Genomic DNA, 42,967 nt, shown 5'->3' with positions numbered 1-42,967 from the left:
CGGTTTACTTGACGGGATCAAAGTCCCACGGGTGCGGACGTTCTACCCTGGCTACTGTTATAATAAGACCATATAAATAAAGGTCAACCAGAAATATTTTCTTATCTGGTTAACCTTATAATACGAACGGATGCGTTTCTACAAAAAGTGGAAACGCTTTTTCTTATTCCAATGATCGAGTGTTTTCGGAAATAATCAGGTAGAGTAGTATGATAAAAGGAACTTCAATGATTTGAGTAGACCTTTTTTTTTAAATTTTTACCTCGATCCCGTTTTCAAGATAAATTGTTTTTTTACATCCGGTTTGGTATTCCAAATATTCGAATACATTTTTTGCTGTGCTTCTGACCAACACGCTCAGGCCAAGGTTGTCAAACAAGCGTGCATAGCAGCGGAGGATCAACGTATCATTTTCAATGAACAAATGATAATAGACGGTTTCTTTCTGAAGTTTCGAAAAACAGTGGATAAATAGATAGTCATCTGTTGGTACTATTCCTTTTATCAAAAGTTCTTTTTGAATGATTCGTTTTATTTCCGCCAATTGATTCTCTGATAAATTTATTTTCATACCAGTTTCACCATCTTATGTTTGATCTAAATAGTGTTTCCAATTTCATTATACGAAAGTGCAAGTTCGCCTGTCACAATGGACGAATTAGTTAAGAATTTCTATAAAGATTAAACAAAGGATGATTCATTTCCTTTATAATAATAACAAACAAAAAATAGATGATTAAGGATAGCTGATATCTTGAAAACAAAAACAAAATACCAAACCTGGATTCGAATTTACAAACTACTAATTTTTGTGGTTATTTCACTTAGTCTTCTCTTGAGTACATTATTCCCTGTTCCTATATTTCTGCGAGTTTTGTTCGGAATGTTGGCGCTGCCTTTTATTTATATAACATTTATCCTTGCTTATTCTGTTTACCAATTCGCACCAGTCGGGGGGAATTATCAGTCCAAAATTCATGATTTAATAGTTTCCAAGGTGAATGTGGCTAAAAAGGGAAACATTCTAGATATAGGGACAGGAAGTGGTTCCCTGATTATTAAACTGGCAAAGACTTTTCCAAATGCCTATTTAACAGGAATTGATTATTGGGGCGGGAATTGGGAATATTCGAAAGCTCAATGCCAACAGAATGCTGAAATAGAAGGGGTCTTTGATAGAATTGACTTTCTGAAAGCAAGTGCTGCAGCGCTTCCTTTTAATGATGATGAATTTGACGTAATTGTCAGTTGTTTAACATTTCATGAAGTAAAAGATCGAAGTGATAAAACTGAAGTAATGAAAGAGGCATTAAGAGTTTTAAGACCTGGTGGTGAATTTGTTTTCTTAGATTTGTTTATGGATGAAAAAATATTTGGGGATCAAAGTGAGCTATTAAATGTCTTAAAGAAACATGGGGTATCTGAATTGAATAGCTACAAACTTGCGAATGAAATGAAATTGCCCAAGCTCTTATTGAACAAAAAAGTATTAGGTAATGCAATGATTTTAAGTGGAAGAAAATAAGCGGATGATAATCCAATTTGATTCAAATGCATGAACAAGCAATAGAGCTGAAAAAGGATCTTCAGCTCTGATGTATGATGCGATTTCCCTATCTATTCACTGTAAACATCCAACTAACACCATATTTGTCCTTTACAGAACCATGCAGTTTGGCAAAGAATGTTGGTTGAAGATCCATAAAAACAGATCCACCATCTGCAAGGACATTCCATGCCTTTTTCGCTTGCTCTTCAGAGTCAAGCTCAACACTGATGACCACTTTCTCTCCGTTTGGAATGTCCCGTTTTCCATCCGAACCCATAATGATGCCTGAATCGGTTAATTTCAATTGTGCATGAAGGACAAGGTTTTTATCGCTTTCAGAAATTGGAAAATTAGGGTCTGGCGGCATCTCACCGTATTTTTGCATTAAAATCATTTCGCCATCAAAAGCTTTTTGATACCATTCAAAAGCCTCTGCACATTCTCTATTGAACATTAAATAAGGTTTAATCATTGCACAGTCTCCTTTAACATTAACTTAGGCTAACAGCTGGTAGGGTCCTAATAAATATTATATACGAACATTAATCGATTTACAGAAAGAATTATAATTCGGACAAGATTGCCTTTGAAGTTTCGAAAGCTGTCCGAAGACGACCGAAGTTCGGACATGATTGCCTTTAAAATTTACGAGAACTGTCCAAAGACGAGCGAAGTTCGGACAAGATTGCCTTTGAAATTACGAAAGCTGTCCGAAGACGACCAATGTTCGGACATGAGTGCCTTTGAAATAACAAGAGCTGTCCGAAGACGATCGCTGTTCAGACATGATTGCCTTTGAAATTACGAATGCTGTCCGAAGACGACCACGTTCGGACAAGATTACGATTTTATTCATACATTTCTTGTTTGGTTTAAGAAATGGCGAAAGCTAAATTAATTCTCTATCCTCAATTAAAAGTGAAAATGGGTGCTTTGTTAAGGACGATGATCGCTGCAACGGTCATTTTCTTGTCCTATAACGTGGCAGGTTCCTTTAAGAATGATTATAATTGAATAAAGAACTTAACTCAGAGGTGTTGCTGTGTCTTTATTAAGGAGGTATATGATGAAGTTTTTTATAAAGTTAAATATTATTAGTGTGTTATACGCAATAGCGTTGTTTATAGCAATCGAACTCATAATAAATGTATCTCATATTAGTATGTTAACTGGCTGGGAATGGGATAATGTTTACATTTTAATTGCTGTTATTAATGTTATTGGACTTCTACTTTCGACAATCTTATTCATTTACTTAACAAAAAAATGGAATATTAGTAGAAAATACAGCTATTTGTCACTCCTTTTGTGGCTACCATATTTTATTCTTTTTTTCTCCTTTTTCCCTGTTGTTTTTCCTATTAATGTAGGCGTAGAACTATTTCCGAGATTTAGCCTTCTGATTTATGGGTCTGGCATTCTGTATCCAGTTTACATCTTATTTATTAATATATATGCATCACCTCTAAGTACAGATTATGAAATAAGGCATTAATAATGCACGTCACCTAATTTAAGGTATTTCATAGATTATAAATCAACAATAATATTTAACACTTAATCTAACGGGTTCTATAGCTGAAGAAAGCCACTGATTTTTATCAGCGGCTTTTTTGTTTGTTTAATGAAAGACTTCCTGCGATTAACTATTTACTTCAATCACGGCGGAATTCTAATTACATTATTCCATTAATAATTCGTGGACAATGTGTTGTTTAAAATCTTTTGGCTTATCCAATAGTATCCCTCTACTTGACGCAGCTGCAATTATTAGTCCTAATTCATAGTACATATTTTTAGAAACTAATCCTTTTGAAATCATTTTCTTCACTTCATAATAAAATTGAATCAAAAAATCACTTGGTAATTTTTCATACAAAGACATTTTAATAACACCAACTATTCCTACTGCTTTAATAGGAATAATATCAATTAAAACTGAAATTGAAAAGAGTTTTTTTCCAGATTCATAAATTTGTCATTTTTACAGATAAGTTTGACAATACTGTTTTAATCTTGTTGATCTAACTTAGCAGGCTACTTGAAGAACTTAGTTCTCCATCTATTTTTTCAATCAATCTTATTCGAATCACCAAATAAACAAAAAATGCATTATAATAATCTAAAGTTTAAACTAATACAGATAAGAATAGTAACGGATAAAAGTAAATGTTTTTAAAGAATATTATAAGGAGCTTTATATGGAGATAAGATACAAATTAACAGATGAAGATTATTTGAATTGCAAAGATTGAGGAAATAAAGGCTTATCTTAAATTAAAAGTGCAAAAATGATTTACGATGAATATCAGCGCTCCAATTGTATGACTTGGGATATAGGAGCTGAAACGATGGAAGAAGTATCTTTAAGTATGGTATCGGAACTAATGGTCGTTAGAAACAGGAGAAATCCTATGCCTTTGCATGGTAAGGTGAAAATTCATGCATAAAATTGGTGCAATCATACTCGCTGCAGGTATGTCTAAACGAATGGGTGAACCTAAATTATTACTATCCATACATGGCAAACCTCTTTTTCTTTATGTCCTTGGACCAGTCGTTGAAAGCTCTTTGGATCCGATCATCTTGGTTGCCGGTAAATACATAGAAGAAATCCATCAACATACTATGGACTTTCCAGAAATACAGATCATTTTTAACCAGAATTATGCTGCTGGGATGTCCACTTCCCTAAAACTAGGAATCCAATCTATCAAAGAACAGGTGGATGCTGTTATAATTTTCCTAGCGGATCAGCCGCTTGTTTCTAGGACAGTCATCCAATCCTTAATGGAAAATTATGAAGCAAGCAGGAAAGAAGGAATTCGGATTGTCCGCCCAGAATATCAAGGCGAATTAGGCCATCCGGTCTTAATGGATGCAGAATTATTTAACGAATTCCATACAATTGAGGGGGATAGTGGCGGTCATAGCATTATCAAAAAATATAAGCACGTAATGAAGATTGTTTCATTTGACAATCCAATGTGGGGAGCGGATGTTGACACCCCTGATGACTTCATGAAGATGAAACAGTATTTTGATTCAAAACCTAATGAGGAGTGAAGAAATGGCACGTGTATTATTTATTAATGCCGGTTCAGAAGGGCATATCAATCCAACGATTGGAGTTGTAAAAGAACTTGTTTCGCGTGGGGAAGAGGTCGTGTACTTTACAATTGAAGATTTTCGTGAGCGGATTGAGAAGACGGGAGCAACAGTGCGTACGTTGGACGGTCAAAAATTTATACAGGCCTTTATCAAAGGTGGGAGAAGTTATTTACCAGAAAGGATTAACGGTCTTCTACATACGGCAGATATTGTTATACCTAGTGTGCTTGAACAGATTGAAGGTGAGCATTTTGATTACATCATCCATGATTCCATGTTTGGTTGTGGACGTTTACTTGCCCAAATCCTAAATCTTCCTGCCATCAATTCTTGTACATCCTTTGCGGAGACAAAGGAATCATTCGATAAACTGCTGGAACGGCTTTCAAAAAATATTCCTACAGAAGCAGCTAAGGAAATTAATGATGAATATCAACGCCTGACAGCAATGATAAAGGAAAAATATGATGTCGAGATTGCTTCTCCTTACGAAGTTTTTTGTAATCCAGCCCCACTCACAATCGTCTATACAACTAGAGAGTTTCAACCTTCTGGAGAAGCATTCGACCAAACTTTCAAATTTATAGGTGCTTCCATCTCCACACGATTAATGCAGGATGACTTTGACCTTGATACGATCAAAGGAAAAAGTCCTATTTACATTTCTCTTGGGACAGTTTTTAACCGTGCCATTGATTTTTATAAACTTTGTTTTGCTGCATTTGGAAATAGCGATCATACGGTTGTTATGTCCATTGGGAAGCAAACTCCATTAATTGATTTAGGAGAGATCCCTCAAAACTTTATTGTAAAAAATTATGTTCCACAAACGGAAGTGCTAAAACAGAGTAAATTATTTATCACACATGGTGGAATGAATAGTACCAATGAGGGTTTCTACTACGGAGTTCCGCTCATTGTAATCCCTCAAAGCGCGGATCAGCCGATTATTGCCGGGCAGGTGGCCAATCTCGGAGCTGGTACTACATTACCAATGCAAGGCTTGACTGCAAATCAACTTCGTGATGCCGCAGATCATGTGTTAAATGAACCATCTTTCCATGAAGCTGCTTCAACTATAAGGGAATCGATTCAAAAATCAGGTGGATATCACCAAGCGGTTGATGAGATTTTTGCTTTTAAAAGAAAATACGTTATATAAATAAAGTTCACATTATTTTAGCTACATTAAATACTTAATGTAAAATGATAGGAGAGGAGTGATATCAAATGAAAGCACAAGTGATTAAAAAATTTGGTGATCCATCTGTTTTTGAGATGGCTAAGGTTCATAAGCCTGAGGCAATTCCTGGGCATGTTGTTATTCATGTAAAAGCAACAAGTGTAAATCCAATTGATACAAAAGTTCGATCTGGAGTGGTATCTGCAATTGCACCAGAATTTCCAGCGATATTACACGGCGATGTAGCTGGAGTAGTTGTAGAGGTTGGAGACGGAGTATCAGAGTTCAAGATTGGTGATGAAGTCTTTGGTTGCGCAGGTGGTGTGAAAGGAACAGACGGTGCCCTAACTGAGTATATGCTTGCGGATGTGCAGCTTCTAGCTATTAAACCAAGAAATTTAACGATGGCACAAGCAGCGGCGCTTCCTCTCGTAACGATTACAGCATGGGAGTCACTTTATAATCGTGCGAATATTCAAAACGGCCAAACGGTCCTTATTCATGGAGCTACAGGCGGGGTAGGTCATGTCGCCATTCAACTAGCAAAGGTAGCTGGAGCAAAAGTATATACTACAGCTTCATCTGAGGAAAAATTAAACATTGGACAGCGTTTAGGTGCAGATGTGGCCATTAATTATCGAGAACAGTCAGTGGAGGAGTATGTAATAGAACATACAGATGGAAAAGGGTTTGACGTTGTGTTCGATACGGTCGGTGGCGAAAACCTAGATCGATCTTTCCAAGCTGCTGCCACTTACGGAACCGTATTATCCATCGCAGCACGCTCAACGCATGATTTGTCACCTCTGCATGCTAAGGCACTATCATTACATATTACCTTTATGATTTTAAAAATTATGAATAAGGAAAAAAGGCAGGAATATGGGAACATATTACGAAAAGTAACAAATCTTGTAGAGGAAGGGAAACTTCAGCCTTTAGTAGATGAAAGAGTTTTTAATTTTGATCAAGTAAATGAAGCACATACTTTTTTGGAATCTAATAAAGCAATTGGAAAGATTGTATTGATAAATAAATGGTAAAATTGTTTTTTTTCTAGAATAAGATTTGATTCTAATTGAAGAGCATTACTGGATTTTTGTTGATAGCAGACTCAAAAAGTCAATAAAATAGTGTAAATGTCTGTGTTAATAAAGATTATGGGAGAAACTAGTTAAAATAATGAAGGTATATAAGTTAAAGAATAACTTTAAAGGTTTAAAAAAGGGAACACAATTCTATTTGATTGCTGAATCTGAATTTATTGGAGTAAAAGATTTTGTTTTAAGAACGGAAGACTTAGCTGTCAGGATTTCAATAAATGAAAGGGAACTTCATAAAAATTTTATTTTATTGAAGTATGGTTGAAGGGTTTAAACAGTCAATTCTATTTTAAATTTCTACTAGTTTAAATTAGTCTAATGAGGCTCACTTTAAAAGGTCGTTGAAGGAAAAAGGATGCTATAACGGAAAAATCAGAGCTGCCAATTTTGGCAGCTCTTCTAACAACATCCATCATATTAAGAATCAAAAAAAGCTCCATTCAAGGCCATTGTAATATTACTGGTTAACACTCTTTTTGTTATTAGAGAGATGCCAAGTAAAGAAGTGTTTAATCTTCTCCTCTTTTTTCAGAACTTCGCAAAAAACTTCCGACGCATATTGATTAAAGAACGAACAAACCATTCCTTCTTTTTGTCCACAGCAACTATAAAACGAAAATCTTTTAAATTTTAAATTACTAAAATGATGATACATTTCATAGTTAATATATCCGTTTGGATAAAGATCAACAATTAAATGAAAGTAAGGAAAGGCATTCTTCACCTCAGGCTCTAAGTCCATTTTATCCCAATTTAATTTCACATCAATAAGAAGGCGAATACAATTGTCAAGTTCTTGAACTCCCCAGTCTTGATCTAGTATTGCATATTCCAAATTGATTTTTTTCATAATCTAGCCTCCTAAAATAAGTCCTATTTTAGGCAGCCCAGCCATCATAGTTTAAAACCTTAGACCCGTAGCTTTGCGTCCCAATCTTTCGAAAAGTTTGCCGTTATCTATAAACGATATGTAAATTATATTACAATTTTTTCAAAAATTACAAAATAAAGTTCTACAAATACCGACGTTTTATGAAAAAATTAGAAATCAATTCCCATTTCAAATATATTGTGAGTAGGTGGAAGAAGGGATTCTTGCCAGTAAATCGAATATTTAATTGTCGGAATATTAAAAATGAATGGTGGTGGTTGTATGTCTTCTCCTAGATCTAGGTTTGAAATGATTAATGGAATGGAAGTTCATTTTACAGAATGGGGAGATCCACAGAAACCAGCTGTGGTTTGTTGGCACGGTTTAACTCGAAATGGGCGAGACTTTGATACTTTAGCCCGCCATCTATCCCAAAACTACTATATCCTTTGTCCGGATACAATTGGGCGGGGATTGAGCCAATGGAGTTCTTCCCCCGAAAAGGACTATTGTTTTGAAAACTACAGTAACCTGGCGATTCAATTATTGGACCATTTAGGAATCGAACGGGTCCGATGGGTTGGGACCTCAATGGGTGGAGCCATTGGAATGCGTATTGCTGGAACGCTTAATCATCAGAACCGGATTTCACATTTAGTTTTAAATGACATTGGAGCAGGTGCTTCTGAAAATGCTGTTCAGGATATTGAAGGCATTAAACGAATTATTAGCTATGTAGGGAATCCACCGCAATTTAAAACCTTTAGTGAATTAAAGAAGTATTATCAAACCATTTATACCACATTTGGTCTTTCGAATGAAGAGGAGTGGAATGATTTTACCCAATACTCATGTAGAAGAAGCGATGAGGGTGGAATGAGTCCTGATTATGATCCAAACATTGCTTTGCAATTTCAGCACACAGAAGATCTAAACTTATGGAACTACTGGGAAGCAATTCAATCAAAAATATTACTCATTCGAGGAGAAATTTCCGACGTTCTTCCTCTTGATGTTGCGGAAAAAATGAAGCAAAAACCAAACTGTCAAATGGTAACGATTCCAAAACTTGGTCATGCCCCAGCTTTAAATACGGAAGAGCAAATTAGCCTTATTGAGAATTTTCTTCGGTAAATTGAAAGTTAATCTATTGAATTAGGGATGGATACCCAGGATGTGGCTATGCAAGGTTTAGTTTAAGTATTTTCAATCTAAAAAGCCGAGCATTTTATTTTGAATTGGGATGCTCGGCTTTTTTTCTATAGATGGTTTTATATACATTAACATTTAAGGAGAAATGTCCATAGCTCTAGTTCTTATGGACAAAACTCGTTAAGAGATAAAGTGAAATGTCCGCAATACCGGTTCTTACGGACGAAACTCGTCAAGCGAAAGGGAGAAATGTCCGCAATACTGTGAGCCTTAATTAATAGTAGAAACTTCTATTTTATCATTTTTATGAATATCTTCCGTGCCGGCATCCAATGCAGTCTTGTAATATAAGCATTTATGCTCGATTACTTCCATGGTTTTTTTTAGTTCTTCCATTTGTGCTTCTACATTTGCTTTTCGTTCCATAAACATGTCATATCGTTGTTGCAAAGTGGAATCCCCATCAGAACACCAATCAATGAAATTTTTAATCTCTTTAATAGGCATCCCAGTGGATTTTAGACATTCAATTACTTTTAGAGCGCCGATATCAGATTCTTTAAACATTCGTATTCCGCTAGGTGTTCGTTCTACAAAAGGAATAAGACCCTCCTTGTCGTAGTAACGCAAGGTATATACTGTAAGGTTTAATTCTTTTGCAACTTCGCTGATAGAATAAGTCTTCATCATTTATCTCCCATCCTTTTTGATATGGACTTCGAGTTAACTCTAGGATAGGGAGGATTTTATCACGCTAAATGCTTAATGTCAAAGGTACGTATACATAAAAAGGGAAATTAAAAGGCTAAAAATTTATTCGATTATTTTACTTGACCTAGAGTTAACTCTAAGGATTAATATTGTTTTGCAAGGGGAGAGAAGAGGGTAAATATGATAGAGGGGGAATTTGAACATGAATGAGTCCCGTTTAAAGTGAATCCTCTTGAAAAAATATAAATTATTGGAGGTTTTATTAATGGTAACTGCTAAAGCACGAGCTGTTGATGGTCCAGACCAACCGTTTCGAGCGGCTGAAATTAAAAGACGCGATCTTGATTCCCGTGATGTTCTGATTGAAATTAAATATGCAGGGATTTGCCATTCTGACATCCATACGGCTCACGGCGAATGGGGCCCCGTGAATTATCCACTCGTACCGGGACACGAGATTGCGGGAATTGTCACGGAAGTAGGAGCAGAGGTCACAAAGTACAAGATCGGTGATCGGGTAGGGGTTGGATGTATGGTTGACTCCTGTGGGGATTGTGAGAACTGCCGTAAAGGAGAGGAACAATACTGCCTGAAAGGAAATGTCCCTACATACGCTGGTGTCGACAAATACGGCGAGCCTACACAAGGTGGCTATTCTACCCACATCGTCGTAACGGAGAACTTTGTAGTCAGGATTCCTGATATCATTGGGCTTGATGCTGCAGCACCGTTACTTTGCGCAGGTATTACGACATTTTCACCACTAAACCATTGGGAGGCTGGACCAGGAAAGAAAGTAGCGGTTGTTGGTTTGGGCGGTCTGGGTCATATGGCTGTCCAAATTGCACATGCCATGGGTGCTGAGGTTACCGTTCTTTCACAATCATTGAAGAAAAAGGACGATGGCCTGCAATTAGGAGCAGACAACTACTATGCCACAAGTGATCCAGAAACATTCCAGAAACTTGCAGGAACATTCGATCTTATCGTCAATACTGTAAGTGCTAAGATTGATATTAGTGCCTACCTTTCGTTACTAGCACTGGATGGTACAATGGTCAACGTCGGTGCGCCAGGAGAGCCACTTTCATTAAATGTGTTCTCCCTTATCGGTCATCGCCGTTCATTTGCAGGGTCAATGATTGGAGGAATCCGTGAGACTCAGGAAATGTTGGACTTCTGTGCAAAACATAACATTGTTCCTAAGATTGAAGTAATTTCAGCAGACCAAATTGACGAAGCCTATAAACGCGTCTTAGCTTCAGATGTGAAGTATCGATTTGTAATTGACATCAGTACGATGTAACTTGTGTAAATGAAAGGATGTCCAAAAAGTCTAGCTTTTTGGACGTCCTTTTTTATTAAGCTTTAACCGTACAATCTGAATAAATAAACAGTGACATAGATAGTGTCCTTTTTTCATACTATATTTTGGGGGTGGAAAAATGCCACGAGTAAATTATCGAAGTTCTGATGTTGACTTAATGGCAAGGATGATGAGAGCAGAGGCCGAGGGTGAAGGAAAACAAGGAATGTTATATGTTGGTAATGTTATTGTGAACCGCCTTGTAGCCAATTGTTTAGACTTTAAAGGACTAAGGTCAGTTCCGAATGTAATTTATCAAGTACAAGGTGGAAATTATTCCTTTGAGGCAGTTCAAAAAGGGAATGTATTTTATCAACGATCAAGAACTTCTGAAAGAAGATTAGCAAAACAAAATTTGGATTATTGGAGAGACCACCCGGCGAAATATGCACTTTGGTATTTTAATCCACATGCTCCCTGCCCTCCAACATGGTATGGTCAACCTCAATCTGGACAATTTAAAGAACATTGTTTTTATGAACCAAAACCTGGAACATGTGATAGTGTTTATAGAGGCTAAGCTTACTCGACGAGTAAGCTTTTTTGAGTATTTAGAAATTTACCTAAAAATAAAACTTTTAATGATGAGCCTTTTCAAGAAATAGTCTAATCCCAAAGCCTATCAGTATGGTTCCCGTGAGTCCTTCAATAATATTTTGTGTTTTAGGTTTTTTCATAAAAGTACTAATCTGATGAATTAAATGGACATAAAGTACTGACCAAAGGACGGTCAATACAGTATAAGTGGTACCCATGATAACAAACGGTAAAAAAGTATTGCTTCCAGGGTCAACAAATTGAGGGAAAAAGGTTAAAAAAAGAATTGCAATTTTGGGATTTAAGAGATTTGTAAGGAACCCTTGTTTAAAACAAGATTTACTAGCAAACTTGCTTTTTGTATTCATCTCAGCACTTGCTGCTACTTCCTTGTTCTTTAAAGACCATAATGTCTTAACACCTAGATAAATTAAGTAAACAGCCCCCACATATTTAAAGACAGAAAATATTAATGCTGATTTCACAATGATGGCGGAAAGTCCTAATACAGCAGCAGACGTATGGATAAGAAGGGCACAACAAATACCAAAAAGTGTTTTAAGCCCCCCGGATTTCCCAGCGGTGACCGTATTTTTTGTAGTGATTGCAGTATCGGGACCGGGTAAAATGATAAAAAAAATACACATAAGAACAAACATATAAAAGTTTTCCATTGTAGTATCTCCTTCCTGATTTTGATAAGGTTTGAATATGTAATTCATTATATAAAAAGCGAGAGATTAATTGAAGATTAATCTTTTTGTGATTGTTTAGCTCCGCACCTGTTTTGAATGTTTTAAATTTGCTAAAATTTATATAATCATTTTTTAGAAAAAATTTTGAGATAAATCTACATCCCCCAGGTTTATCCTATTTTGAAAGGAGATAGGCATAAAATGAACAGTCCGATCTAAGTTCTCCCGTAAACAATACTAAATTTGAAATATCGGGGGATTTAGAATGAAATTGAATAAAAATTTTACTTTGTTACTGTTGGGTCATTCGCTTGCAAATATGGGCGATGTCCTATATATCGTCAGTGTTATTAGTGTGATATTCAACTTAACAGATTCTGCAACAGTGTCATCATTCGTTCCATTTACGATTACTTCATCTATGTTTGTTTCCAGCATGTTAACTCCTCTTTTAGTGGGAAAAGTGAATTTAAAATGGTTAATGGCTTGGTCACAAATTGGAAAGACGATTCTGCTTGTTATTTTGGGTTTGATGATAGTAGGTGTTACATCATCTAATTATTATCTAATCTTCTTCATAATTGGATTGATTGCGCTTCTTGACGGTTGTGCAAATCCCATAAGACAAACATTAATTCCACACTATGTTAACAATGATGATTTAATAATAGCTAATGGAATTGCTGAAACAGTTACTCAAATCATCCAAGCAGTAATGTGGTTCGTAGGAAGTCTGTTTTTAATAATATTAAGTCCGCAACAACTCATTTGGCTCGTTGGATGTTTGTTCGTAATTTCAAGTGTTTTGCTAAGTTTATTAGAAACTGTTAGTCATACCTCATCGGAGCAAAAAGGGAAATTAGAACAACTCAAAGAGGGCTGGAAAACATTATTAAATACACCTGTATTGAAAAGAATTGCTTTGATAGACACGTTAGAAACCATTGCAGGGACGGTATGGATTGCGGCGATTTTATATGTTTTCGTTAACGATGCTTTACACGTTGATGAAAAGTGGTGGGGGTTTGTCAATGGTGCTTTCTTTCTAGGCTTAATCATAGGAAGCATTTATTGTATTAAATATCCTAGTTTTGTGGAAAAGAACCTGGGTACTTTAATTTTTGTTGGATCATTCACTGGTTTCATAGTCACCATATTTTTTAGCCTAAATAGTAATCCGCTCATGGCCTTATGTCTATCGCTCTTTATGGGGCTATTTGGACAAATCAAATACATTCCTCAACAAACGGTTATACAAACTAGTGTAACCAAAGAGCAGTTGTCTACTGTATATACCTCATTAAGTGCGATTGGAACGGGGATATTTGGGGCTGGCTCTTTGGTAATGGGGATATTAGCAGACTTGTTAGGGGTAAGAACTGTATTCGTATTATCAGGGGCAATACTAGCTTTGGTAAGTATAATTGTTTATAAGAATAAACAACTGTTTATTAGAAAGGTATTTCAAAAATAACATTATGAAGGAAGGATTTTAATTAACAAAATCCTTCCTTCAAAAATGCGAATCAATAGAGAGAAAAAACTAACTGGAGAATTTTCTGGTTAGTTTTTTGTCGTTAAAAAATAAAAGTAAAAAGATACATTGGGAATGAAAACTAAGTGCAGGGGCAAAGTAAAAGAGTTTCATAAAATCAATTTAGGTGATATAAATGCCTTTCAAGTTCTGGAGAACAGGATATTACTATTAGTTACTATAAAAGTATGGTGGATCCAAAGAAAATAAATAACCTTCTCCTTCCCGCAATTCAAGAAAATATGGAGAAGATTAGTGGAATGAATGATATAAAAAAGTTTATTCCATTTGAGGATCGCTTAGTTACAACTAATCCATTAGATGTGGAAGAAAAACTAATTAACCGGTGTAGGCTTGTTGAATTTTCAAAGTAAAATAATAAAGGGAGCAGAACAAGACGCATGGATTTCAGTTTTATTAGTCGGAATCAGTATTCATCTCATTATTTGGTTACTGTATTTCCTATTAAAGAAATCAAATAATGGGGATATTATGTCTTTACATCAACAAATATTTGGGAGATGGCTAGGAAACATATTAAATATTTTCTTTTATGGATATATGCTTTTAATTGTTTCAACTATAATTAGGTCCTATTTATCAGTTCTGGTTACTTGGGTTTTTCCTAATACCCCTATCTGGTTTTTATCACTTACTATGATTTTTGTGATTTCATATTTAGTTGTTGGGGGCTTTAGGGTTATTACCGGTATTTGTTTTTGGGGGATGCTAATCCCTTCGCTCCTTCTGTTAACGGTATATTTTCCACTCCAATATGCTTACTGGACGAATTTATTACCCGTTTTTAATCACAGTTTAAGTGACTATTTGGTATCAGCAAAAGAAAGTATTTTTATGTACTCAGGACCAGAATTTTTACTTATTTATTTTCCTTTTATTAAAAATAATCAAAATTCCCAAAAATGGGCTCACATTTCACAAATGTATACAACTATTTTATATTTAGTGGTTACCATCATCTCCTTTGTTTATTTTAGTCATGGGCAGCTTGAACATGTTACTTGGCCAACCCTCATGATGTCAAAAATTATCCGCTTTCCATTTATCGAAAGATTTGAATATATCTTTATTTTTTTATGGCTATTAGTAATCCTTCCCCCTTGTTGTATGGCATTGTGGGGGGTGATTCGAGTGTTGAAAGAATCGTTTAAATTTAAACCAAGATTTTCATTATGGATATCCATTATTATCGTTCATTTCATGGTGATTAATGTCAAAAGTAAAGTAGATGCTGAGAAAAGTTGGGACTTTTATGAACATAGTCACCTCTAGCTTTCTGTATATTTATTTACCTATATTGTTTGTGTTTTATCTCATCTTACAAACCTTTAAAAAAGCAAAGAGTAAAACCCAACAACAGTGAAAGACCTACCTAAAAGGACAAAGGGTAGGTAACTTTTTTTGTCTATAAACATAGCATTTAGGACTGATTTTCGATAAAATAAACATTGCTGATTTTCACAATAGTTTTGCATAAATCATCAATGTGAAAATGTCCTTGTGTTTGATAATAAGTTATTAATCATGATATAAGTTTATAAGAAATGGACTTTTGGCATTATATTTTTTGACCGAGTGTTTGAAGTTGATCCATAGTGAGAGGAATTGAGTTTTGAAATGATAGATAATTTTTGGCGTGATTTACCACGGCCATTTTTTGTACTTGCCCCAATGGAAGATGTGACAGATCTTGTTTTTCGTCACGTCGTAAGTGAAGCCGGCCGACCGGATGTGTTTTTCACAGAGTTTACTAACTCGGATAGCTATTGTCATCCAGAGGGCATGAAAAGTGTGCGTGGCCGTTTAACTTTTACAGAAGATGAACAGCCAATTGTAGCTCATATTTGGGGGGATAATCCCGAATATTTCCGTCAAATGAGTATTGGTATGGCAGAGCTAGGATTTAAAGGCATCGATATTAATATGGGCTGCCCAGTACCGAATGTGGCATCGAGGGGGAAAGGCAGTGGTCTTATTCTGCGCCCAGACGTTGCGGCAGAACTTATTCAAGCAGCAAAAGCGGGCGGGCTGCCTGTCAGCGTGAAAACTCGACTTGGCGATAAGGATGTCAATGAGTGGGAGGAGTGGTTAACGCATATTTTAAATCAGGATATTGCGAACCTTTCGATTCATTTGCGGACAAGAAAGGAAATGAGCCAAGTAGATGCCCATTGGGAGCTAATTCCGGAAATCAAAAAATTACGTGACCGTGTCGCACCCAATACGCTACTAACAATCAATGGAGACATTCCTGACCGTCAAATTGGCCTGCAGCTTGCTGAACAATATGGTATTGATGGCGTGATGATCGGACGAGGTATTTTTAAAAATCCATTTGCTTTTGAAAAAGAGCCTAGAGAGCATAGCAGTAAAGAATACCTAGATCTATTAAGACTACAGCTTGATCTTCAAGATCAATATGCGGAAGTACTGCCACGTTCCATTACAGGGCTTCATCGTTTTTTCAAAATTTATGTTAAAGGATTCCCTGGAGCTGCTGAATTAAGAAATCAATTGATGAACACGAAATCAACAGATGAAGTGCGTGCATTGCTTGATAACTTTGGAAAAGGGACGGGAATATTCTAACTAATCTGGCTGCGATGTTGCAGCCTTTTTCTTATTTGACTAAAGAGATCTTTAAGAATGGTAAAACTTAAGACTAGATTGACTGAAAAATGAATGTGTGATAAGTTTTACATTATAACTGACGACCGTTCGGAAGGTGGTATTTATGACTTTTAATCAAATTAAGAATGTTGCACTGAATCATTTTACGAATAAGGGATATGAGGGAACATCGATGGCACATATCGCTGATGATGTAGGAATCAAAAAACAATCCATCTACACTCATTTCAAAGGGAAAGATGAACTTTTTTTACAGGTTTACCGTGAAGTTTTTGATGCCGAATTAAAATTCGTTATTAATTATATAGACAGTAACAAAACACAACCGATTGAGGAATTCTTATATAATTTTCTTTTGCTATATAAAGAAAGATATGAGAAGAACAACATAACAAAATTTTGGCTTCGAATCTCTTTCTTTCCACCTGCTCATCTTTATGAACAGGTTATAGATTCTGTTTATGAGTATCTGGATAAGGTAGAAAAACATCTCCTTTTGGTCGTTGAGAAGGCTATGTTGGAGGGTGAAATTAGCTCAACCATTGACTCACAACGAGCTACTTCTGCATTTTTAGGAGTGTTAGATGGAATATTTGTTGAAATGTTATATGGAGGTTCCGAACGATTAATGAAGAGATTGGATGCCTCTTGGTATCTTTATTGGCGTGGACTTTCGAAGGAATAAGGATATTTTTTGGGGGAATAGGTTATGAAACGAAACTGGGTATTTGTTGTATTGGCTGGTCTTATTGAGGTGTTATGGGCATTAGGATTAAAGCATGCGAGTAATTGGCTTTCTTGGGTTGGTATTGCTCTCCTTATATATATTTCATTTGTGTTATTAATAAAGGCAATAAAAAGTCTACCCGTTGCTACTGTTTACGCGGTCTTTACTGGAATTGGGACAGCTGGGACTGTTGTGGCGGAGATGTTGATATTCGGAGAGGCCTTTAGTTGGACGAAAGTATTATTTATTTTCTTACTTCTGTCTGGTGTTGTAGGCTTAAAGCTTGTCACAACTGAATCTAGTAAGAAAGAAGGTGCAGTGTAATATGGCTTGGATGTATCTCATATTGGCAGGAGCTTTTGAGGTGGTTGGGGTTACAGGTATGAATAAAGTTGTTAAAGACAAAAACATACAGTCCTATATGGTTCTGTTCATTGGATTTATTTTTAGTTTTAGTTTTCTAGGTTTAGCTATGAAAACCCTCCCCGCGGGAATTTCTTATGCCGTTTGGACAGGGATCGGAACTGTAGGCGGGACAATTATTGGAATGCTTTTTTATGGAGAAGCAAAGGATTGGAGACGTATTTTATTTATAGCTCTAATATTAGTAGCAGTCATTGGATTGAAAATGACATCGTAGAATTTAGCAGTAGGTACCATTAGTTTATTGAACTCGAAGAATAAGATTAATTATGCAACGGAGCTGTCATTGTAGCAGCTTTTTTTGTTGGCTAATATATTGTAGCTGTGATGATGAAATAAAGTCTTAAATGTATAACCATATAATAAGTATAGAAAGTGAAAAGGCGTTTTCCACGTTGTTTTTATTTAATATCTCCAACTTTCTTCCTTTAAATAATAGGCTGTTTTCGGAATAATTGGTGTTTTTGGAACCGGTTTAATCATAAAAATCTAAAGAAGGAATTATCATTCTGACATGAGTGCCTTTGGAATCACCAGAGCTGTCCGAAGACGACTGATGTTCGGACATGAGTGCCTATGAAAACACCAGAACTGTCCGAAGAAGATTGATGTTCGGACATGAGTGCCTTTGGATTCACCAGAACTGTCCGAATAGGCCACGAATCGAACACAGCAACAAAGTTTACAATAAGAGCCAAATAATAAAAGGGAAAAGACAAGGTGAGTGAATTTATTGAAAAATAGATTTAAAATAATCGATTTTCTTTTTCGTCAAACGAAAAAAACAAGTCTTCACACAAAAATGATTACAGTATCTAGTGGAGAAAGGATAACCAATTTAACCGTTCACGTTGCAGATACTCAAGAAAAAAGAGATAAGGGCTTAATGTTTGTTAGAAAACTACCCGAAAACGAGGGGATGCTATTTGTGTTTTCAGGAAAAACATATGGCGGTTTTTGGATGAAAAACACCTTAATTCCTTTATCTATTGCATTTCTTGATTCAGACGGGAAAATTCTAAAAATTTTAGATATGGTCCCTTGTAAACAGGATAAATGTCCTACTTATGATCCGGAACTTTTTTATCATTATGCAATCGAAGTTAATCTTGGATGGTTTGAAAAGTATCAAATCAAAGTAGGGGATTATGTAAACCTTGATTAAATCACCACACCTCTATGAGTTCTTAGACGTGTGGTGATTTTTATGCCCATTTTGGTTTCCCTTATCTATTCTTCTCCCTCAATAAGGCTGCGTAGCTTGCCGCCTTATCGGGTGGAGCAGTGAGGGATTTCTCATAACCTTTTTGGAAGCTTTTTTCGTACGCCCTTACAAACCTTTGTCCTAGTTTCCGCTGGGCGGCCTGTACCGCATCCATTTCCGGATGAGCATGAAGGTAGTCGTAGAATTTCTCCCCAGACGAAAAAGAGAGGTATACCTGTCGGAGAAGTCCTATTTTTATGAGGGGCCGTGCTATTTCCATCTTGTTGTCAATGCTTAGTTTGGAGCGCGGCATCTGCTGCCAAGCACGGGAGATCCTGAAGTTGTGACGGTCTTCAAGCCCCGAACGGATTCCTTCATAATATCCTTCTTCCATCCCCATCTGGACGGGGTCCGGCGGAGGCATGCCGTCTGTTTGAAAATCTCCGGTGAAAAGAAGGCAGGCAAATAGGAAAAAGGCTATAAGTTTCCGTGTCACAGCTTTTTCCCCCTTTCTGGTTATTCTCTACTTTAGTTTAACCAGGCATTACCATCCTATGTAGAAGGTAAGGAGTGGAATCAGATGAATCTATTCTGGTTTCAGTTTAGTTTTTTTATTTTAGCTGCTGGGTTTTTGGGAATATCTCCTTTTTTAGATTTATATTTCGACAATTTTCTGCATTCAAAGAAGTGTAAAAAAATTCATTAGAGATCAGAATTATAAAAAGTTTGTTGATTTTATTGACTTTGCCAGTCATCACAGTTGCTAGAGATGATATCAATTTTGGTAAAGTTGTAAATTTGTCAAAAATTGTCCTTTTTTTTAGCTTTAATAACTTTCGCATTATTTGTAAAATATAAAAAAGTTAATAAACAATTGCAGGAATAACTAAATTTATTAGTAAAGTGGAATGAGAAGTTAAGATTATTAGTGAAAAAAGGAGAAAGAACAAAATGTACAAGTATACCATCTATGTAACACATCAAGGTAAAATTTATCAAACCAATGTAATAGCTACCAAAAACCAAACAGAAGAAGAAGTTTATCGTATTGCAAAAGAACAAGTTCTTAAACAATGGGAAAATTAAAGGATCCTAAGATTAAAAGGATTCGAATAGAACTACCATTTGAATAATAGATATTGGATAGCTTCCTTTACTTAAATAACGCGCTGCTAATAGTGGCTTTGAAAGATTTTATGAAGAATACTAATTATTATAAGAGGAGTTGGTAGGTTTATGAAGAATACTAATAACCTTACTTTAGAGGAATTGGAAAGACGTATTGCTCATTTTGAGGAACGTCTAATGGATTTTATTATTACCGAGGAACAAAGAGAGTTAATCAAAGAAAGTTTAAAGGAACTAAAGAATGCTAAAGAGCCCAAGGCTTCCTATACTTTTTAAATAACATAATACTTACAATGATCTTCAACAATCTGGCGCTTTTCCGGAAAGCGTCTTTTTTTAATGAGTTTTAGGCTATTGATAAAATCTTATCTTTGATCTTTACTTTGGTTATACTCATTGATAAGCAAAGTAAAGAAAAGGAGCTATTTTATCTATGGAAAGAATAATATTGTGGTCACTGCTCATAATCGGGATCACGCTATTGATTTATAGCTTAAGAAAACCACCTATCATAAAATGGATTGTAATTTTTGCATTGTCTTCATATTTTTCAACGTTTTTTGGTGTTCTTGTTGTAGAAGAGGAAATGCTCGAATATCCAGTGAGATTTTTAAGTAACTATTTTAGTTCCAGTCTTCTTTATGAATATCTTCTATTTCCAGTTGTTTGTATTTACTTTTATCAAACAACTTATTGTTCAAGATATTTTAACATTGTACTACAAGGTATTTTGTACACCACTGTTTTAACGATAATTGAGATTTTGTTTGAAAGATATACCGAGTTAATAAAATACCATACATGGACATGGAAGTACACATTTATCAGCACCTTTCTTCTAATGTTGTTTATCCGTTTCCTTATGCATTTGATAAACAGGAAAGAAAGAAAATTATAGGTGCGGAAGGGAAAGATCAGTGCTGTCAATAATGGCAGCTTGTTTTTAGGTATAACTCAACACAGCTGAATGGATTGTCCTATGGCCAGACAACCCATTTTTTCTATTATTTATTTAATTCAACCGTTTCATTAATATCTGTCGATTTAGAACTTTGTCCTGTCATGCGTTTATAGAAAAAGGCGATTTTCTTCGTAAAATTACCGGTTTCCCAATATTCAGCTGCTTCCGCCTTTACCTTTATCAAAATAACGTTGGGATCATCATAAGAAGTTTGCATGATTTTTTCATTTGCTTTGCTCCACAATTCCTTTTTCTTGCCTAAATCCTCAATGATTTCTGCTCTTCCACGGACGGAAACATAGGATTTACCTGCATAAGTCACATTTACATCTTGATCATGTAAAATTTCTTCATATTTATTAGTCGCTTTCTTAGTGAAAAACCATAAGTCACCATCAAACTCTATTTCTTGTGTTTTCATAGGACGTGAAACAAGCCCTTCTTCAGTTACCGTAGTCAGCATGGCCGTGTCTACGTCTTTGATTAACTCTCTTAATGTTTCCATTTCTTCTTGTTTCAACATGTTAGACATTTTCATCACCTCATTAAAGTTTACAGTGGTATGCTACCCTTTCCACCAACATTTATTCAGGTATGGCAGATACACTGCTAAAAAGTGGCAGTGTGTGTTTGAAGCTTTCGTAAAGAAAGAGTAAATAAAAATAAATGCTGAGAGGATGAAGAAAATTTGGAACCGTTATAACTTAATTGGACAATAGCTGAACGTTCAGTTTTTAATTTTTATAAAAGAACTATAAAAAAAACAATTCAAACTATTACATATTTGGTGTTACACTGTAAAAATGAGGTGGAATGCAAAACAAGCGCGGGGGTTAAAAGGTATGAAAAAATTGGGAACTCTATACTTTTTCTGTGGAAAAATGGGCGCAGGAAAATCAACGAAATCAAACCAATTGGCGATTGATAAACATGCTGTCCTATTGTCTGAGGATGAATGGCTTTCATCTCTTTATCCGAATCAGATTGCAACATTTGAGGACTATATAAAATTCTCAGCGCAGCTCAAGCCGTTGGTGAAAAAGCATGTCCAAAACATATTAAGTGTAGGTACAGATGTAGTGATGGATTTTCCAGCTAATACTCAAAAACTGCGAAAGTGGTTTTTGGATATGGCGTCAGAGGTCAACGCAAGCCATCAACTAATTTTCCTTAATCTAAATAACGAGCAATGCTTACGTCAAATTGCACAAAGACGTATTGAACAACCCGAAAGAGTAGCTTTTGACACGGAAGTGGTATTTAATCATGTTACTAAATTTTTTGAGACACCAGAAGCATCCGAGGGTTTAAATATTTTGGAGTTTAATGGAAACGGAAAGGAATAACATGATGAAGACCCAGATATTTAAGACCCAATTGATAGGTATGGAGGGAAGGAGCAGGGGGGAATAAAACAAACAATTTAGCAGAGCCGTAAAAAAGACTGCCGGAAAATCCCAAGTTTTTCGGGTTTGTCGACAGTCTGACAACTTAATATTTAATAATAGTAGGTTGGTTCGTTCGTTCCTTTTCAATCTCCTTAAATGAACTTAAAACATACCGTTCTCGTTAGGGGACTCCTCAGGTATGGGTTGTCCGATATCCCACAATTCAACGATTTGGTTATCTTTGAATCGAAAGATATGGACCACTGCCCCTCCGAGATCCTCTGGGTGCTGTCTTACATGTGAATGAACGGCTACGGTATCTTTCTCATGAATCACCAGTTTGACCTCAAAGATTTTGTTCGGATTTAAAGCCGCATTTTCTTCCATTGCAAGCATGAGCGAATCCGCATCTCCGCTGAAATAGGGGTTATGGTGACAAAAGTCGGGACCTACGTAACGCTGGAATGCATCGCGAGCCTTCCCGGATGAAGCGAGCTGTAGAAAAGACACGGCCATCTCTTTGAATGAGAGGTTCGTTGTAATTGGTTGTTCCATACTCATTTTATTCCTCCATTTTTCCTCTTATCGATGTTGATCGAGCAGAATTTGATTTCCGTCTGGATCTTCAATGATCATATGTGCGGGTCCAACAGAGCCTTCATCTGCCTCCGACAGCAATTTTATACCTTCAGACTTTAGTTTCTTTTGGATGTCTCGAATGTCTGTAAACTTTTCGAGATTCTCTGCATTTGGATTCCATCCTGGATTAAATGTCAGAATGTTTTTTTCAAACATCCCTTGAAATAGCCCGATGACGCAATTTTCATTCTTCATAATCAGCCAATTTTGAGTAATATCACCGCCAAAAGCTTGGAATCCTAGTTTTTCGTAGAACGACTTGGATAAATGAATGTCTTTCACGTTTAAACTTACAGAAAATGCTCCTAGTTTCATATAATCTCCTTGTTTAAGTAATGTGGGTAAATCAAATTATTTAATTTAACTATAAATGAGAATATTGAAATTCACAACATTTTCCATTAAGTGTAATGGAAAATCCCATAGGAACGATCACTTCTAAAGTATTAAAATAGAATTTTATCTGGCTGCACGTTATTAAAAACATAATTTTACTTATTTTCACTATCGTCTATCCATTTTTCAAATTTAGATTCAAAGTTCTTCCTTTCTTCATTCGACATTATCAAAGGAGATATAACCATATAACCCAAGATTCCTGCTGTTATAGAAAAAAAGAAATTCGCCATTAAGCCCATATCTTTTTGCCAAAGAAATAAAAATCCGAATACAATACCTCCTATTAAAATACTTAAAATTCCTTTTAAAAAAGCTTTATCCAATGCTACACCCCAATATAATAATAAAATTTTTATTTTTCTTCACATCAATTATACTATGGATGTTAAAATCTTCTATTTTTTTATTAAAGTTTTTTCTTCAGCATATAGCTACAATATTTACGAAAAAAGTCCAAATTATTAAAGGGGGAAAATATTTTTAATAGAGGTGTGAGGAAAAAGAATGATAGGAGGAGAATTTTAACTGACAGATTGGTAATACTATCTCCATCATTTGGGGGTGGTTTGATAAAAATGTTAAAAATTCTAACGGTATTGTTAGTCCTAGTTTTTTCTCACTCTGGAATATTACAGGCACGAACTTTTACAAAAGTATCCTACCCGTGTAGCGTGGTACTTCATCCAGTTAAGGATATTCCCAATGCAAAAGGTACTACTTTAATCACCAAGGTTAAAAAACCATATACATCTTCACCAACGAGTCCTGTTAGAGAACGAAAGGGCGTAGGTATCTATGCGGATTGGCTTCCATTACCCTCTTCATTTGGACTGTATGACCAATATGAGGGATTTGCACAAATAAAAGGCGAAATCAGTTGGCGGTTTAAGCTGTATTTAGTTAAAGAGAACGCTCCAAGATGGTTTGGCGGTAATCCATGGGTGGGTAAAATTGATGAGATTTCAGCGGAACTACCAGTTAATACAAGCGTAGAAGTACGTCTTTCAAATTCGAAAACTAACAAATTAGGACCGGTTATTTTACAAAACACCCTTCACGGATGCCATAACTAGAGAATAATATTCCCCCTAATAATTGGTATTTATAGTATAATATTTTTAAATAAATTTAGGGGAAATGCTCAATGAAATTTATTGCTTATCCGATTAGTGCCTTAATTATTGGAATTTCAATAATCATAAGTGCATCAATCTTAAAGGGAACTTTTTTTACAGATCAAAATGATTCTAGTAATAAAAATTCTTCAATGCCGGTTTATTCTATGAATACTCCAAATATCATGACGAAAAAACAACTTTCGGAATATCTCCAAGTTAACGAAGAAACGATTGACGTTATAATGAAAGAAGATTATAAACAAAAACTTTTAATGGGTGGCACTTATGAAACCTACATGTTTCTCCCTTATTTAAAAATTGACAACCAAGAACGATATTTAAAGTCAGAAATCGATAAATGGTTAAAATATCAAAATGATAATCCGCTTAATTAATAGGTAATAAATTTGACTTCCATCTAGGTCTTCGATGTATTGAAATTCACAACATTTTCCATAAGGTGTAATGAACAATAAATGACCCTTAAAATTTTAGAGCATTCCTTTGAAAATAAGGAGTGCTTTTTAACTTTTTATCAGATCGGAAGAATGCTTTAACCAATAAAAACATAATTATAATCATTAATTATTTATTGTAAAACGATAAAACGGATGGTAAAATCATTTCAATAGAAAAAGAAATATCGCTTTTACAAAATTAGAATCAAATTCATAAAAGGGGAGTTACGCATGAATTTAACCATCCAAAGTGATTCTCAGAAAAAACCTTTGAAGATACAAATGATTAGATCACTTAAACAACTCGTTCGTTTTGGCTGGGAGCAAGCCCTATCATGTTTGTTTCCTGTCGTTATTTTTGCATCTTTGGCTATTACACAAATCATCCCACTTCCTTTTCTGCCGCGGTATGACTGGCTGCTCATTATTTGCCTTATGATGCAGTGGGGGATGGTGCGTTCTGGGCTTGAAACACGGGATGAACTTAAGGTGATCACTTTGTTTCACCTTATTGGACTTACTCTTGAACTTTTCAAGGTGCATATGGGCTCTTGGTCATATCCGGGGGAAGGATTTTCTAAAATTTTTGGAGTCCCTTTGTATAGTGGTTTCATGTACGCGAGTGTAGCAAGTTTTCTATGCCAGGCGTGGAGGAGGCTTAAGGTTGAATTGGTGAAGTGGCCGCCGTTTTTGCTGGTAGTCCCTCTTGCCGCTGCGATTTATTTGAATTTTTTCACCCACCATTTTTGGTTGGATGTTCGTTGGTGGTTAACAGGACTTGTCATCATCGTTTTCTGGCAATCGTGGGTCACATACGAGGTTGGTGGAACGCATTATCGCATGCCTCTCGCGCTTTCATTTGTACTCATTGGATTTTTTATATGGGTGGCTGAAAATATCGCAACGTTCTTTGGAGCATGGGAATATCCAAACCAAACCGATGCATGGAGTCTCGTTCATTTAGGAAAGGTGAGTTCCTGGCTCTTATTAGTAATCGTTAGCTTTCTGATCGTAGCGACCTTAAAGCAGGTTAAAGGGGAAAATTCCAACAGGATAGGGAAAAGCAATAGTAACAAAAGAAATAGAATCCACGATGAGATAGAATAACCATTCAGACTGATCTTCTTGATAATAATCCCTTAGGTATTAAAAACTTAAGGGATTTTTTATCATTAGAGCGAATGGTTAATGCAATCTTAACCATGCATATAAGATTCAATCAAACACCCATTGACAAAATGAACTGTAACGATTATATTTACAGTATGATAACTGTAATGGTTTTTGTTACATTTAATATGTTGGGCAGAATATTACTAAGGAGTGTGTATGGCGATGGTAACTTTGTTTACGACACCAAGCTGTGGGTCTTGCCGAAAAGCAAAAGCTTGGCTTGAGGAACATCAAATAGACTATATAGAAAGAAACATCCTATCTCATCCTCTTACAATCGATGAAATTAAATCGATTCTTCGCATGACAGAAGAGGGGACGAGTGAAATTATTTCAACGAATTCAAAGGCGTACCAAGATTTAAAGGTAGATATTGATACACTTCCGCTTAATCAATTGTATAAATTAATCATCGAACATCCCAAAATGGTACGCCGGCCAATTATCATGGACGAAAAAAGATTACAAGTGGGCTATAACGAAGATGAAATTCGGAGTTTCCTGCCGAGGAGAATTCGAAACTATTTGTATAACGAATTGCAGAAAGAAGCAAATTAAGGCAAAAAGCATTGTCTTTACAAGTAAAATTTACAAAAGGAGGAACAACAGATGATTGAAGTATTCGTAAAAGTATTATATAAAGATCGAAATTACCATACCAATGTCATAGTGGAAAAAGAGATGACCTGGGAAAAAATTAAACAGATTGCTGAAGAACAAGTAAAAAAGCAATGGGATGTTTAATGTAATAGACATAGTTAACGACATGCTTGACTAGTTAATCTGTAATGTTTATTATTACAGTAAGTTATGAACTTTTAAAATAGATGAGAAGTTTTTTGTCTTAGGAGGCAAGCTAATGAATAGTGATTTTACTCTTGCCATTCACAGTTTAACATTTCTTGCGTTACAGACGGACCGCATGTCCACTAGTGATGCGATCTCTGAAAGTGCTGGCGTCCATCCGGTTCGCATTCGAAAAGTTCTAAGTTTATTGAAAAAACATGGATTTATTAAATCCAAAGAAGGAACCGGCGGAGGATTTATTTTTGCGCTTGACTTAAGTGAAGTAAATCTTTGGGATATCTATAAGATCACCTCTGAAGGTGCACTGCAGCCCAAATGTCCTGAATCCAATGAAAAATGTATTGTCGGGGCAAATATGCAAAAAGTCTTATGCAGCATTTTCTTTGGTGTAGAAGAACACATGGGAGAATATTTAAGGGACTATACAATCAAAGAAGTCGTCGATCTTGTTAAAAAGCGCTATTAACCGATAATTGGTTGAATACTTCTTTAATGGAAATGTAATAAAAAAGATTACAGATTAATTTACGATGCATATCCTGGTATTAAACGAAAAAAACAAGAAGGTGAAAAACGATGTTCTTATATAATAATACAAATCTAAAAACGGGTGATTGGATTAAGGCAGAATCCCGGAAGGGTGAATTAATTATTGGTTATATTGATTCACTTTCACCGGAAGGTCTAGAAGGTGTTGTGAAAGTAACCGTTGTTACGAGTGACAATAAGCAAGCAATTGGAAAAACCATCCCTATTCTAAGTAAACGGGTGAAAAAACTGCCCGTTTCAAATGTAACCAATAAGGCACAAATTGAATTTCTCCTCGATCTGGCTTTATCAACGGGAGATAAGGAATGGTTTTTGGCGCTTTCTTCAGAGTTAAACGCAATGAAACAGCTTGCCAATGGAGTACATTAAGCCTTACTGAGATTCAGGGCAGGTTTGTAAAATAGGATAATAAATCAGGAAAATCAAATACGGATAAACTATATCCATAACGAAGGTAAGGTGATATAAAAGAACTTAGTGTCCGCATATCTCCTTACCTTTTATTTAATGTTATTTAGTATGGGAGGATATTGAGCGGTCAATGGATGAAGGCGGTTCCTCCATCCAACCATGCTTCATTAAAATCGATCCTCCATCTTTTGCAAAATCAAATTGGATCTCTCAAATTCCATTTTGATTTAAAATATTTGGTAAAACTTGATAAAGAAATATAGGCACTTTATAACTTATTTACGGGAGTTTTTTTTCCTAATAGAAAGGTTTTTTCTAACATTTATAGAACATGTATAGAACATGTAATTATATCTGTTAAGGTGGGTGTTTGGATGCTTCAACACGAATATGGATGGGTTCGACAGACGAGAGGAACACTGTTAGATTTTTGTGGGAAAGTAGATTCTAATCATTTTACACAAACAAATGGTTTTGGTTGGCAAAGTGTAAGAGACACATTGGTTCATATAGCAGATTGCTATGTTGCATGGCTTGGCTCATTTGTTTTGCTGAAGACAAATAAACCACTTACTCCAAGGGAAGAATTACATAATCTCAGTTTAGAGGAAATAATATCACGGTTTAATCAAGTAGATTCAATAGTGAATGAATTAATTGAACAACAAGGACATAAATTAAACGTGCCAATTGAAAGAGAAATCCCTTGGAGAGAAGCATCTGAACTAGTAACTATTACTCCCGGTAAATTGCTAATGCACACTATAACACACGAGTTTCATCATAAGGGACAAATAGTAGCCATGATCCGTCAAATGGGTTATGAGCCCCCAAATACAGATGTTTTAGGAACAGAAGATTAATATTTTCTAGACGTAATTGGGCGATGTATAATGGACATTGCCTTTTTTGTTGAATAAGTTTGTGAAAGTTCCATTTCCTCCAAACAATCCAAATAGTGTGGTTAATCTTTCACAGATATTTTTTCATAGTTCCTTGGAAGACAGTGGTAAGAACAGCTTAACGCCCCGTTTATTAAATGGCAGGATTTTTAAATCTGCTATTAAATGACTGATGTAACCAGCCAAACACGAATAGAAAACACCATCAATCCCGATTGAAGCTTGGAAGTTGGAAGCAATAATCCCAAAGAACACAGTGCCTAAAACCGAATGAGTATAGCTGCGATGAGAAGTAAAGGAGGCAATGACTATATAAATCCCTAGCAGAATTAACCATAGCTCCCCTAAAGAGAATCCGCCCGCCAGGACGGCAATTCCTGTGATGGTTAACATATGTCTTTGCTTAATGAAGGATGCAACCAAGACGATTAAACAGCCGATTCCAATCCCCAGACATCTATCTACCAATGTTTTTTCAAAGAAACTATATAGAATCATAATCATTCCAATGATCATCGCAGAAAGTCGAATCACTTTATGCGACAAAGTAATTTTTTCACGAAGCTTCCCGTCAATATCAAGATCAGGCATTAATCCTGAGACGCTACCTAATCCTACAAACAAAAGTGTCGCAGAAGAAGAAGTATGAAATGTATTCGCAACAATAAATCCAGTTGCTGCCCCAATTACTGCGTGTGATGTACCATTCAATTAAATTCCACCTCTATAAATTATTTATGTAGAAAATCAAATCCGACATAACTATTGTACAACAAAACATTTGTTCTGTTTAGAGGTTTGTAGATTTTAGGTAAACTTTATGGATAATTAACATCAGCAGAAGTAATGGTAGTTAAAATAACAAAAAACACGCTGTGCTAACTCAACGTGTTTTTTGCAACCTTCTTTTTTGATCATTATGAATCGACATTATTAATTGCCAGAAAGATTTAAAAATAGTCCGTCTAGCGGGTGCGGATAACGAAATTGTACTACTTCTCCCTTTGGAATTTCTGGTTTGACAACTACCGTGTGGCACTTTTCTTGATTTTCTTGAAAATTTGCTATTATTTGGTCTAAATTTCTCCCATCAAAATATGGTGGATAGTTTGAATCTAATTGCATACATTTTCTCTCCTCTTAATTGAGGCAGCACAGCCATCATAGTATAGAACCTTAGACCTGTAACTTTGCGTCCCATTCTTTCGAAAGGTTTGCCTTTATCTAGTTTTGGTATTAAAGAACTAGATTAATAGTACTATAAAAAATATAAGAAACGAATATAAATAATTCGAAAAAATTCGACAATAAATGATAAAATCCAGTGATAAGAGGATAAAATACATTTTGCATTCAAATCCCTGCAGGGGTTCGTGATTCATTTCGGGTAGGGTGGGGGAGTTAAGCTTTATTCCTTCTTTCCATTTCCTCCGAAAATAATTTGACCTTCTGCATTATAAACCGTTACCTTTACTGGCAATGTAACTTTATCTTTCTGAAAAACAGCATACCAAACCCATAAGTGATCACGAACCAAAAACCTGTTTGGCTGGATGTTGCCTTCACTATTTATTACAATGGTTTTCGCCTCGTCTTCTGCAAAACCATATATAACCGACAAATCTTTTTGGATATGATTTTTAGCTCGCCAGTCTATTGGTCCTCTCTCGACTTTCTCTTCCTTGAACTCCTGGAAATCCATCATTGGAAAAACGAATTGTTTAAATTTAGTAAACTCTTTATTTGTAAGCACAGGCGAGATTCCAGAACTGTTCTCGGCAAAAACTAAATTAGAATGAGCATCAAACAAAAGAATTTTTTGGCAGTCTCCAAATTGTGCTGTTACTCTTTCACAGATACTTTCTTCCAAGGAGGTAGTAGGAATATTAAGTTTAGCAGGAATTGCAGGTTTTGTTGGCCGTAATGACAAAAAATAAATTACCGCACCTAACCCTATACAGAGTACAGCTATTAAAATTTTTTTATTCATCCCAATCTCCCCTAATTGAAAATAATTTTTAAGTACTAAGTCAATTATATGATAAACTACACGCTGCCTAAGACATAGATTTAATATAAATGGATTTTAATTGGAATTTAATGGTATAATGGGGGTGGCTGTAGGATTTTGGGTAAGGGGGAGTATCAATGTTATCGCGTCTCATTCAGTTTGGAATTGCCATTATGGTTCTCGTTTTTTCTATGTAACCTAGGTGCGTTTCTTCATATGTAGAACGCTTTTTTATTAACGCAGCACGGCTGTTGAAATTTGATAGAGTATTGGCGGATGCTTTCTGCCAACATTCACCTAGGTTCAGGTGTCCGATTAAAATGGGCGATCCGCCTTTTCTATTTTTTAACGGTTTTCAATATATTTTACAACATCACCGACCGTTTGGAGCGTTGCTGCAGTTTTTTCACTAATTTCAATCGCGAATTCATCTTCAATTTCCATCGTCAAGTTCACCATATCAAGCGAGTCTGCTTCGAAGTCGTCTTTAAAAGATGCCTCTAATTTGATATTCTCCATTTTCACACCGAGTTGATCGGCAATAATCGGCTTTAACTTTTCAAATATGGTCATTTGGTATCCTCCTAAGTATACATAGGCACCATTATAACAATCATATTCTAAGTGTAAAACATAAAAGTATAGCCAATTCCGGCGGACATGTGACGAATGAGTTGGAAACAATTCGTATGGAATAACTTCCAATGGATCGGCTGTCAAAGGAAACACCAATTATCAGCTAAGTTTCACAATGGATAGTGATGCGGCATTTATACCTTGTCCCCCTAAAACCGGTAAAAGTGTATCTGTGGTCGTACCAATATTTCTTAGCTCAATGGTGGATTTTTTGGAAACATGGATAATTGCTTGTCCTATAAGCATGAGAGTCGCATTATTCACTTGCCTTGTTATGCCAAACTTTGTGAGATTTTCTGGCTCAGAAGAATCGCCTAAGAAAATACCATATACAGAAGTGGAAGCAGGTCCATCTATGAGTAATGTATATTCGATCTTATAGTCTCCCGATTTCAAAACTTTTATTGTACTGCGATTCGTGGAAAATCGTATATTTTTCAATGAACCATGTTGATTAAATCGTATATTTTCCTGGGGATTTACTAAAATCGGCTCGGTTCCTACGAGTGTAAAATAGCCATAAGCTGCTGAAGAATCATGCCTATTTCGATCAGACATTATTAAATCACCACCTTTTTAATCTACTAATATAGGATATTAGAGATTGTAAGAAATGCTTGTACAATTGTGTAACTTGAGATTTCTATCCTCATTTGGGTTGGCACGAGATGTGTATTCTAAATTGCGAAACAAAAGGAAGTACTTTTAGTTGCAAAACGTATGTTAACTGTTAATAAATCGAAAAAATAATTGTATAATAATGGTAAAAGGGGAGAGAGTATGGTGAATACATTTAAAGAGAAAAGAAAGGCCCGAAGAGACAAAAGGAAAGAAGAAGGGAAGGAATCCATTTGGTGGGAAGTCCTTGATATCTCTTTGGATTTAGTGGAATTAATTGGGCCAATTCTTATTCGGTCTGCTCGGTCAGTTACTAAATTTTTGGACCATCATTAATTACATACTAAGTGTGTATAATTACGTGCTGCTTGAAAATGATCATCATAAGTATATGGCTTTAGCTCTATATAACAGGGGCTAAGGCCTTTTTCTCGTTTTTTTAGGGGCTAGTATACTTGTACATCTATTTTCCTATGATATATAAATCATAATTCCTAGGCAGAATATTTGAATGTTACTCAAACATATATTATAATTTAGTTATGTAACATTGAAGGAGAGTAATGATTCGTTGGAAACAGTGGATGCACTTAGAGACTTAGAACAAATAAATGCCATGAAAAATTACCTTATGGAACATTCATATAGGGATTATTTATTATTTGTTGTTGGAATAAATACAGGGCTTAGAATATCTGAACTGCTACTGATTAAGGTAAAGGAACTTTTTAATGGGGATGGGGAAATGAAGGATTTTTATCATTACTCTGAACTGGAGAGTGAAAGGAGGAAGTCGGTTTATTTAAACAAAAGAGTGAAAGAAGCGGTAAATTCTTACTTAGACCAGGTCAACAGTGAACAACAAATTTATTTATTCCAATCTCGTAAATTTAAACAACCGATTACACGACAACAGGCCTATCGAATCATCCATGATGCAGCTGTTAAGGTAGGTATTGAAGGAAAAATCGGGACGAATTCACTAGCAAAGACCTTCGGATATCATGCCTTTAAACAAGGTGTCTCGATTGCACTCTTACAAAAACACTTTAACCATTCCACACCATCGGAGACTCTGAAATTTTTAGGAATAACAAAAGAAGACCTGATTACCACACAGATCGATGTAAATTTATGAGTAGAAAAAATCTATTGGAGAAAAAGTCAGAGATACAGATGAACAGAAAAGGGAAGAGAGGAAATATATGCCTACAAACAACATACATAAAACTAATAAACTAAAATTTATTCTGCGCGGATTAATGGTCATTATCGGGGGATTAATCGCTGCCTATGGACTAGAAACGGTTCTCATTCCAAACCACGTATCTGATGGAGGAGTGACGGGTCTTAGTATCGTAGGTTCAGAATTATTTGATTTACCATTAGGTGTTCTCATTGCTGTGATCAACATTCCCTTTATCTGGTTAGGATATAAGCAAATTGGAAAAAGTTTCGCGTTATTTTCGATTATCGGGATTGCCTCCCTAGCGGTTGGAACCAGTCTCTTGCACCATACCCCTGCTATTATTGAGGGAGATACATTGTTAGTGACAGTGGTTGGCGGTATTATCCTTGGATTTGGGATGGGGTTAGCCTTAAGGAATGGCGGTGCATTGGATGGAATTGATATGCTGGCCGTTCTCCTATCTCGAAAATTACCGTTTGGTACCAGTGACCTCATTCTTTTCTTAAACATATTTGTATTTATTTTCGTTGGCATCGCATTTGGTTTACAAGGGGCGATTCTATCGGCCATTGCTTACTTTATTGCTTCGAAAGTGATTCACATTGTAGAAGAAGGGTTAAGCGGCTCTAAAACCTTCAATATTATCACCACTCAGCCTGAAATAATGGTAGAGACCATCCGCGATCGTTTAGGCCGAAGTGCAACGTATAAAGAAGCTTATGGCGGCTTTTCCCATGAAAAATTTAAAGAAATCACCTGTGTCATTAACCGCTTAGAAGAAACAAAATTAAAAGAAATCATCAATGAACTGGATCCAAAATCCTTTGTTACCGTATATGACGTAGCAGAGGTGAAGGGCGGAAATTTCAAAAAGCATAACATTCATTAGCTGAATGGGTGAAATCAAAAAGAAGAAGCAATTGAAAATATGGTTTTTTACTTAGTTTTTAAACAGTTACAGCTCAATAAGATGCATGCTGCTGTAGTTTTGTAAAGAAAAGGATGCAAAATTTGTCGACAAATAGGTGAAAAAATTAAAATTATAGTTTATAATCATTTAGTCATAGAAATATATCATTGCATGTATGCAACCGAGGTTCTAGCCCCCCTCATTAAAAAAACTAAGATGAAGCAGTACTTCTATCTTGGGGTACTGTTTTTTCTATTTGAAAGGAAGTATAGTGAGAAATGTTGAAAAATGAGAAGGCCATTGTGGTATTTAGTGGTGGCCAAGACAGCACCACTTGTTTATTTTGGGCCTTAAAACAATTTAAAGAAGTAGAAGTCGTTACGTTTGATTACAATCAAAGGCATAGTTTAGAAATTGAATGTGCCAAAAATATAGCCAATGAGCTTGGTGTAAAACATCATATTTTAGATATGGCCTTACTTAATCAATTAGCCCCTAATGCGTTAACGCGTTCAGATATTGAAGTGACTGATGGCGGTGAAGGGGAACTTCCCTCCACATTTGTGCCAGGTCGAAACCTATTATTCCTAACTTTTGCAGGTGTTTTAGCTCGTCAAGTTGGAGCGAAGCATTTAGTCACAGGTGTTTGTGAAACAGATTTCAGCGGTTACCCAGACTGCCGTGATATTTTTATTAAATCATTGAATGTTACGTTAAATCTTTCGATGGACGATAACTTTGTCATTCATACCCCGTTAATGTGGATCAACAAAGCACAAACATGGGCACTAGCGGATGAATTGGGCGCATTAGAGTTTGTTCGTGAAAAAACATTAACTTGCTACAACGGTGTGATTGCGGATGGATGCGGCGAATGCCCAGCCTGTGTGTTACGAAAAAGAGGGCTTGAAGACTTTTTAAATGGGAGGTTTTAACGATGGGTTTTCGTATCGTTGATAAACTTCAAAAAATAAATGAGGACATTCATCCACATCAATTAAAATATCATCAAAAACGTGTACTAGTAAGCAAAGAGTTTACCTTCGATGCTTCGCATCATCTGCATTGTTATGAAGGGAAATGCAAAAATTTGCACGGTCACACGTACAGGGTTATTTTTGGAATCAGCGGTTTTGTTGATAATCGCGGCCTAATGATTGACTTTGGCGATATTAAAGAGATTTGGAAAAATGAAATCGAGATATTCCTTGATCATCAATATTTGAATGAAACCCTTCCATCGATGAATACGACCGCAGAAAATATGGTGGTTTGGATTTACGAGAAAATGAAGGAAGCATTAGAAACAGAAGAGCGGAAGGAACATTATCATGGAGCAAGAGTGGAATTTGTCCGTCTCTTTGAAACTCCGACTAGCTATGCTGAAGCGCGAAGGGAGTGGATGGAGGAATGAGCAAGATTCCTGTTCTAGAAATTTTTGGCCCCACCATCCAAGGAGAAGGGATGGTCATTGGTCAAAAAACAATGTTTGTAAGGACCGCCGGCTGTGATTATTCTTGCAGCTGGTGTGATTCTGCTTTTACATGGGACGGCAGCGCCAAAGAAGATATTCAGCAAATGACCGCGGAAGAAATTTGGGCTGAATTAACAAGCGTTGGCGGTGATAATTTCTCGTTTGTGACGATCTCCGGGGGAAATCCAGCACTGCTGAAGAATTTAGATGGGTTGATTGATTTACTAAAAGAAAAAGACATCAAGATTGGGATCGAAACACAAGGGAGTAGATGGCAAGACTGGTTCTTAAACATTGATGAACTAACGATTTCACCGAAACCGCCAAGTTCCAATATGATCACCAATTTTGAAATCTTAGATTCTATTTTTCAAAATTTAAACGACAATGATTTTAAACATCAAGTGAGTTTGAAAGTCGTCATCTTTGATGAAGACGATCTTGAATATGCGAAAAAGGTTCATCATCGTTACCCAGAGATTCCTTTTTACCTTCAGGTGGGTAATGATGATATTACGAATATGAATAACAATGAATTGATTCAAAAACTTCTGAATAAATATGAGTGGTTAGTTGATTGTGTTGTTTTAGACCCAGCGTTGAATGATGTTAAAGTATTGCCGCAATTGCATGCCTTGCTTTGGGGAAATAAGCGAGGCGTGTAAGAGGTTAGAAAGAGAGTAGGGAAAGAATGAGAATCATATTATATTTAATTTCCATCGTAACGGCGAACGTGGTTACGGCAGCTTTTGCCCCATTGCAGATGGGGGTATTTATTGTCCCAATGGGTACCTTATTTATCGGAGCCACGTTTATCTTTCGAGACTTGGTTCAAAATAAATATGGAAGAAAGAAGACTTATATTTTCATAGGAACAGCTTTATTCCTTTCTGCGGTTGTATCATTCATTTTAGGGGATACACTGATTATCGTCTTAGCTTCGGCTCTCTCGTTTGCTGTGGCAGAAACAACAGATACAGAGATTTATTCAAGATTGAAACTGCCGATGAGCTGGAGAGTTTTTTATAGTGGAATCGTCGGGGGCTTATTGGATTCGGTGATCTTTGTCATCATTGGCCTTAGCCCGCTTGGAGCCAACTTCTTACCATGGGAAGCCGTGCCAGCAGCTATTCTTGGGCAAGTCATCGTGAAAACGATCATCCAGGGAATCGCAGCAGTAATTTTAAGCCAGGTAACTACCTCAATGACTAAACATGCACTGTCAAAATAATGTAAAATAAAGCTCCAAACCATGTTCAATCGGTTTGGAGCTTTTTGATAATCGGTGCAATTTATAGTAGATATAAAACAACTTTAGATCGCATAGGATTGTTTTGATTTAAGAAGATATTGTTCGATAAACTGAGCTAATCCATCATTTTCGTGGTGTCCTGTAATAAAATCAGCCGCCGCTTTAACCTTTTCACTTGCGTTCCCCATGGCTACACCAGTACCTACATGACGAAGCATCTCGATATCATTGGGTCCGTCTCCAATAGCGACAACTTCATTAGGACTGATTCGATATTCACGAAGGAGGCTTTTTAAAGCAGACCATTTCGAAACATAAGGTGCAAGCAATTCAAACCCGTCATTCCAATTGATGACTTCTGCTTCCTTGTTAAACAAAGCGGAAATGTTTGGACAAGGTGTACCTGTTCGAACACTATATTTAAGTACATCTTGATAAGTTGCCTGTCTTAAATCTCCAATATAATGTGGCGGAATCCGCCCCACTTGTGTCCAATAATCAATTTCTTCATTTGCCTTCTTGCAATAAACCCCATTTGCTGTATGGATAATAACATTCCAAGCACTTTCAGCTGTCACATGGTGGAATCGTTCATCGTTCAGTCGGACGGTTTTCATTTGTATTGTTTTTCCTGAATCTGCATCGTGAATAGCGGCACCATTCAAACAAATCATCGGTGTTCGTAATCCAAGTTCTTTATGGTAAGGAGCTGTTACTTCATAGTGTCGACCAGTAGCCAGAAACACCTTGACCCCCTGATTCATGAGCGTATTAACGGCTTCCTTATTTCGGCTGGAAATGTTATTTGAGGCTTTTAGTAGAGTACCATCCATATCAATAAACATTGCACGCACATTCATTTAGATTGCCTCCTCATTCGTTGTTAATCCAATCATAACATCTGAATATTAAAGTCTTGTAAACTCAGTGTATAGATTAAATTAAGTTTAAGTAGAGGCTAATGAAGAATCTAAAGACGGAGGGGCTTATGTAACTTCCCTTAAACCCTTCCATTCATGAATCTCTCGAATACCTTCCTCACAAACTCCATAGGCACGCCAGGAACAAGTTTTACACACAATTTGAATATCGGAGGGGACGACAAACTTTCTGATGCATGATTCAATGTCCTCCCAGTTCAGAACTTCTCCGACTTTAAGTCCAATTTTATCTAAAATAACTTGATCTCTTTCATAAATATTGTCGTCCTGGCAGTGGTATTGACCAGAGTTGGGGTATTTTTCACACAATTGATCGGGACCCTTAACAATCTGAATTAACGTCTTTGGGTTATTTCTCAAGGTTTGATGCAATCGAGTCATATTTTTTACGTATTCTTCTGAATAGCCCATTCCCCGATAGCCCAACAGGCAAAAAAGATGATGGCCTCGTAGATTAAACATCATTCTCCTCCTAGTTAATAGATGTTAACTATAAAAAACGTCGAGTTAACATTGCTTTTTTTCATCATACCATATCATACTTGTTGTTTGCGAGCGACTGTTTTTTCATAAAAATATATTTTAAAATACTTTCATGGACTAAAGTAGGTTCCTTAATTTTTAGCGGATTTATTACACAAACAACTGGTTTATTTCTGCATTGTATGTGGTGATTGATCCTTTTATTGCATGGATTTTTATTAGGAGGTAAAACATGGATTACATTTCACCGAAAGAAGGGGTGTTAAAGCTGAAACCGTGGCCTAAAGGTACCATAGCTGCGGGTCGGCGTCATACTGTAGGGCTTAAATCGGATGGTACGGTGTCGGCTGTGGGTGATAATAAATATGGCCAATGTGATCTAAGCGGTTGGCGTGATATTGTGGCGGTCGCGGCGGGTGACTGGCATACGATCGGTCTTAAATGGGACGGAACAGTGAAAGCTGTGGGTAACAATCGGTATCGCCAATGTGGTGTAAGGAACTGGTGCGATATTGTGGCGGTCGCGGCGGGATATCTACATACCATTGGTCTTAAATCGGATGGGACTGTGACGGCTGTCGGTTTGAATAAACATGACCAATGTGATGTAAGCGGATGGGGAGGTATTGTGGCAATCGCGGTGGGTAGTAATCATACCGTTGGCCTAAAATCGGATGGTACGGTGTCGGCTGTGGGTTGGAATAAGTTTGGCCAATGTAATGTTAGTGAATGGCGTGAGATTGTGGCAATCGCGGCGGGTTGTGCCCATACCATCGGCTTAAAATCGGATGGCACGGTGGTAGCAGTGGGTAATAATGAATATGGTCAATGTGATGTAAGCGAATGGAGCGGGTTATTGATTTGAAAAGTCGGTTAGTTAAAACCATCCAAAATTTTGCCTATGTAAGAAGTAAAAGCCGCCAAATTGGCGGCTTCACGTTTAGTGTTGGACTTGCTTTTGATGTTCCATTACCTTCTTGTGTGAAGGAAGGAAGAGAGTACAAAGGAGGTTCGCGATCCCAATAAAAAACACGAGGATAAATACAAGGTGCATCCCATGGGCGAGCGCCTCCTGGATCATCGTCATGACTTTCGCAGGCGGCTGATGAAGGGTGTCTGAGCTTAAGAGATTACTAATATTGTCTCCTCCACTCCAACTTCCCCCTGCATGTTCTTTTCCAAACGTAATCAATGAGTTGTTAAAAATAGTTCCAAATATAGCAACCCCAACCGTTTGGCCAATGGACTTAGTAAAGCTGTTTGATGCGGTTGCGGCTCCACGCATTTGCCAGCCAACCGCTGATTGAACGAGAACGGTGGTTGGGGTGGTCGCGTAACCCATGCCCAGACCGATCACAATCATAATTCCTACAAAATACCAATACGGGGAGTCAAGTTCCACAGCAAGCAGCCATGTTCCACCTAGGGCAATCAAAACAGCACCAAGAATGGCTGTAAACTTTGAGCCAATTTTATACATATACCGACCGGCAAAAGTTGCACCCAAAGGCCAGGCAATCGACATTGGCATAAGTGTCAGTCCTGAGCTCGTCGCACTGTGGCCAAGAATCGTTTGAATCCACATTGGCAAATATACATTCACTCCAATTAAGACCGCACTAGATAGAAAACCGATGTGATTTGAAACAAGAATGACAGGAATCTTGAAAAGGGATGGAGGAAGCATCGGTTCCTTCACTTTGGTTTCGATATAACCGAACAACACAATAAAGATGACGGAAACAGCAAATAGGATATAAATAGCTGTCGAATTCCATGCATATTTTTGCCCCGGGCCTGCATTTAATAGTGCATATAATAGAGTGGAAATCCCGATGGTAAAAGTGATAGCTCCTAAATAATCAATTTTACGGTCCTTTTTCAATTCAACAGTTTCGTGGAAGAACACGGTTATTAACACGAGCGAGACTAAACCGATCGGCAAATTAATATAGAAAATCCAACGCCAACTGATTTGGTCCACAAAGAATCCGCCTACTAATGGTCCAAGAAGACCGGCAATTCCCCAGACCGAACTAAAGACTCCCTGCATTTTGGCTCGTTGTTCACCAGGAAAAAGGTCGCCAATAATCGTAAAGGTTAACGGCATAACCGCACCAGCACCAATTCCTTGAAAAGCACGGAACCAAATTAATTGATTCATCGTTTGGGCAGCACCCGACAACATCGAGCCAACTACAAACAAAATTACCCCGAAGATAAAAACTTTTTTTCGGCCGAATAAATCAGCCAATTTCCCGTAAATAGGTGTCGTGACAGAAGTGGTAAGAGTGTAGATGGCAAATACCCAGCTGATTAATTTTAACCCGCTGAGGTCACTGACAATTTGCGGCATGGCGGTACTGACAACCGTGACGTCAATGGCGACTAATAGTATCGCTACCAGCATCGCAACCGTAACCATTTTACGATTCGTTGTTGTTTTTGACATGTTTTTTCTCCTTTATTTTAAAAATAATGAAATAAAAAATGGAAAATTTCTTTATTTTGTCAAGTTGTTGACTAAATTAGTTTAAGTTAACTTTGTAAAATAGTCAATAACTTGACTATATTAATTGACTACCTTAAGATAGTCAATAATATCGAAACGCGGAGGTTTGTATGGAAGAAGTAAAAACGAATATAACGTTAGATATCTTTAGATTATCTAATCTCCTAAGCAGACATGGAGCTAAGATGGTCGCTGAAGTTGGACTGAGCAGCATACAACAATGGGTGATTCTAAGGACGATCATAAATAGGGGAGAAATATCCATTGGGGACCTTAAAGAAGAATTGCTTGTAACGAAACAAAATATGACCGGGATGATCAATCGTCTGCAGCAATCCAATTTAGTTACGCTTTTCCAAGACCCTGAAGATAAAAGACGTACACGAGTAAAAATAACAGAGGAAGGGATTCGTGTGTATGAGCAATTGAAATCGTTACGGAATGATTTTAATGCCCAGTCTTATCATATATACAATGATCAAGAGATAGTGGTTTTAAGTGAATTACTCAATCGGCTCGTTGATCATTTGAAATAAAAACGTCTGCCCTATTGTGTACTTTATTTGAAATGATGAAGGAATAAAAGTAGGATGAGCCGAATAAATCATAAGGATCATGATTTTGTTGAATTTTCAAAATAAATGATTTGAATGATGAAACTAAACAGTGAGGAGATTGGTTGAATGCAAGTTGTAACCCAAATGTTTTTAGACCAACACGACATGCATTGGCATGAGAATGATTGGTTTGCATCCATGGATCAAGTGCTTCATGGAGTCATCGCAGCTGAGGCAGCATGGACAAGTTCGGGAATCAGCAATTCAATTTGGCAGATTGTTAATCACTTGATATTTTGGAATGAAGACGTAATCCATCGAATTAAAGGTACAGAGAATCAGCAAAAGGCAGAAAACAATGAAGAGACCTTTGGAAAACCGGGGGATCCAGAAGACGAAATTGGGTGGGCCCAGACAGTGCAGCGCCTTAATGAAGTCATGAATAAATTAAAAACGGTGATTGCGGATCTTGACGATGAAAAGTTAAAAGCTCCATATGCAGCTAACAGATATTCTATCGAGCGTTTACTTAGTCATATCATGATGCACGATACCTATCATATCGGCCAAATTGTTCTGTTGCGAAAGTTGCAATCCTCTTGGGGTGGCGTTGATTGGTCCTAAAGCACCATAATCCAGCGGCCTTCCTCTCCAAGCCGTAGAAACAGGTGTGATAGTCAAATTCATTAGAACTATTTGCAGAGTAATCTTTCACATATTTCACTGTTCAACATCGGGCGCTTTTCTTAAAAAAGAAGGTGCCTTTTTGTGGATTAAATATTCGAATAATTATTGTTCGTTATTGATAAATTTTAGGGGGAGCAAAATTGCGTAAGAAGGTTTTGTTATTAAAAAGTTTTGGTTTAGCTTTTTTTCTTGTTCCAATGTTTATATCCAGGTTGAATATCGTTCCCGATATATCTTGGAATATTCTTTATTCTACATCTGGAACAGCTCTTATTTTTCTAATTGTAGTAAACATATGGAGTGGAAATATCAAAAAGGAAAAGAAAATATAGGTAAATAGTAAACTGGTTTCATTTCAAATTAAGCTGCCATAAGGAAGGAAAAATGCGATGTTTCTAAGCGTTGCTTTTTATATGTCAATTATTGTAAGTTTAATGATTGTTACGCTTGGCATTAAGAAGAAAAATACGAAATATATCTGGATCGCTCTCTTTCTTTCTATCATTTCAACGATTTTAAGTTTGTGGTCGATTTGGATGTTTATTATTATTATTCCTTTCTTTTGCGTAGCAGCAATTTTAGGAATAACGTATTCAAAACGATGGTTTTTAGTATTTATTGCTGGAGTTTTAGCTTGGGGATTATTTTTATATTTTTATTAAACCACAATAAGACTTTTTTATGGGCTGGCAATTTTATTAAAACATATTAAAAAGAGTTTTCCAGCTTTTGCGGGGTAATATAAAAGGTGAGGTGGAGACTTCGAGTGGGGTCTTTATTTTTTGACGTGATAGGTGTTATCCGAGTTGTATTACTTGATGCCAATCATGACTTTATATATATAATAAGAAGGGGAAATAAACTAGAAAAGGTGATAATATGAGTCAATTATCTGAGTTATTATCTAACGAACATGATCAGAATGTTGAGGAATTAAAAGAATTGC

General features: G+C 36.4%; 59 protein-coding genes and 2 riboswitches (1 of these 61 running past the window's edge). Of the genes, 40 read left to right on the top strand and 19 right to left on the bottom strand.

Annotated features, from left to right (window positions below):
* Nucleotides 1-250 precede the first annotated feature (250 nt).
* The gene (locus tag ACE198_RS19000; RefSeq protein WP_375376689.1) at nt 251-571 is read right to left on the bottom strand and encodes a hypothetical protein; all 321 of its coding nucleotides are present in this window, start codon (nt 569-571) and stop codon (nt 251-253) included.
* Between the two features lie 180 nt (nt 572-751).
* Between ACE198_RS19000 and ACE198_RS18995 the strand changes: the two genes are divergently transcribed.
* Nucleotides 752-1,525 (top strand): class I SAM-dependent methyltransferase, encoded by a 774-nt coding sequence (locus ACE198_RS18995; protein WP_098575489.1) that lies wholly within the window; start codon nt 752-754, stop codon nt 1,523-1,525.
* Between the two features lie 88 nt (nt 1,526-1,613).
* On the opposite strand, the gene ACE198_RS18990 is transcribed toward ACE198_RS18995, so the two are convergent.
* Entirely contained in the window at nt 1,614-2,021 is a 408-nt protein-coding gene (locus tag ACE198_RS18990; protein WP_251463083.1) for a VOC family protein, read from the bottom strand.
* A gap of 407 nt (nt 2,022-2,428) precedes the next feature.
* Between ACE198_RS18990 and ACE198_RS18985 the strand changes: the two genes are divergently transcribed.
* Entirely contained in the window at nt 2,429-2,563 is a 135-nt protein-coding gene (locus tag ACE198_RS18985; protein WP_257148568.1) for a hypothetical protein, read from the top strand.
* Between the two features lie 667 nt (nt 2,564-3,230).
* Here ACE198_RS18985 and ACE198_RS18980 read toward each other — a convergent pair.
* Nucleotides 3,231-3,434 (bottom strand): hypothetical protein, encoded by a 204-nt coding sequence (locus ACE198_RS18980; RefSeq protein WP_098576459.1) that lies wholly within the window; start codon nt 3,432-3,434, stop codon nt 3,231-3,233.
* 557 nt (nt 3,435-3,991) lie between these two features.
* On the opposite strand from ACE198_RS18980, the gene ACE198_RS18975 reads away from it, so the two are divergent.
* The 3 genes from ACE198_RS18975 (at nt 3,992) to ACE198_RS18965 (ending at nt 6,886) form a co-directional block, all read left to right on the top strand.
* The gene (locus ACE198_RS18975) at nt 3,992-4,615 is read left to right on the top strand and encodes a nucleotidyltransferase family protein (protein ID WP_375376688.1); all 624 of its coding nucleotides are present in this window, start codon (nt 3,992-3,994) and stop codon (nt 4,613-4,615) included.
* A gap of 4 nt (nt 4,616-4,619) precedes the next feature.
* Nucleotides 4,620-5,822, top strand: a complete 1,203-nt coding sequence (locus tag ACE198_RS18970) for a macrolide family glycosyltransferase (protein WP_375376687.1) — start codon at nt 4,620-4,622, stop codon at nt 5,820-5,822.
* Between the two features lie 68 nt (nt 5,823-5,890).
* Nucleotides 5,891-6,886 (top strand): zinc-dependent alcohol dehydrogenase family protein, encoded by a 996-nt coding sequence (locus tag ACE198_RS18965; RefSeq protein ID WP_375376686.1) that lies wholly within the window; start codon nt 5,891-5,893, stop codon nt 6,884-6,886.
* A gap of 517 nt (nt 6,887-7,403) precedes the next feature.
* Here the strand turns inward: ACE198_RS18965 and ACE198_RS18960 are convergent.
* Nucleotides 7,404-7,796: a hypothetical protein gene (locus ACE198_RS18960; RefSeq protein ID WP_375376685.1), complete on the bottom strand. Its 393-nt coding sequence runs from the start codon at nt 7,794-7,796 to the stop codon at nt 7,404-7,406.
* Nucleotides 7,797-7,824: 28 nt separating this feature from the next.
* Nucleotides 7,825-7,908: riboswitch (cyclic di-GMP riboswitch) on the bottom strand.
* Between the two features lie 191 nt (nt 7,909-8,099).
* On the opposite strand from ACE198_RS18960, the gene ACE198_RS18955 reads away from it, so the two are divergent.
* Nucleotides 8,100-8,951: an alpha/beta fold hydrolase gene (locus ACE198_RS18955; RefSeq protein ID WP_375376684.1), complete on the top strand. Its 852-nt coding sequence runs from the start codon at nt 8,100-8,102 to the stop codon at nt 8,949-8,951.
* Between the two features lie 288 nt (nt 8,952-9,239).
* On the opposite strand, the gene ACE198_RS18950 is transcribed toward ACE198_RS18955, so the two are convergent.
* On the bottom strand, nt 9,240-9,656 hold the full coding sequence (locus tag ACE198_RS18950) for a MerR family transcriptional regulator (protein WP_098576466.1): 417 nt from the start codon (nt 9,654-9,656) through the stop codon (nt 9,240-9,242).
* A gap of 289 nt (nt 9,657-9,945) precedes the next feature.
* Here ACE198_RS18950 and ACE198_RS18945 point away from each other — a divergent pair, with 289 nt between their 5' ends.
* On the top strand, nt 9,946-10,986 hold the full coding sequence (locus ACE198_RS18945; RefSeq protein ID WP_375376683.1) for an NAD(P)-dependent alcohol dehydrogenase: 1,041 nt from the start codon (nt 9,946-9,948) through the stop codon (nt 10,984-10,986).
* Nucleotides 10,987-11,125: 139 nt separating this feature from the next.
* Nucleotides 11,126-11,566 (top strand): cell wall hydrolase, encoded by a 441-nt coding sequence (locus ACE198_RS18940; RefSeq protein WP_375376682.1) that lies wholly within the window; start codon nt 11,126-11,128, stop codon nt 11,564-11,566.
* Between the two features lie 58 nt (nt 11,567-11,624).
* Here the strand turns inward: ACE198_RS18940 and ACE198_RS18935 are convergent, their stop codons facing one another.
* Entirely contained in the window at nt 11,625-12,257 is a 633-nt protein-coding gene (locus tag ACE198_RS18935) for a LysE family translocator (RefSeq protein WP_375376681.1), read from the bottom strand.
* A gap of 286 nt (nt 12,258-12,543) precedes the next feature.
* Here ACE198_RS18935 and ACE198_RS18930 point away from each other — a divergent pair, with 286 nt between their 5' ends.
* The 7 genes from ACE198_RS18930 (at nt 12,544) to ACE198_RS18900 (ending at nt 18,779) form a co-directional block, all read left to right on the top strand.
* The gene (locus tag ACE198_RS18930) at nt 12,544-13,752 is read left to right on the top strand and encodes an MFS transporter (RefSeq protein ID WP_375376680.1); all 1,209 of its coding nucleotides are present in this window, start codon (nt 12,544-12,546) and stop codon (nt 13,750-13,752) included.
* Nucleotides 13,753-14,169: 417 nt separating this feature from the next.
* Entirely contained in the window at nt 14,170-15,105 is a 936-nt protein-coding gene (locus ACE198_RS18925) for a GerAB/ArcD/ProY family transporter (RefSeq protein ID WP_375376679.1), read from the top strand.
* 345 nt (nt 15,106-15,450) lie between these two features.
* Nucleotides 15,451-16,422, top strand: coding sequence for a tRNA dihydrouridine synthase (locus tag ACE198_RS18920; RefSeq protein ID WP_098576569.1), 972 nt, complete (start codon nt 15,451-15,453; stop codon nt 16,420-16,422).
* Nucleotides 16,423-16,567: 145 nt separating this feature from the next.
* A complete protein-coding gene (locus ACE198_RS18915; RefSeq protein ID WP_375376678.1) occupies nt 16,568-17,149 on the top strand; it encodes a TetR/AcrR family transcriptional regulator in 582 nt (193 codons plus the stop codon).
* Between the two features lie 24 nt (nt 17,150-17,173).
* Nucleotides 17,174-17,515 carry a DMT family transporter gene (locus tag ACE198_RS18910; protein ID WP_375376677.1) on the top strand — a complete coding sequence of 114 codons (342 nt, stop codon included), beginning with the start codon at nt 17,174-17,176 and terminating at the stop codon, nt 17,513-17,515.
* 1 nt (nt 17,516) lies between these two features.
* A complete protein-coding gene (locus tag ACE198_RS18905) occupies nt 17,517-17,831 on the top strand; it encodes a DMT family transporter (protein ID WP_098576572.1) in 315 nt (104 codons plus the stop codon).
* Nucleotides 17,832-18,347: 516 nt separating this feature from the next.
* A complete protein-coding gene (locus ACE198_RS18900) occupies nt 18,348-18,779 on the top strand; it encodes a DUF192 domain-containing protein (RefSeq protein ID WP_375376676.1) in 432 nt (143 codons plus the stop codon).
* Nucleotides 18,780-18,840: 61 nt separating this feature from the next.
* On the opposite strand, the gene ACE198_RS18895 is transcribed toward ACE198_RS18900, so the two are convergent.
* The gene (locus ACE198_RS18895; RefSeq protein ID WP_098576573.1) at nt 18,841-19,314 is read right to left on the bottom strand and encodes a hypothetical protein; all 474 of its coding nucleotides are present in this window, start codon (nt 19,312-19,314) and stop codon (nt 18,841-18,843) included.
* A gap of 455 nt (nt 19,315-19,769) precedes the next feature.
* Between ACE198_RS18895 and ACE198_RS18890 the strand changes: the two genes are divergently transcribed.
* From ACE198_RS18890 to ACE198_RS18880, 3 genes are all read left to right on the top strand, one after another.
* Nucleotides 19,770-19,904: a BA3454 family stress response protein gene (locus ACE198_RS18890; RefSeq protein ID WP_098576574.1), complete on the top strand. Its 135-nt coding sequence runs from the start codon at nt 19,770-19,772 to the stop codon at nt 19,902-19,904.
* A gap of 150 nt (nt 19,905-20,054) precedes the next feature.
* Nucleotides 20,055-20,222, top strand: a complete 168-nt coding sequence (locus ACE198_RS18885; RefSeq protein WP_375376675.1) for a hypothetical protein — start codon at nt 20,055-20,057, stop codon at nt 20,220-20,222.
* A 157-nt stretch (nt 20,223-20,379) separates the two neighbouring features.
* Nucleotides 20,380-20,844 carry a CBO0543 family protein gene (locus ACE198_RS18880; RefSeq protein ID WP_098576575.1) on the top strand — a complete coding sequence of 155 codons (465 nt, stop codon included), beginning with the start codon at nt 20,380-20,382 and terminating at the stop codon, nt 20,842-20,844.
* A gap of 106 nt (nt 20,845-20,950) precedes the next feature.
* Here ACE198_RS18880 and ACE198_RS18875 read toward each other — a convergent pair whose 3' ends face one another.
* The gene (locus ACE198_RS18875) at nt 20,951-21,439 is read right to left on the bottom strand and encodes a pyridoxamine 5'-phosphate oxidase family protein (protein ID WP_375376674.1); all 489 of its coding nucleotides are present in this window, start codon (nt 21,437-21,439) and stop codon (nt 20,951-20,953) included.
* A gap of 310 nt (nt 21,440-21,749) precedes the next feature.
* Here ACE198_RS18875 and ACE198_RS18870 point away from each other — a divergent pair, with 310 nt between their 5' ends.
* Entirely contained in the window at nt 21,750-22,253 is a 504-nt protein-coding gene (locus tag ACE198_RS18870; RefSeq protein WP_375376673.1) for a P-loop nucleotide/nucleoside kinase family protein, read from the top strand.
* A 204-nt stretch (nt 22,254-22,457) separates the two neighbouring features.
* Here the strand turns inward: ACE198_RS18870 and ACE198_RS18865 are convergent, their stop codons facing one another.
* From ACE198_RS18865 to ACE198_RS18855, 3 genes are all read right to left on the bottom strand, one after another.
* Nucleotides 22,458-22,856, bottom strand: a complete 399-nt coding sequence (locus ACE198_RS18865; RefSeq protein ID WP_375376672.1) for a nuclear transport factor 2 family protein — start codon at nt 22,854-22,856, stop codon at nt 22,458-22,460.
* Nucleotides 22,857-22,877: 21 nt separating this feature from the next.
* Nucleotides 22,878-23,249, bottom strand: a complete 372-nt coding sequence (locus ACE198_RS18860) for a VOC family protein (RefSeq protein WP_375376671.1) — start codon at nt 23,247-23,249, stop codon at nt 22,878-22,880.
* Nucleotides 23,250-23,425: 176 nt separating this feature from the next.
* On the bottom strand, nt 23,426-23,656 hold the full coding sequence (locus tag ACE198_RS18855; protein WP_375376670.1) for a hypothetical protein: 231 nt from the start codon (nt 23,654-23,656) through the stop codon (nt 23,426-23,428).
* A 252-nt stretch (nt 23,657-23,908) separates the two neighbouring features.
* Here ACE198_RS18855 and ACE198_RS18850 point away from each other — a divergent pair, with 252 nt between their 5' ends.
* The 8 genes from ACE198_RS18850 (at nt 23,909) to ACE198_RS18815 (ending at nt 28,712) form a co-directional block, all read left to right on the top strand.
* Nucleotides 23,909-24,406: a YoqH family protein gene (locus tag ACE198_RS18850; RefSeq protein WP_375376669.1), complete on the top strand. Its 498-nt coding sequence runs from the start codon at nt 23,909-23,911 to the stop codon at nt 24,404-24,406.
* Between the two features lie 71 nt (nt 24,407-24,477).
* Nucleotides 24,478-24,846 carry a Clp protease ClpB gene (locus ACE198_RS18845; RefSeq protein WP_375376668.1) on the top strand — a complete coding sequence of 123 codons (369 nt, stop codon included), beginning with the start codon at nt 24,478-24,480 and terminating at the stop codon, nt 24,844-24,846.
* Between the two features lie 348 nt (nt 24,847-25,194).
* The gene (locus ACE198_RS18840) at nt 25,195-26,016 is read left to right on the top strand and encodes a DUF817 domain-containing protein (protein ID WP_375376692.1); all 822 of its coding nucleotides are present in this window, start codon (nt 25,195-25,197) and stop codon (nt 26,014-26,016) included.
* Nucleotides 26,017-26,244: 228 nt separating this feature from the next.
* Nucleotides 26,245-26,640, top strand: a complete 396-nt coding sequence (spxA, locus tag ACE198_RS18835) for a transcriptional regulator SpxA (RefSeq protein ID WP_098576611.1) — start codon at nt 26,245-26,247, stop codon at nt 26,638-26,640.
* A gap of 51 nt (nt 26,641-26,691) precedes the next feature.
* Nucleotides 26,692-26,826 (top strand): BA3454 family stress response protein, encoded by a 135-nt coding sequence (locus ACE198_RS18830; RefSeq protein ID WP_098576579.1) that lies wholly within the window; start codon nt 26,692-26,694, stop codon nt 26,824-26,826.
* Between the two features lie 115 nt (nt 26,827-26,941).
* Nucleotides 26,942-27,355: an RrF2 family transcriptional regulator gene (locus ACE198_RS18825; protein ID WP_375376667.1), complete on the top strand. Its 414-nt coding sequence runs from the start codon at nt 26,942-26,944 to the stop codon at nt 27,353-27,355.
* Between the two features lie 110 nt (nt 27,356-27,465).
* Nucleotides 27,466-27,807, top strand: a complete 342-nt coding sequence (locus ACE198_RS18820) for an IDEAL domain-containing protein (RefSeq protein WP_375376666.1) — start codon at nt 27,466-27,468, stop codon at nt 27,805-27,807.
* A 416-nt stretch (nt 27,808-28,223) separates the two neighbouring features.
* Entirely contained in the window at nt 28,224-28,712 is a 489-nt protein-coding gene (locus ACE198_RS18815) for a DinB family protein (protein WP_375376665.1), read from the top strand.
* Nucleotides 28,713-28,835: 123 nt separating this feature from the next.
* Here the strand turns inward: ACE198_RS18815 and ACE198_RS18810 are convergent, their stop codons facing one another.
* The 5 genes from ACE198_RS18810 to ACE198_RS18790 all read right to left on the bottom strand — a co-directional run bounded on the left by ACE198_RS18810 (nt 28,836) and on the right by ACE198_RS18790 (nt 31,956).
* Complete coding sequence (locus ACE198_RS18810) at nt 28,836-29,462, bottom strand: metal-dependent hydrolase (RefSeq protein ID WP_375376664.1); 627 nt, start codon at nt 29,460-29,462, stop codon at nt 28,836-28,838.
* A gap of 222 nt (nt 29,463-29,684) precedes the next feature.
* A complete protein-coding gene (locus ACE198_RS18805) occupies nt 29,685-29,876 on the bottom strand; it encodes a hypothetical protein (protein ID WP_375376663.1) in 192 nt (63 codons plus the stop codon).
* A gap of 20 nt (nt 29,877-29,896) precedes the next feature.
* Nucleotides 29,897-29,980, bottom strand: a riboswitch (cyclic di-GMP riboswitch).
* Nucleotides 29,981-30,159: 179 nt separating this feature from the next.
* Entirely contained in the window at nt 30,160-30,741 is a 582-nt protein-coding gene (locus ACE198_RS18800; protein WP_375376662.1) for a hypothetical protein, read from the bottom strand.
* Nucleotides 30,742-31,107: 366 nt separating this feature from the next.
* On the bottom strand, nt 31,108-31,335 hold the full coding sequence (acpP, locus tag ACE198_RS18795; protein WP_098576585.1) for an acyl carrier protein: 228 nt from the start codon (nt 31,333-31,335) through the stop codon (nt 31,108-31,110).
* Nucleotides 31,336-31,497: 162 nt separating this feature from the next.
* Nucleotides 31,498-31,956: a hypothetical protein gene (locus ACE198_RS18790; RefSeq protein WP_375376661.1), complete on the bottom strand. Its 459-nt coding sequence runs from the start codon at nt 31,954-31,956 to the stop codon at nt 31,498-31,500.
* A gap of 222 nt (nt 31,957-32,178) precedes the next feature.
* Here ACE198_RS18790 and ACE198_RS18785 point away from each other — a divergent pair, with 222 nt between their 5' ends.
* From ACE198_RS18785 to ACE198_RS18755, 7 genes are all read left to right on the top strand, one after another.
* Complete coding sequence (locus tag ACE198_RS18785; protein ID WP_180230272.1) at nt 32,179-32,352, top strand: hypothetical protein; 174 nt, start codon at nt 32,179-32,181, stop codon at nt 32,350-32,352.
* 235 nt (nt 32,353-32,587) lie between these two features.
* Entirely contained in the window at nt 32,588-33,154 is a 567-nt protein-coding gene (locus tag ACE198_RS18780) for a tyrosine-type recombinase/integrase (RefSeq protein ID WP_375376660.1), read from the top strand.
* 67 nt (nt 33,155-33,221) lie between these two features.
* Nucleotides 33,222-34,094 (top strand): YitT family protein, encoded by an 873-nt coding sequence (locus ACE198_RS18775; protein WP_375376659.1) that lies wholly within the window; start codon nt 33,222-33,224, stop codon nt 34,092-34,094.
* A 302-nt stretch (nt 34,095-34,396) separates the two neighbouring features.
* Nucleotides 34,397-35,050 carry a 7-cyano-7-deazaguanine synthase QueC gene (gene queC / locus ACE198_RS18770; RefSeq protein WP_098576612.1) on the top strand — a complete coding sequence of 218 codons (654 nt, stop codon included), beginning with the start codon at nt 34,397-34,399 and terminating at the stop codon, nt 35,048-35,050.
* 2 nt (nt 35,051-35,052) lie between these two features.
* Complete coding sequence (queD, locus tag ACE198_RS18765) at nt 35,053-35,529, top strand: 6-carboxytetrahydropterin synthase QueD (RefSeq protein ID WP_375376658.1); 477 nt, start codon at nt 35,053-35,055, stop codon at nt 35,527-35,529.
* The gene (gene queE, locus ACE198_RS18760) at nt 35,526-36,254 is read left to right on the top strand and encodes a 7-carboxy-7-deazaguanine synthase QueE (RefSeq protein ID WP_375376657.1); all 729 of its coding nucleotides are present in this window, start codon (nt 35,526-35,528) and stop codon (nt 36,252-36,254) included. Before queD ends, queE begins: the two co-directional genes overlap by 4 nt.
* A gap of 26 nt (nt 36,255-36,280) precedes the next feature.
* On the top strand, nt 36,281-36,820 hold the full coding sequence (locus tag ACE198_RS18755; protein WP_375376656.1) for a VUT family protein: 540 nt from the start codon (nt 36,281-36,283) through the stop codon (nt 36,818-36,820).
* 83 nt (nt 36,821-36,903) lie between these two features.
* On the opposite strand, the gene ACE198_RS18750 is transcribed toward ACE198_RS18755, so the two are convergent.
* Complete coding sequence (locus ACE198_RS18750) at nt 36,904-37,701, bottom strand: HAD family hydrolase (RefSeq protein ID WP_375376655.1); 798 nt, start codon at nt 37,699-37,701, stop codon at nt 36,904-36,906.
* Nucleotides 37,702-37,827: 126 nt separating this feature from the next.
* The gene (locus ACE198_RS18745; RefSeq protein WP_375376654.1) at nt 37,828-38,244 is read right to left on the bottom strand and encodes a DUF1284 domain-containing protein; all 417 of its coding nucleotides are present in this window, start codon (nt 38,242-38,244) and stop codon (nt 37,828-37,830) included.
* Between the two features lie 253 nt (nt 38,245-38,497).
* On the opposite strand from ACE198_RS18745, the gene ACE198_RS18740 reads away from it, so the two are divergent.
* Entirely contained in the window at nt 38,498-39,130 is a 633-nt protein-coding gene (locus ACE198_RS18740) for an RCC1 domain-containing protein (protein ID WP_375376653.1), read from the top strand.
* A gap of 75 nt (nt 39,131-39,205) precedes the next feature.
* Here the strand turns inward: ACE198_RS18740 and ACE198_RS18735 are convergent, their stop codons facing one another.
* Nucleotides 39,206-40,717, bottom strand: coding sequence for an MDR family MFS transporter (locus tag ACE198_RS18735; protein WP_375376652.1), 1,512 nt, complete (start codon nt 40,715-40,717; stop codon nt 39,206-39,208).
* Nucleotides 40,718-40,887: 170 nt separating this feature from the next.
* Between ACE198_RS18735 and ACE198_RS18730 the strand changes: the two genes are divergently transcribed.
* The 5 genes from ACE198_RS18730 to ACE198_RS18710 form a co-directional block, all read left to right on the top strand.
* Nucleotides 40,888-41,313 (top strand): MarR family winged helix-turn-helix transcriptional regulator, encoded by a 426-nt coding sequence (locus tag ACE198_RS18730; RefSeq protein ID WP_098576594.1) that lies wholly within the window; start codon nt 40,888-40,890, stop codon nt 41,311-41,313.
* Between the two features lie 147 nt (nt 41,314-41,460).
* Nucleotides 41,461-41,958: a DinB family protein gene (locus ACE198_RS18725; protein ID WP_375376651.1), complete on the top strand. Its 498-nt coding sequence runs from the start codon at nt 41,461-41,463 to the stop codon at nt 41,956-41,958.
* A 203-nt stretch (nt 41,959-42,161) separates the two neighbouring features.
* Nucleotides 42,162-42,353: a hypothetical protein gene (locus tag ACE198_RS18720; RefSeq protein ID WP_375376650.1), complete on the top strand. Its 192-nt coding sequence runs from the start codon at nt 42,162-42,164 to the stop codon at nt 42,351-42,353.
* Nucleotides 42,354-42,410: 57 nt separating this feature from the next.
* Entirely contained in the window at nt 42,411-42,683 is a 273-nt protein-coding gene (locus tag ACE198_RS18715) for a hypothetical protein (protein ID WP_375376649.1), read from the top strand.
* A 217-nt stretch (nt 42,684-42,900) separates the two neighbouring features.
* Nucleotides 42,901-42,967 carry the 5' portion of a dipeptidase gene (locus ACE198_RS18710; RefSeq protein WP_375376648.1) on the top strand. It continues 1,301 nt past the right edge of the window, so only the first 67 of its 1,368 coding nucleotides appear in the window; the start codon lies at nt 42,901-42,903; its stop codon lies off the right edge, out of view.

Origin of the sequence: Neobacillus sp. KR4-4 (assembly GCF_042136325.1) — a bacterium.
In the GTDB taxonomy this organism is placed as follows: Bacteria; Bacillota; Bacilli; order Bacillales; family Cytobacillaceae; genus Neobacillus.
The sequence above is the reverse complement of the archived record's forward strand: the minus strand, read 5'-3'. Positions and strand labels throughout refer to the sequence as shown.

Excerpts from the sequence above, each read along its gene's own strand:
- ACE198_RS18870 (WP_375376673.1), top strand. The coding sequence starts at position 21,750 with ATGAAAAAATTGGGAACTCTATACTTTTTCTGTGGAAAAATGGGCGCA.
- ACE198_RS18950 (WP_098576466.1), bottom strand. The coding sequence starts at position 9,656 with ATGAAGACTTATTCTATCAGCGAAGTTGCAAAAGAATTAAACCTTACA.
- ACE198_RS18935 (WP_375376681.1), bottom strand. The coding sequence starts at position 12,257 with ATGGAAAACTTTTATATGTTTGTTCTTATGTGTATTTTTTTTATCATT.
- ACE198_RS18990 (WP_251463083.1), bottom strand. The coding sequence starts at position 2,021 with ATGATTAAACCTTATTTAATGTTCAATAGAGAATGTGCAGAGGCTTTT.
- ACE198_RS18875 (WP_375376674.1), bottom strand. The coding sequence starts at position 21,439 with ATGTCTAACATGTTGAAACAAGAAGAAATGGAAACATTAAGAGAGTTA.
- ACE198_RS18755 (WP_375376656.1), top strand. The coding sequence starts at position 36,281 with ATGAGAATCATATTATATTTAATTTCCATCGTAACGGCGAACGTGGTT.
- queE (WP_375376657.1), top strand. The coding sequence starts at position 35,526 with ATGAGCAAGATTCCTGTTCTAGAAATTTTTGGCCCCACCATCCAAGGA.
- queD (WP_375376658.1), top strand. The coding sequence starts at position 35,053 with ATGGGTTTTCGTATCGTTGATAAACTTCAAAAAATAAATGAGGACATT.
- ACE198_RS18905 (WP_098576572.1), top strand. The coding sequence starts at position 17,517 with ATGGCTTGGATGTATCTCATATTGGCAGGAGCTTTTGAGGTGGTTGGG.
- ACE198_RS18920 (WP_098576569.1), top strand. The coding sequence starts at position 15,451 with ATGATAGATAATTTTTGGCGTGATTTACCACGGCCATTTTTTGTACTT.
- ACE198_RS18730 (WP_098576594.1), top strand. The coding sequence starts at position 40,888 with ATGGAAGAAGTAAAAACGAATATAACGTTAGATATCTTTAGATTATCT.
- ACE198_RS18745 (WP_375376654.1), bottom strand. The coding sequence starts at position 38,244 with ATGTTTAATCTACGAGGCCATCATCTTTTTTGCCTGTTGGGCTATCGG.
- ACE198_RS18960 (WP_375376685.1), bottom strand. The coding sequence starts at position 7,796 with ATGAAAAAAATCAATTTGGAATATGCAATACTAGATCAAGACTGGGGA.
- spxA (WP_098576611.1), top strand. The coding sequence starts at position 26,245 with ATGGTAACTTTGTTTACGACACCAAGCTGTGGGTCTTGCCGAAAAGCA.
- ACE198_RS18965 (WP_375376686.1), top strand. The coding sequence starts at position 5,891 with ATGAAAGCACAAGTGATTAAAAAATTTGGTGATCCATCTGTTTTTGAG.
- ACE198_RS18975 (WP_375376688.1), top strand. The coding sequence starts at position 3,992 with ATGCATAAAATTGGTGCAATCATACTCGCTGCAGGTATGTCTAAACGA.
- ACE198_RS18945 (WP_375376683.1), top strand. The coding sequence starts at position 9,946 with ATGGTAACTGCTAAAGCACGAGCTGTTGATGGTCCAGACCAACCGTTT.
- ACE198_RS18850 (WP_375376669.1), top strand. The coding sequence starts at position 23,909 with ATGTTAAAAATTCTAACGGTATTGTTAGTCCTAGTTTTTTCTCACTCT.
- ACE198_RS18820 (WP_375376666.1), top strand. The coding sequence starts at position 27,466 with ATGTTCTTATATAATAATACAAATCTAAAAACGGGTGATTGGATTAAG.
- ACE198_RS18880 (WP_098576575.1), top strand. The coding sequence starts at position 20,380 with ATGGAAAGAATAATATTGTGGTCACTGCTCATAATCGGGATCACGCTA.
- ACE198_RS18750 (WP_375376655.1), bottom strand. The coding sequence starts at position 37,701 with ATGAATGTGCGTGCAATGTTTATTGATATGGATGGTACTCTACTAAAA.
- ACE198_RS18725 (WP_375376651.1), top strand. The coding sequence starts at position 41,461 with ATGCAAGTTGTAACCCAAATGTTTTTAGACCAACACGACATGCATTGG.
- ACE198_RS19000 (WP_375376689.1), bottom strand. The coding sequence starts at position 571 with ATGAAAATAAATTTATCAGAGAATCAATTGGCGGAAATAAAACGAATC.
- ACE198_RS18715 (WP_375376649.1), top strand. The coding sequence starts at position 42,411 with ATGTTTCTAAGCGTTGCTTTTTATATGTCAATTATTGTAAGTTTAATG.
- ACE198_RS18785 (WP_180230272.1), top strand. The coding sequence starts at position 32,179 with ATGGTGAATACATTTAAAGAGAAAAGAAAGGCCCGAAGAGACAAAAGG.
- ACE198_RS18970 (WP_375376687.1), top strand. The coding sequence starts at position 4,620 with ATGGCACGTGTATTATTTATTAATGCCGGTTCAGAAGGGCATATCAAT.
- ACE198_RS18930 (WP_375376680.1), top strand. The coding sequence starts at position 12,544 with ATGAAATTGAATAAAAATTTTACTTTGTTACTGTTGGGTCATTCGCTT.
- ACE198_RS18735 (WP_375376652.1), bottom strand. The coding sequence starts at position 40,717 with ATGTCAAAAACAACAACGAATCGTAAAATGGTTACGGTTGCGATGCTG.
- ACE198_RS18825 (WP_375376667.1), top strand. The coding sequence starts at position 26,942 with ATGAATAGTGATTTTACTCTTGCCATTCACAGTTTAACATTTCTTGCG.
- ACE198_RS18800 (WP_375376662.1), bottom strand. The coding sequence starts at position 30,741 with ATGAATAAAAAAATTTTAATAGCTGTACTCTGTATAGGGTTAGGTGCG.
- ACE198_RS18940 (WP_375376682.1), top strand. The coding sequence starts at position 11,126 with ATGCCACGAGTAAATTATCGAAGTTCTGATGTTGACTTAATGGCAAGG.
- ACE198_RS18890 (WP_098576574.1), top strand. The coding sequence starts at position 19,770 with ATGTACAAGTATACCATCTATGTAACACATCAAGGTAAAATTTATCAA.
- ACE198_RS18805 (WP_375376663.1), bottom strand. The coding sequence starts at position 29,876 with ATGCAATTAGATTCAAACTATCCACCATATTTTGATGGGAGAAATTTA.
- ACE198_RS18915 (WP_375376678.1), top strand. The coding sequence starts at position 16,568 with ATGACTTTTAATCAAATTAAGAATGTTGCACTGAATCATTTTACGAAT.
- acpP (WP_098576585.1), bottom strand. The coding sequence starts at position 31,335 with ATGACCATATTTGAAAAGTTAAAGCCGATTATTGCCGATCAACTCGGT.
- ACE198_RS18740 (WP_375376653.1), top strand. The coding sequence starts at position 38,498 with ATGGATTACATTTCACCGAAAGAAGGGGTGTTAAAGCTGAAACCGTGG.
- ACE198_RS18885 (WP_375376675.1), top strand. The coding sequence starts at position 20,055 with ATGAAGAATACTAATAACCTTACTTTAGAGGAATTGGAAAGACGTATT.
- ACE198_RS18775 (WP_375376659.1), top strand. The coding sequence starts at position 33,222 with ATGCCTACAAACAACATACATAAAACTAATAAACTAAAATTTATTCTG.
- ACE198_RS18860 (WP_375376671.1), bottom strand. The coding sequence starts at position 23,249 with ATGAAACTAGGAGCATTTTCTGTAAGTTTAAACGTGAAAGACATTCAT.
- ACE198_RS18980 (WP_098576459.1), bottom strand. The coding sequence starts at position 3,434 with ATGTCTTTGTATGAAAAATTACCAAGTGATTTTTTGATTCAATTTTAT.
- ACE198_RS18845 (WP_375376668.1), top strand. The coding sequence starts at position 24,478 with ATGAAATTTATTGCTTATCCGATTAGTGCCTTAATTATTGGAATTTCA.
- ACE198_RS18865 (WP_375376672.1), bottom strand. The coding sequence starts at position 22,856 with ATGAGTATGGAACAACCAATTACAACGAACCTCTCATTCAAAGAGATG.
- ACE198_RS18910 (WP_375376677.1), top strand. The coding sequence starts at position 17,174 with ATGAAACGAAACTGGGTATTTGTTGTATTGGCTGGTCTTATTGAGGTG.
- ACE198_RS18815 (WP_375376665.1), top strand. The coding sequence starts at position 28,224 with ATGCTTCAACACGAATATGGATGGGTTCGACAGACGAGAGGAACACTG.
- ACE198_RS18955 (WP_375376684.1), top strand. The coding sequence starts at position 8,100 with ATGTCTTCTCCTAGATCTAGGTTTGAAATGATTAATGGAATGGAAGTT.
- ACE198_RS18985 (WP_257148568.1), top strand. The coding sequence starts at position 2,429 with ATGGCGAAAGCTAAATTAATTCTCTATCCTCAATTAAAAGTGAAAATG.
- ACE198_RS18830 (WP_098576579.1), top strand. The coding sequence starts at position 26,692 with ATGATTGAAGTATTCGTAAAAGTATTATATAAAGATCGAAATTACCAT.
- ACE198_RS18790 (WP_375376661.1), bottom strand. The coding sequence starts at position 31,956 with ATGTCTGATCGAAATAGGCATGATTCTTCAGCAGCTTATGGCTATTTT.